31 protein-coding genes (2 of these 31 only partly in view) are annotated in these 57,671 nt (G+C 70.6%); 15 read left to right on the top strand and 16 right to left on the bottom strand.

The features are described 5' to 3' along the window. A protein-coding gene (locus WMF44_RS15845) for a hypothetical protein (RefSeq protein ID WP_437299951.1) crosses the window boundary here: on the top strand, nucleotides 1-632 show its final stretch. It extends 850 nt beyond the left edge of the window; 632 of the gene's 1,482 nt are visible here — the last part of the coding sequence; its start codon lies off the left edge, out of view; the stop codon is at nucleotides 630-632. A gap of 106 nt (nucleotides 633-738) precedes the next feature. Here WMF44_RS15845 and WMF44_RS15840 read toward each other — a convergent pair whose 3' ends face one another. The 3 genes from WMF44_RS15840 to WMF44_RS15830 form a co-directional block, all read right to left on the bottom strand. Continuing rightward, nucleotides 739-2,346: a hypothetical protein gene (locus tag WMF44_RS15840; protein WP_437299950.1), complete on the bottom strand. Its 1,608-nt coding sequence runs from the start codon at nucleotides 2,344-2,346 to the stop codon at nucleotides 739-741. Between the two features lie 205 nt (nucleotides 2,347-2,551). Continuing rightward, nucleotides 2,552-3,460 (bottom strand): hypothetical protein, encoded by a 909-nt coding sequence (locus tag WMF44_RS15835; protein WP_437299949.1) that lies wholly within the window; start codon nucleotides 3,458-3,460, stop codon nucleotides 2,552-2,554. Further along, nucleotides 3,457-4,995: a hypothetical protein gene (locus WMF44_RS15830; RefSeq protein WP_437299948.1), complete on the bottom strand. Its 1,539-nt coding sequence runs from the start codon at nucleotides 4,993-4,995 to the stop codon at nucleotides 3,457-3,459. Before WMF44_RS15830 ends, WMF44_RS15835 begins: the two co-directional genes overlap by 4 nt. A gap of 367 nt (nucleotides 4,996-5,362) precedes the next feature. Between WMF44_RS15830 and WMF44_RS15825 the strand changes: the two genes are divergently transcribed. Further along, complete coding sequence (locus WMF44_RS15825) at nucleotides 5,363-9,253, top strand: serine/threonine-protein kinase (protein WP_437299947.1); 3,891 nt, start codon at nucleotides 5,363-5,365, stop codon at nucleotides 9,251-9,253. A 72-nt stretch (nucleotides 9,254-9,325) separates the two neighbouring features. Here WMF44_RS15825 and WMF44_RS15820 read toward each other — a convergent pair whose 3' ends face one another. The 8 genes from WMF44_RS15820 to WMF44_RS15785 all read right to left on the bottom strand — a co-directional run bounded on the left by WMF44_RS15820 (nucleotide 9,326) and on the right by WMF44_RS15785 (nucleotide 34,244). Continuing rightward, complete coding sequence (locus tag WMF44_RS15820; RefSeq protein ID WP_437299946.1) at nucleotides 9,326-10,885, bottom strand: protein kinase domain-containing protein; 1,560 nt, start codon at nucleotides 10,883-10,885, stop codon at nucleotides 9,326-9,328. 267 nt (nucleotides 10,886-11,152) lie between these two features. Continuing rightward, on the bottom strand, nucleotides 11,153-22,702 hold the full coding sequence (locus WMF44_RS15815; RefSeq protein ID WP_437299945.1) for a tetratricopeptide repeat protein: 11,550 nt from the start codon (nucleotides 22,700-22,702) through the stop codon (nucleotides 11,153-11,155). Between the two features lie 76 nt (nucleotides 22,703-22,778). Beyond that, nucleotides 22,779-23,687 (bottom strand): tetratricopeptide repeat protein, encoded by a 909-nt coding sequence (locus WMF44_RS15810; RefSeq protein ID WP_437299944.1) that lies wholly within the window; start codon nucleotides 23,685-23,687, stop codon nucleotides 22,779-22,781. A 561-nt stretch (nucleotides 23,688-24,248) separates the two neighbouring features. Then, a complete protein-coding gene (locus WMF44_RS15805) occupies nucleotides 24,249-26,294 on the bottom strand; it encodes an AgmX/PglI C-terminal domain-containing protein (protein ID WP_437299943.1) in 2,046 nt (681 codons plus the stop codon). 90 nt (nucleotides 26,295-26,384) lie between these two features. After that, nucleotides 26,385-26,624 carry a hypothetical protein gene (locus WMF44_RS15800; protein WP_157906686.1) on the bottom strand — a complete coding sequence of 80 codons (240 nt, stop codon included), beginning with the start codon at nucleotides 26,622-26,624 and terminating at the stop codon, nucleotides 26,385-26,387. A gap of 528 nt (nucleotides 26,625-27,152) precedes the next feature. Continuing rightward, on the bottom strand, nucleotides 27,153-28,634 hold the full coding sequence (locus WMF44_RS15795; protein ID WP_437299942.1) for a tetratricopeptide repeat protein: 1,482 nt from the start codon (nucleotides 28,632-28,634) through the stop codon (nucleotides 27,153-27,155). 11 nt (nucleotides 28,635-28,645) lie between these two features. Then, entirely contained in the window at nucleotides 28,646-32,506 is a 3,861-nt protein-coding gene (locus WMF44_RS15790) for a tetratricopeptide repeat protein (RefSeq protein ID WP_437299941.1), read from the bottom strand. A 91-nt stretch (nucleotides 32,507-32,597) separates the two neighbouring features. After that, nucleotides 32,598-34,244, bottom strand: coding sequence for a tetratricopeptide repeat protein (locus WMF44_RS15785; RefSeq protein ID WP_437299940.1), 1,647 nt, complete (start codon nucleotides 34,242-34,244; stop codon nucleotides 32,598-32,600). A 671-nt stretch (nucleotides 34,245-34,915) separates the two neighbouring features. Between WMF44_RS15785 and WMF44_RS15780 the strand changes: the two genes are divergently transcribed. Both WMF44_RS15780 and WMF44_RS15775 read left to right on the top strand, forming a co-directional pair. Further along, the gene (locus WMF44_RS15780) at nucleotides 34,916-35,779 is read left to right on the top strand and encodes a hypothetical protein (RefSeq protein WP_437299939.1); all 864 of its coding nucleotides are present in this window, start codon (nucleotides 34,916-34,918) and stop codon (nucleotides 35,777-35,779) included. 7 nt (nucleotides 35,780-35,786) lie between these two features. Then, on the top strand, nucleotides 35,787-36,332 hold the full coding sequence (locus WMF44_RS15775; protein ID WP_437299938.1) for a YraN family protein: 546 nt from the start codon (nucleotides 35,787-35,789) through the stop codon (nucleotides 36,330-36,332). Nucleotides 36,333-36,586: 254 nt separating this feature from the next. Here WMF44_RS15775 and WMF44_RS15770 read toward each other — a convergent pair whose 3' ends face one another. Both WMF44_RS15770 and WMF44_RS15765 read right to left on the bottom strand, forming a co-directional pair. Continuing rightward, nucleotides 36,587-37,456, bottom strand: a complete 870-nt coding sequence (locus tag WMF44_RS15770) for a HAMP domain-containing protein (RefSeq protein WP_437299937.1) — start codon at nucleotides 37,454-37,456, stop codon at nucleotides 36,587-36,589. Nucleotides 37,457-37,532: 76 nt separating this feature from the next. Continuing rightward, a complete protein-coding gene (locus WMF44_RS15765; RefSeq protein WP_437299936.1) occupies nucleotides 37,533-38,318 on the bottom strand; it encodes a HEAT repeat domain-containing protein in 786 nt (261 codons plus the stop codon). 488 nt (nucleotides 38,319-38,806) lie between these two features. On the opposite strand from WMF44_RS15765, the gene WMF44_RS15760 reads away from it, so the two are divergent. The 9 genes from WMF44_RS15760 to WMF44_RS15720 all read left to right on the top strand — a co-directional run bounded on the left by WMF44_RS15760 (nucleotide 38,807) and on the right by WMF44_RS15720 (nucleotide 50,353). Further along, the gene (locus tag WMF44_RS15760) at nucleotides 38,807-40,585 is read left to right on the top strand and encodes a carboxypeptidase regulatory-like domain-containing protein (protein WP_437299935.1); all 1,779 of its coding nucleotides are present in this window, start codon (nucleotides 38,807-38,809) and stop codon (nucleotides 40,583-40,585) included. Between the two features lie 144 nt (nucleotides 40,586-40,729). Next, the gene (ftsY, locus tag WMF44_RS15755) at nucleotides 40,730-42,082 is read left to right on the top strand and encodes a signal recognition particle-docking protein FtsY (protein ID WP_437299934.1); all 1,353 of its coding nucleotides are present in this window, start codon (nucleotides 40,730-40,732) and stop codon (nucleotides 42,080-42,082) included. Nucleotides 42,083-42,643: 561 nt separating this feature from the next. After that, a complete protein-coding gene (locus WMF44_RS15750; RefSeq protein ID WP_437299933.1) occupies nucleotides 42,644-43,432 on the top strand; it encodes an outer membrane beta-barrel domain-containing protein in 789 nt (262 codons plus the stop codon). 139 nt (nucleotides 43,433-43,571) lie between these two features. Then, the gene (locus WMF44_RS15745; RefSeq protein ID WP_437299932.1) at nucleotides 43,572-44,384 is read left to right on the top strand and encodes a hypothetical protein; all 813 of its coding nucleotides are present in this window, start codon (nucleotides 43,572-43,574) and stop codon (nucleotides 44,382-44,384) included. A gap of 338 nt (nucleotides 44,385-44,722) precedes the next feature. Then, a complete protein-coding gene (locus WMF44_RS15740) occupies nucleotides 44,723-45,418 on the top strand; it encodes a HEAT repeat domain-containing protein (protein WP_437299931.1) in 696 nt (231 codons plus the stop codon). A gap of 242 nt (nucleotides 45,419-45,660) precedes the next feature. Continuing rightward, complete coding sequence (locus tag WMF44_RS15735) at nucleotides 45,661-47,322, top strand: hypothetical protein (protein ID WP_437299930.1); 1,662 nt, start codon at nucleotides 45,661-45,663, stop codon at nucleotides 47,320-47,322. Between the two features lie 11 nt (nucleotides 47,323-47,333). Continuing rightward, nucleotides 47,334-48,782 carry a cytochrome c3 family protein gene (locus tag WMF44_RS15730; protein ID WP_437299929.1) on the top strand — a complete coding sequence of 483 codons (1,449 nt, stop codon included), beginning with the start codon at nucleotides 47,334-47,336 and terminating at the stop codon, nucleotides 48,780-48,782. 108 nt (nucleotides 48,783-48,890) lie between these two features. Then, on the top strand, nucleotides 48,891-49,145 hold the full coding sequence (locus WMF44_RS15725) for a hypothetical protein (RefSeq protein ID WP_044964942.1): 255 nt from the start codon (nucleotides 48,891-48,893) through the stop codon (nucleotides 49,143-49,145). A 77-nt stretch (nucleotides 49,146-49,222) separates the two neighbouring features. Next, nucleotides 49,223-50,353 carry a hypothetical protein gene (locus tag WMF44_RS15720; protein ID WP_437299928.1) on the top strand — a complete coding sequence of 377 codons (1,131 nt, stop codon included), beginning with the start codon at nucleotides 49,223-49,225 and terminating at the stop codon, nucleotides 50,351-50,353. 16 nt (nucleotides 50,354-50,369) lie between these two features. Here WMF44_RS15720 and WMF44_RS15715 read toward each other — a convergent pair whose 3' ends face one another. Further along, nucleotides 50,370-51,266, bottom strand: coding sequence for a diguanylate cyclase (locus tag WMF44_RS15715; protein ID WP_437299927.1), 897 nt, complete (start codon nucleotides 51,264-51,266; stop codon nucleotides 50,370-50,372). A 77-nt stretch (nucleotides 51,267-51,343) separates the two neighbouring features. Between WMF44_RS15715 and WMF44_RS15710 the strand changes: the two genes are divergently transcribed. Further along, on the top strand, nucleotides 51,344-52,135 hold the full coding sequence (locus tag WMF44_RS15710; protein WP_437299926.1) for a DUF3105 domain-containing protein: 792 nt from the start codon (nucleotides 51,344-51,346) through the stop codon (nucleotides 52,133-52,135). Between the two features lie 41 nt (nucleotides 52,136-52,176). Then, nucleotides 52,177-56,700: a sigma 54-interacting transcriptional regulator gene (locus WMF44_RS15705; protein ID WP_437299925.1), complete on the top strand. Its 4,524-nt coding sequence runs from the start codon at nucleotides 52,177-52,179 to the stop codon at nucleotides 56,698-56,700. A 16-nt stretch (nucleotides 56,701-56,716) separates the two neighbouring features. Here WMF44_RS15705 and WMF44_RS15700 read toward each other — a convergent pair whose 3' ends face one another. Together WMF44_RS15700 and cyoE are read right to left on the bottom strand one after the other, a co-directional pair. Further along, nucleotides 56,717-57,451, bottom strand: coding sequence for an SCO family protein (locus WMF44_RS15700; protein ID WP_437299924.1), 735 nt, complete (start codon nucleotides 57,449-57,451; stop codon nucleotides 56,717-56,719). A gap of 52 nt (nucleotides 57,452-57,503) precedes the next feature. Beyond that, nucleotides 57,504-57,671, bottom strand: the 3' end of a protein-coding gene (gene cyoE / locus WMF44_RS15695; protein ID WP_437299923.1) for a heme o synthase. The gene runs 831 nt beyond the window's last position; 168 of the gene's 999 nt are visible here — the last part of the coding sequence; its start codon lies off the right edge, out of view; its stop codon occupies nucleotides 57,504-57,506.

Genomic DNA, 57,671 nt, shown 5'->3' with positions numbered 1-57,671 from the left:
AACTTCTGGCAAGCCCTGCCGGGCGCTCACTCCGGTCTCTTCGCCTCATGACCTTCGGCGCGCTCGGCCCCTTCCTCGATCTGCTCAACGCGCACGGTCGCGCGTCGCTGGTCGCGTCGCTCGTCGCTCGCGGGTCCGGTCCAGCCATCGGCGCCGCGCTGCCCGGCCTCCTGGGGCTGGGCGCGCCGGAGCGGACCCTCGCGACGTTGCTCTCTCAGCCCGCGCCGACGCTGCGCTACCTGACGGTATTTCGCGGAGACGACGACGTGCGAGGAGCCCTCGCGCCGCTCGGCCCCGGGAAGCTCCCGGCGCTCCAACACCTCGGGCTCTGGTATCGCCCCACGCGCCCCGAAGGGCTCCGTGTGCTCGCAGCACACCCCCTCGTCCAACGACTTCAGTCGCTCGAGATCTGGTCGACGGATGACGCCAGGAAGCTTCCGCTCGAGGAACTCCTCGCACTGCGCCCGGCCCTCTCTCACCTCGCACGGCTCCTCCTCGGAGGACACCTCGTCCCTTCTCAAATCCGGGAACGGTTCGCCAGTTGGCCCGCCGTCGAATTTGTGAGTCACGACCGCCGTGAGGTGATCGCGCTCGACATCGCCACCCTGGGCTGGGCGCGGGCGCTCCGGTGATTCCATGCCGGGCTCTTCAGAGGTGAAAGCGCACGCGCCTCACGCCGGCCCCGCACGGTGCCCTCACCCGGGCGCCCGGCGAGATCAGGATGGGTCGCGGATCCGCTCAGTAGAAGCGGTAACCGAGGCTCGCCGGCGCCGCGAACACCCAGCCGTCGAGGCCCTTCATGACCGTCGGCGAGACGCTCAGCAGGAGCGCGCCCGACGTCCAGCCCGCGCTCGGAAGGTCCGCGAGCACCAGGGACACGTCGACGCTCCCGCCGAACGCGAGCGTCTCCACGAGCGCGCTCTCGGGCAGGCTGCCCTCGCGCGCATTCACGGCGACCTCGCTCCGACCGTAGTTGAGGTGGACCACCTCGGAGGGGATCTCCCCCTTGATCCCGGTGACCTTCGCCTGCTGCCCCACCGGGCCCACGAGCCCCGAAAGGCCGAGCCAGAGACGCCCGAGGCGCATCGAGACGGAGGGGCCGCCGACAGCGAGATAGCCGCCGCCGAACCGGTAGCCGCCCAGCACACGCGCGCCAAGGTGCAGATCCTCGGAGAGCGCAACCCCGATGAACGCCTCCCCGCCGGCAAACGGCCCGATCGCCGGATCGAAGCTCGCATGGCAGACCTCATCGTCGCAGGGCGCGATGAGCTCCCCCTCCGGGATGTTGTAGCTGTACGAGTACGCGCTCAGATCGCCGAAGCTGCCGGCGTCCATCAGGCCGATCAACGCGCCGCCGGCCACCCCGGCCTGGATCACGAAGCTGCCTGTGTGCCTCGGCGAGGATCCAGCGCTCGGCTCCGGCTCCTCGGCTGCAGGAGGTGCCGCAGGCGGCGCATCGGTCTCCGGCCCCGCAGCAGCCTTCCCCGGCCCCGCAGCGCCCTTCCCTGGCCCAGCAGCGCCCTTCTCAGGCGCCGCGGCACCCCTCCCGGCCCCCGCGGCGCCCTTCCCCGGCCCCGCGGCGCCCTTCCCCGGCCCCGCGGCGCCCTTCCCCGGCTCCGCGGCGCCGTCCCCGGCGGACCCCGCGCTCCCCTTCTCCGGCGCCGCCGCCGCCGGCGCGGGCGCTTCCGCCGCGGGCGCAGGCTGCGCAGCGGCCGAGGCGTCCTTGGCGAGCGCCGGCACCGCCACCGTCTTCCGCTCGCCCCGCTTGATCGTGACCGACTTCTCCCAGGGCTTTCTGCCAGGGGCGCTCGCGCTCACCTTGTGCTGGCCAGGATCGATCGGCCTCGCCTGGCCCCAGAGCGCGCCGTCGACCGGCGCCCCATCCAGCGTCACCTCGAGCCCCTCGACCGCGGCCGCCCGCGGCACGCTCAGCGTCAGCCGCGGGAGCGACAGCTCCAGCTTCGCTCCCCTCGCCTTCGCGTCGGCCTCCAGGCGCTTGTTGCCCTCCTTGCGGGCCGCCGCGCCGAGATCGATGTACTCGGACCACGCCGTCGCGATCTTGCCCTGCTTCTCGTGGCACATCGCCAGCGCGAGGAGCGTCGCCGACCTCGGGCTCAGCCGGTAACTCTCCTCGATCTTCGGGCAGGCCTCCGCGACCTTGCCCTTCTTCATCAGGCTCTTGCCCTCGTCGAGCAGCGCCTCCGCCTGCGCGAACGCGACGCCCGGGCTCACCGCGAGCGCGAGCGCAAACGCGACGCCGGCGAGGCGCGCGCGGGAGCGCCGGGCGCGCGGCAACGCCTCGAGGCAGGAGCCGCGGCGCCGCGCGCGGAAGGGGGAAGCAAGCAACTTGTCGGAAGTCTCAGCGTCTTGCCGGTTCAAACGGTTCGTCGCTCCCAGGGCCATGCCCGTGAGGTGATGTCGAAGGCGCGGGCGCGAGGACGGCGCGCCTCTCCAAGGAGGACGGAGCGTACCACGCCCCGTTTGAACCGAGCAAAGCCGCGCGCGGCGCGGCGCGCCGCGACGACAGGACGGGCGCGTGGCGAGGCGCGGGTCAGCCGGCCGCAGAGCGCTCGTCGAGCAGCTTGATGCCGGCGGCGACCTCGCTGGCGAACGACTCGGCGAGCGCCCGGGCCTGGCCGAACCGCGGCGGGACCTCCCGGGCGGCGCGGGCGAGCGCCGCGACGGCGAGGTCGTGGGGCTGGCGCACGAGGACGCGGTACGCGAGGCTCCGGCCAGGAGGCGTGGCGACGACAGCGAGCGTCGAGGCCGACCACGCGAACGGCGGATCCTTCCGCGCGGCGGTCGCGAGATCCGTGAGCGGCGTGCGCGTCATCCAGAGGGAGAGCGCCTCGGCGAAGTCCGGCGGGGCGAGCCCCGGGACGCCGTGGCCCATGTCCGCGAGGCCGACGCGCCGGGTCTCGACCTGGACGCCGCGCAGCTGCCGCCACCGGAGCAGCCGCGGGGGCGGGCGCTGGCCGCGGAAGCTCGCGCGGCCCGTCCACCAGGCGACGAGCGCGTCCGTGCGGAAGCAGTCGAGCACCCGCGCGAACGTCGCGTGCCGCGAGAGCGCGGACCCGACGTCCGCCGGCGCGGGCACGAGCTCGCAGAGGTCGCGCACGCTCGCGAGCAGGCGGGGATAGCGGCTGCGCGTGAGCACGCCGGCGAGCTCGTGGTTCGTGAGCTGGAGCAGGTCGTTCAGCGCGGCCAGGAGCGCCCACTCGGCCGCGCCGAGCTCCGGGAGCACGTCGATCGGGGCGATGAGGCGGGCGACGCGGACGCGGACCAGATCGATGCGCGAGCCGAGGTCGCGATCGATCGCCGGCGCGCCGTCGCCGAGGAGGAGCGCGAGCCGGACGCCGAAGGGGCGCACCAGGCGCAGCGGACCGCCGAGGACGAGCGGGGCGAGCACGTTCGCCTGGAGCTCGGAGAGCCGCTCGGCGATCGCTTCAGGCTGGGTCATTGGGGCGTCCGGCCAGGGCCCGGCGGCAGCGCCCTCGGCTCGGCCAGCGCCTCGGACGGCGCGAGGTCGCGCAGCGGCCGGATGCCGACGCCGCCGAGCACGACCTCGGGCAGCTCGGTGGCCAGCGCCGCCGTGAGGCCCGCGGACGACACGGCCACCGCCGACCATTGCTGGGCCTCGAGCAGCGCCGTCTCGAGGGGGACGAACGCCTCCTCCGGCACGCCGATCGCCCCCCCGTCGCGCCCGATGAACAGCGCCTGCCCGGCGGGGGCGCCCAGCGCGCGGAACAGCACGCCGGGCGCGACCGCAGGGACCGCGTCGTACCCGGCAGGGATGTAGAGGCCCGGATGGACCTCCCGGAAGAACTCGCCGACCGGGATCCCCTCGATACCCGTGGGGTGCCGGAGGAACGCGCCTGCCGCGGTGAAGGCGATGCGGGCGCGGCGCAGGGTCTCGGGGCCGAGCGCGTAGGCGACGTGCCGCAGGAGCGGCATCTCCTGCGGCCGGATCCACGACGCCGTGACCGACCGCCACGGCTCGGAGCTCGGGACAAGGCGGAGCGAGAGCACGACCGACGCGGGGCGCTGCGCGTCGCCCTCCGCCGCCACCTTCGCCGCGACGGGCTCGCGGCCGAGCTCCACCCGGGCGAACGCCGCGACGTCGCCCATCGCCGGGAGCTTCGCGATCTCCAGCGCCTCGCGGCCCCCGCCCCGGAAGAGCACGAGGCCCGCCTCGCCGAACACCGGGCAGGCGCGGAGGTTGACCGGGTGCCGGAACCCCACCTCCACCGCCGCGCCCGGCGCGACCGGGACGAAATACCCGAGCCCCGGCGTGCTCGTGAGCAGCGGGACCATCCGGGCAGGGATGGCCGGCACGCGGAAGAGGTACCGGAGCACCGGGGCGTCATCGAAGCTCGACTCCGGCGGCCACTCGCACAGGCCGACCTCGGCCTCGACGCTGCTCCGGGAGAAGTAGCGGATCAGCGCCGGGCCGAGCCCCGACTCCGCGAGCAGCCAGCGCGGGCCCGGGTCCTGCCCGGCGGACGGATCGAGGTGCGGCTCGAGCCGGAGCAGCAGCGTGCGCACGTCGACGCGCCGCTCGACCTCGTACGTCTGCGAGAAGGCGTTGTGATAGAGCGAGAGCGCCGCGTCGCTGGGCAGGATCTGCGGGACGTCGTACCCGAACGGCGCGGCCGCGTCGCGGTACTGGACGAAGTGCCGGCTCGTGCCGGTGAAGCTGTAGCCGCCCGCGAGCCGCGCGATCTCGGCGACACGGTCGAGCCGATCGCTGCTCTCGGCCGCGAACAGGAGGGTGACCTCCCGCGCCCCCAGCTTCGAGCGCACGATCTCGACGACGAGCGAGCGGAGGATGTCCGCGAGCGAGCCCTGCCGCGTGTAGAGCGCCAGGAAGGCGACGAGCCGATCGATCGACGGCAGGAGGACGAGCCCCTTGGCGCCGAGCGCGACCCCCTTGGCGTCGAGCCCGAGGCCGGGCGTGCGCAGCCGGGTCTGGTGAACGGCGACGCGATCGAGCATCGAAATGGCTCCCGCCGCTCGAACGTCACGTAACGGTGAACGTAACGTAATGTTACGCTGAATGTTACGCTGAAGGAGCAGCGGAGCCGACGACCGTAGGAGGAGCCGCCGGATCCGTCAAGAGAGGCCCGCCGCGCGCGCTGCGCGCCGCGCACTCCACGGCGCCTCCGGCCCGATCGCCGCGTCCGCGGCGCTGCCGGGTTCCCGTGACCGCGACACTGGAACTGCCATGAGCGACGGCGTAGTCTCTTTCGCGAATGCGCCCTGTCGGAACACCGCAGGCCCACGCGGCCCGGCGCCATGAGATCGCCTCTCCGCTGCGCCGGAGCCGCCCGGCGCCCATCCCACGGACCACGTCGGCCAGCGCATGAGCTCCGCGCGCATCGAGTCCGCACGGCCGCTCGTCGCGGGCCGCTTCCACATCGAGCACGAGGTCGGCCGCGGCGGGATCGGCACCGTGCACCGCGCCTTCGACGTGCAGACGGAGCGGTACGTCGCGCTGAAGATCATCACGGCGGTCGGCGTCGACGCCGAGGGCCAGGCCCGGCTCTCCCGCGAGGGGCAGGTCCTCTCCGAGCTCGATCACCCGGGGATCGTGAGGGTCGTTGCGTTCGGGACGCTCGAAACGAGCGCTGTCGACGCGGAGGGGCGGCGGATCGAGGAGGGCGCGACCTTCATCGCGATGGAGTGGCTCGACGGCGAGGACCTGGCGGCGCGCCAGAAGCGCTCCCCGCTCTCGCTGCGCGAGGGGATCGAGGTCGGGCGGCAGGTCGCGAGCGCGCTCGCGGCCGCGCACGCCGCGGGCGTCGTCCACCGCGACATCAAGCCGTCCAACATCCTCCTCCTGCGCGGCTCGCCGGACGCCCCGCTCCGCACCAAGCTCGTGGACTTCGGCGTCGCGGCGTCGAAGGAGCTCGTGCTCACGACGGACGCGGGCGGCCTCGTCGGCACGCCGGCGTACATCTCGCCGGAGCAGGCGCGCGGCGACGCGACGGTGGACGCGCGCAGCGACCTCTACTCGCTCGGCGCGACGCTGTTCGAGCTGGTCGCCGGCCGGCCCCCGCACATGGGGCCGACCTCGATCGCGACCCTCGTCCGCCTGGCGACGACGCCCGCGCCGCGCCTCTCGGAGTTCCTGCTCGACGTGCCGCCGGCGCTCGACGACCTGATCCACGCGCTCCTGCTCGCCGACAGGGAGCTCCGGCCGAGCTCGGCGCGCGAGGTGGCGGACAGGCTCGCGGCGCTCGCCGACGAGCCGTACCTGCCCACCCCGTCGCCGCTGCGCGTGAGCGACAACCCGCCGGGCGCGATGGGGACGCGCCTCGTGACCACGATCGTGGCGCTGCACGTGGCCACCGGCGAGGAGCGCCAGCGGGAGCTCGAGGCGCTGCGCCGCCGCGGGGCCGACGCGCTGCCGCTCGGCACGGACTCGATCGCCGCCCACCTCGGCGTGCGGCAGGCCCACGGCGACGAGGCGTCCCGCGCCCTGGAGCTCGGGCTCGCGCTCGGCGGCCGCGGCGGCCGCGTCGGCGTCGCCTCCGGCCGCATGCGCGTCGACAGGACGCGCGCGGCCGGCGAGGTCGTCGACCGCGCTGTCGCGCTCGCGCGCGAGGCGGGCCTCGGCAGGGTCCTCGCCGACGCCACCACGGTGGAGCTGTCCCGCGGGCGCTTCATGGGCGAGCCCCTGGAGAGCGGCGCCGTGCGGGTGCTCGCGCGCGCGCCGAAGCGGCCCGACGCGCAGACGCCGTTCGTGGGGCGGGACGCCGAGCTCATCACGACCGTCGCGGCGTTCGAGCGCTGCGTGGAGGACGGGACGCCGGTCGTGATGAGCATCTCGGGGCCGCCGGGGATCGGCAAGAGCCGGCTCGCGCGCGAGTTCGTCGCCCGCATCGTGGATCGACCGGATCCGCCGCGGCTCATCCAGCTGCGCTGCGAGTCGTTCGGCCGCGCGCAGGCGCTCGGCGTCGCCACGGACGCGCTGCGGGTCCTCATGGGCCTTCCGAAGGGCGCGTCGCTGGAGCAGGCCGAGGACGCGGTGCGCGCGCGGCGGCCGCTCCACGGCGACGGCGGGCTCCTCGCGCGCCTGCTGGCGAACCAGCCGTTCCCCGACGGCGTCGACCTGCGCGGCGCGCGCGACGCGCTCTACCTCTCGATGACCGACATCGCCGTCGACGCGGCGTCGAGCGAGCCGTGCGCGCTGCTCGTCGAGGACGCGCAGTGGGCCGACCCGGAGAGCGTCGCGTGGCTCGACCACCTCCTCGGGCGGTCGACAGGGAGGGCGCTGTTCATCCTGCTCATGGTGCGCCCGGCGTTCTGGCGCGACCAGGGCCAGCGCTTCGCCGGCCGCGACCACGTGCGCGTGGAGCTGCGCCCCATCGCGCGCCGGGCCACGCGCGAGATCGCGCGGGCGGTCTTCAGCGCGGCCGCTTCCACGCGGCCGTTCGAGGAGGCCACGCTCGACCGCGTCGCGCAGCAGGCGGCCGGCTCGCCGCTCTTCGCCGAGGAGCTCGCGCGGGTCATCGCCTCGGGCAAGGACGCCGCCACGGCGCCCACCATCGAGGCGGCCATCCAGGTGAGCCTCGACGCGCTCGACGAGCCCACCCGGGAGGCGGTGGTGCGCATGAGCGTCTTCGGCCTGTCGGTCTGGGACGTGGGCCTCGCCGAGGTCGGGGTGGCCGAGCCCGCGACGGCGCTGAAGAAGCTCATCGCCGCGGAGCTCCTCGTCGCGCAGCCCGCGTCGCGCTTCCCGGCCGCGCGCGAGTTCCTGTTCAAGCACGCGCTCGTCCGCGACGTCGCGTACGCCTCCGTCGGCGACGAGCTCCGCCAGAGGCTGCACGCCGCGGCGGCGCGCTGGCTCGATCGGCTCGGCGAGGACAGCGCGACGGTGGCGCAGCACTTCGACCTCGGCGGCGAGCACGAGGAGGCCGCGATCCGCTGGGAGGCCGCCGCGCGGCGCGCCCTGGCGACGAACTCGCTCCGCGACGCGGTCACCATGGCCGATCGCGCGCTCGTGTTCTCCCCCGACAAGCCGACGGCGTTCGCGCGCGCGGTCCTCCTCGAGGAGGCGTACTCGCGGCTCGACGCGCGCTCGCCCGAGCGCGACTCGGCGATCCGGGCGATGTGGGAGAACGTCTTCGACGAGGCGAGCGAGCTGCGCACGCTGACGGCCCGCGCGCGCTACGACCACGCGTGCGGCTCGGGGATCGACCTGGAGGGTCGGCTGACGGCGCTGCGCGACCGCGCCCGGTCGATCGATCTCGTCGAGGAGGAGGCGCAGTGCTCGGCGACGCTGGCGCAGGTCCACGCGTTCGCCGGGCAGCTGGCGATGGCCGAGCAGGAGGCCGCGCACCTGCTCGACCTCGCGGCGCGGCGGAACCTCGTCTGGGCGGCGGTCGACGCCTGGCAGACGCGCGCGGTCGCCCACCAGACCCGCGGCGAGCCGGCCGCCGCGCTGGGGGCGCGCCGGAACGCGGCGCGGGCCGCGCGCCGCGCCGGGCTGCAGGAGCGCGAGGCGATGCTGACGATGAACGTCGGCTTCGCGCTGACGACCATCGGCGCCCGGGAAGAGGCGCTCCAGGAGATCGAGGGGGGCATCGCCCGGGCGCAGGCGATCGGCAGCTCCGGGGCGGCGCGGCACGGGCAGATGATCCTGCTCTGCTGGGCGGCGACGTTCGGCCCCGAGCCCCGGCTCGACGCCGTGCTCGCGGAGCCGCGCGCGAGCGCGGACGAGGCCGCGGGGAGCATGTGGGTCGTGCGCGACCGCGTGACGCTCGGCATCCTGTTCTACCGGGGCTGCGAGCTCCTGCGCCTCGAGTCGTCGGGCCTTTCGCGGGCGCGCTCGCTGCTGAAGAAGGCCACCGACGCGTACCGCGTCACGGACAACCGCGACGTCCTGCCCGTGGCGCTCGGGTTCTGCGCCGAGGCGGAGCGCCGCTTCGGCAACGCCGAGCAGGCCCGCGAGATCGCGCGGGAGGCGGCGGCCCTGGTCGAGGCGGGCGCGCCGAGCCTGCTCAACGAGGCGCCGATCTACCTCGCGCTCCACGACGCCTGCGTGGACATGGGCGATCTGGAGGGCGCGCGGGCCGCGATGGAGCGCGCGATGCCCCCGCTCCTGCGCCGGCTGAAGGGCCTCGAGGGGACGCCCTACGCCAGCTCGTTCCTGCTCAACCTGCCGCAGAACTCGGCGCTGCTCGCGGCCGCCGAGGCCTACGGCTGCGTGCCGCCGGAGCTCGAGGTGATGCTGAGCGGCCGGCCGTAACGCCCCGCGCGGCGCTCCGGCGCCCCCGCGCGCGGCCTCTTGGCGGTCAAGCCGAGCCCGCGGCCCTGCCGGTCACTTCCGAGGCGCGGTGCCGCCGCCCGCCTTGGGCGACGTCGTCGGCACCTGGCGGAGGTTGATGGTCAGCACCTCGTCGCGCGTGAACACCACGAAGCGCGCCTCCGGGGTGTACCCGTCGGCCGTGACCCGGATGCGGTGCCCGGTGCCATCCCGGCTGAACCTCGCGAAGAACGGGTTGCTGGGGAGCTCCACGTCGTCGAGGTAGATCTTCGCGTCCAGCGGCGTGGCGATGATCCGGAGCTCGACGAGGTTGGCGACCGGGGGCGCGTAGGTCGGAGGAGAAGGGGTCGCGGCCTCGCCCCCCCTGGTCTCCGCAGGGACATCGCCCTCCGCCGTGGTCGTCGTGGGTCGGAGCGCGAGGACCGCCCACGCGCCGCCGATCAGCAGCACCGAGAGCACGGCGATCCCGGCGCTCCAGAGCGCCTTCCGCCGGGTCGACTTGGTGTTGGCGACCATGATCGTGGGGATCGTCTGGCGGTTCGAGATGCTGTCCTCGCGCGACGGGTCGTCGCCCAGCATCTGGTCCCCCCCCGGCGCGGCGAACTGCTGCGACATCTGCGAGAGCGGCATGCGCTGAGACCACGGCACGGCGCCGCGCTCCTCGAGCACCGGCAGGATCTCGAACTCCTCCCCGCCCTCGGCCGCGCTGGCGTGGAGCCGCCCCAGCTGGTCGCTGATCGCGGACCTCACCTCGGCGCGGCGGTGCGCGAAGGTCTCACCGATGAGGCGGCCGATCTCGGCCGAGGAGGGGCGGCGGCCCATCGTCGCCAGGTACGCCTCGACGTCGTCACGCATCTGGGCCGCCGTCGCGTACCGCTCCTCGGGCGCCATCGCGAGCGCGCGCGAGCAGATCCGCTCGAGGGCGTCAGGCGCCGCGGGCCACCGCTCGCGCAGCTTCGGGATCTCGCCGAACGTGAGCCGCTGGAGGATCTGCACGTCGGAGAGATCCCCCCAGAAGCGCTCGCCCACGACGAGCTCCCAGAAGATGAGGCCCATCGAGAAGATGTCCGCGCGGCGGTCGACCATCGTCGCGAGGGCCTGCTCCGGCGCCATGTACCGGATCTTCCCCTTCACGACGCCGGTGCTGGTGTCCGCGTCGCGCGTCGCCCACTTCGCGATCCCGAAGTCGACGACCTTCGCCTGCCCGTCGTAGGTGACGAAGATGTTGTGCGGGCTGATGTCGCGGTGGACCACCTGGAGCGGCTGGCCGTTGAAGTCCATGAGGTCGTGCGCGTAGTGGAGCCCGGCGAGCGCATCGGCGAGGATCGCCAGGTAGACCGCGCGGTGACGCGACGGGTCGATCTTCCTGCAGATCCGATCGAGGGAGTGCCCTTCCAGGTACTCCATCACGATGTAGTACTGGTCGTCGATCTGGCCGCACTCGTACGTCTGCACGACGTTCGGGTGGTTCAGCCGCGCGGCGAGCCTCGCCTCGTCGAGGAACATCGCGTTGACCTCGGGCTCGGTCGCGATCCCCGGCTTGAGCCGCTTGATCACGACCAGCTTCTCGAACCCGAGCGGGCCGCGATGCGCAGCGAGGAAGACCTCGGCCATCCCTCCCTGCCCAAGCTTTGCGATCAGCCTGTATCTCCCGAAGCCTCTCGCGGACTGCACGGGGAGCCGGACGATCATCGATGACGAGGTCACAGCACCTGATCGTTCGTAAGGATTGCTGACTCGTCAAGCAGACTCATGGAGATGTGCATCCCTCCGGCAAAGCGGAGCCCCGGGGCGAGGAGCGCACGCGCGCTCCCCCGAGTGCCCCGGGTGCTCCGGTTAATGAGGTGAATTCCGCTACTTAGGCCCTGCTGCCGCGCGGGATCACCCCTCGCCGATGGCGATCCCGAGCGCCTGACGCAGCGCGAAATACTGATCGCTTGTCGAGAAGACGATCAGCTCCTTGAGCCTGTCCTGGGGCGGGAGATCCCCGGGCTGCTGCGGCTCGGCGGCGATGATCTTCTTCGCGATCTCGAGATCGCCCGAGAGGAGCAGGCCGGTGCGCGCCGCGGTGATGTCGACGCACTGGACCCACCGCTTGATGTTGGCCTTCGCGCCCTCCGCAAGGAACTTCTTGACCACCATGCGGAGCCCCTCGAGCTGCATCGGCTGCATGAACCCGCGGAGCGTCTGCGCGGTCGCCGTGATCTGCTTCTCGATGTCCGGCGGGACCGACGTGTCGGGCGCGACCAGCTTGATCCCGGCGAAGAGGAGCACCGTCAGCTCGGTGACCGTCGGGAACAGCGTCTTGATGTAGTGCTCGCCGCGGTACATCGCGAGGTGCTTGCCGACGATGAACGTGAGCTCCTGCGGCGAGAACCCGGTCAGCACGGTCTGACCCGCGACGGACGCCGGCTGCTCGTTCGCCACCGCGACGAGCGCGCCGGGCACGTCGCTCCGCACGTAGAGCCGCGGCGCCGGCAGGCCGAGGACGTTGGCCGCCCACCCGAAGGTCCGGGCGAACGTCACCGTCGAGGTCGCCGGATCCTGCAGGAAGCGCTGATCGAGGACCGGCAGCTCACGGCGCTGCTTGAGCGTCTCGATCTTCGCTCTGAGCGCGGCCCCCGCGATCATCTCGAAGATCTTTCCGACGTAGAGGTTCTCCTCCTCGTGGAACAGGTTCCTGATCCACTGCTCGTTGTCGAGCCGGCTCTTCGCCTGGATGAGCCCCTGCGGGCGGTAGTCCTCGAAGTACTGCTGCTCGTCGGGATCGGCCTTGCGGAGGAACGACAGCGCCGCCGCGACGCACCAGGCCTGGTCGTAGCGCTTGCTGTCCACGTACAGGCGGTAGAGCCGCTTGTACGGGTCGATCTTCATCGGATCGATCTTGACCATCGCCTGGAACTCGCCGGTCGCCAGATCGAACTGCTCCGACTGCTCGTAGAGCTCCGCGAGGATCAGGTGCTCCGTCGCGTCCTCGGGCTTGAGCCGCGAGGCCATGCGGAACGTCTCGAGGGCGGCCGTCCTGTCGCCGAGCCGATCGCGGTAGATGAGCCCGAGCGCGTGCCAGAGGCTGTACTCGAGGTCCGTGTTCCCCTTGCCGGCGACCCGGTGCAGCATCTTGCGGTACGCCCGCTCGAGCTGCTTCCACTCCTTCTGCGCCGTGAGGATCTTGTTGATGCGCTCGAAGGCCTCGAGGGAGTGCGGGTTCAGGTCCAGCGTGTCGTTGAACAGCTCCACCGCGCGCGCCGGGTCGTCCAGCTTGTCGCGGTAGATCTGCGCCATCGTGTAGAGATAACGGCTCTTCCGATCCGGCTGCGGCTCCAGCTCCGCGATGCGCTGGAGGCAGTCCACCATCCGCTCCCACTGCCCCGTGCGCTGGTAGAGCTGGAGCAGCTTGTGGAGCAGCACGTGGTTCTGCGGCTCCAGGTCGAGCGCCTCCTCCAGGGCCTCCACGCCCTTCGGGATGTTGTTCTCCTTGTCGACCCAGATGTCGCCGATGTCGTTCAACATCTTGAACCGCTCGGCGCCGTCCATGATGTTGTCGAGGATCAGCCGCTTGTAGTGGCAGACCTGCTTCCAGTCCTTGAGCGCGTCGTAGACGGCGACCATCGCCTCGAGCGTCGGCCGGTGCGCGGGCTCGGCCCCGAGCGCCTTCTCGAAGTTGTTGACCGCCTGCTTCGACTGCCCCTGCGCCTGCTTGATGCAGCCGAGCTTGTAGTAGACGGTCGCGCGCTCCTCGGTCTCGGCCTCGTCGAGGCTGGTGAGCACCTTCTGGTAGTTCGTCAGCGCGCTCGCCCAGTCGCCGAGCTTGAAGCTGACGTCCGCCAGGCCCCGGATCGTCTCCTGGTCGGTCAGATCGAGGTTGTGCGCGGCCGTGTACGCCTTGAGCGAGGCGTCGTCCTTGCCGAGCCGATCGAGGACCCGCCCGAAGGTCCGCTGCAGCCGGTGCTGCTCTGACCTGTCGCGCTTGCCGCTCTTCCTGACGAGCATCTCCGCGAGCGGCTCGGCCTGGGCCCACCGCTCCGTGGAGACGTACTCGCCGAGGAGCGGCATCGCGGCGTCCTCGTTGTCGGGATCGCTCTGGAGCGCCATCTCGTACGCCTGCACCGCGAGCGCGTGCTCGCCGAGCATGTCGTCCCGGAGCTTGCCGAGCTCGACGAGCAGCCGCGCCTTGGCGCGGGGCGCGTCGGTGTTCATCTGCTCCTGATCGAGGTAACGCGCCGCCCGGTCCCAGTCGGCCGCGTCGATCGCGATCACCCGCAGCGCCCCCAGCGTCGGCACGTGCGACGGATCGAGATCGAGCGCCATCTCGAAGCGCTCCTGGGCCTGGACCCGCTCGCCGAGCTTCTCGTCGAGCTGCCGGCCGATGCGGAAGTACATCTCGACGCGCTGCTTGCCGTCGGCCGTCAGGTCGGCGACGCGCGTCATGTACTCGATGGCCTTCGCCGAGTTGTCCTGCTTCTCGTAGAGCTTCGCCAGCGCCTCCAGGGCCGGGATGTGCGTGTCCTGGATGTCGACGATGTTCAGGTACGCGTCGATCGCGCGGTCGAGGTCCTCGATCTCCTCCGCGTAGACCTTGGCCGTGTGGGACCAGAGCTCGATCTTCTTCTGCCGGTCCTCCGCCGCGTTGATGTGGCGATCGTAGGTGTTGATGAGATCGTGCCACTGGCGGAGCCGGCGATAGCAGCGCTCCAGGGCCTCGAGCGCGGGCTCGTGGCTCGGGTCGATCTCGACCACCTGCTCGAGGCGCGCGGCCGACAGATCGGGCTTCAGGAACTGCTCCTCCTGGAGGGTCGCGATCTTCATCAGCACGTCGATGCGCTCGCGCTCCGTGGTGACCACGTCGAGCTGCATCTCGAGGACGCGCACGAGATCGGGCCACTGGTGCGTCGCCGTGTAGACGCGCTCGAGCCCCCGCATCGCGAGGAGGTTCGAGGCGTCGATGTCCAGCACCTCGCGGTAGACCGCGCCGGCCTTCTCGATCAGGCCGAGCTTGGACTCGTAGAGGCCGGCGGTGCGCAGCTTCACGGCCGCGACGACGTCGGGCTCGTTCACGGCCCGCGCCTTGCGGAGCAGGACGTCGACGAGATCGTTCGACTGATCGCGATCCGTGTAGATCCGCTCCAGCGCCTCGAGGGCCGGCAGGTGCAGCGGATCCACGTCGAGGGCGCGCCGGTAGAAGCTGAGCCCCTGCTCGACCTCGCCCATGTGCCGCTCGAGGACCTCGCCGAGCTCGGTCAGGACCTCCTTCCGATCGACGTCGGTCACCGCGACGTTGAGGGCGCTCGTCAGCATCTGCCCCTGCTGCTGCCACTGGCCGGTCTTCTTGAAGAAGTTCGCCATCTGGCGCAGCACGGCGACGTTGTTCGGGTCGTGCGCGAGGATCTGCTGGTAGTACGGCTGGGCGTACTCGGGGTGGCCGAGGTCCTCCGCGTACCACTTGGCGAGGCGCAGGCAGAGCGTGATCTTCTGGAGCGGGGCCGTCTGCTGCTGCAGCCACCCGTTCACCGTCTGCACGAGCTCCGGCCAGCGGTTCGTCGCCTGCGCCATGCGCTCGAGGTAGCGGACCGTGTCCATGTCGGAGAAGTCCATCTCGAACGCCGTGAGCAGCGCGTCGAAGGCCTGCGGCTTGTCCTCGAGCTGCTCCTCGAAGACCCGGGCCACCTTGCGGAGGATGTCGGTCTTGTCGGAGACCTCCTCGCGCGACTCGAGCCGCGCGAGGTAGAGCTCGATGAGCGGCTCGCTCCGCCGGGCCGCGTCGTGGAGCTGCTCGAGCGCCGCGAAAGCCTGGTCGTGCGTCGGCTCGAGCTCCAGGACCTTCTCGTACGCGAGCGTGCCCCGGTCCTTCTCCTCGACCTGGTGCTCCCAGATCTGCGCCACCTCGAGGTACTCGCGCACCTTGTCCGCCGGCGACTCGTAGGCCGCCGCCCGGCCCATCTTCACGTCGATGACCTCGACCCAGCGCCCCTCGGCCCGGAGCAGGTTCTCCAGGGCGGCCATCGCCTCGAAGTCCTTCGGGTCGACCTCGAGCAGCTTCCTCCAGGCGTCGATGGCGTCGTACGCCTGCCCGAGGACGTGCTGGTAGGTCGTCCCGAGCTCACGGTACAGCGCGATCACGTTCTCGGCCGGCAGCACGTCCCGCGCCCGATCCACCGTCTGGTGGAGCGAGCCCACGATCTGCTCAGGCTCGTTGCGCAGCCGCCAGATCGCCGCGATGGCGTAGAGCGCCTCGAGGTTCGCGTAGTCGATGTCGAGGACGCGCTGGTAGTCGTCGAGCGACGAGTCGTCGCGGCCGAGCTGCTCGTGGAACAGCTTGGCGCGGCGGAGCAGCACCGCGACGCGCGACTCGTCGTCGATCGCGATGTCGTAGTGCCGCTCGAGGACGTCGCAGAGCTCGGACCACTGCCCCACGCGCTCATAGAGGTTGGACAGCGCCCCGAGCGCCTCCGGGTCCTCGCCCCGGAGGTCGAGGACGCGCTTCCAGGTCTCGACCGCGCCCTGGACGTCGTTCAGCCGATCGGCGAGCAGGTGCGCCATCTTGGCGCGGATGTCGGCCTCCTGGCTGTCGCCCATCGCGTTCTCGAGCTCCCGCTCCAGCACGACCTTGAGCTGCGTCCACGCCCCCTTGGCCGTGTAGATGCGCTCGAGGGCGCTGATCGCCTGATCGTTCGTCGTCTCGAGCTCGTCGAAGATGCGCCGGAACGCGCGGATGGCGTCGTCGAGCTGACCGAGCCGCTCCTCGTACGTCTGACCGAGCCGCAGATACAGGTCGACGAGCTCCGGGCGATCCTCGGTCGCGCGCACCCGCTGCTCGAGCACGCTCGCGAGCTCCGGGTACTGCTCGAGCTGCGTGTAGATCCGATCGAGGTTCGAGAGCGCCTCGGCCTCGAGCGGCTCGATGCCGAGCACGTACCGGTACGTCTCCTCGGCCTTGGCGACGTCGCTGAGGTCGGTCTCGAAGACCCGCGCGAGCCGCTTGCCGATGCCGGTCTGGACGTCCTTGTCGCTGTGGATGCCCAGCACGTCGGCGTACGCGTTCGCGAGCATCTCCCAGCCGCCGTCGACCGAGCCGGCGAGCCGCTCGACCTCCTCGAGCGTCTTCTCGTCGCCCGGGTACTCCTTCAACGCCCGCATGAAGACGGCGAGGGCCCCGTCCGGCGAGATGAGGCGCTCCTCCTGGAGCTCCCCCAGCCGGTAGTACATCGCCTGCCGCTCCTGCGCCTCGGTGAGGTGGGTGAGCTCCGCCTCGAGCACCCCGCCGAGCTTCTCCCACTCCGCCGCCGCCTGGTAGAGCGGCTCCAGGATGGCGCCGATCTCGATCTGCTTGATCCCGGCCGCGAAGAGCCCCTCGAGGGCCTCGAGCGTTGGCGAGTGCTCGGGGGCCGCCGTGAGCACCTCGCGGTACGCCCCGATGGCCGCGGGCAGGTCGTTGAGCCGCGTCTGATAGACCACGCCGAGCCGGTACTTGAACTCGAGGATCTCGTCCGGCGACTGCGCGATCTCCGACTCGCGCGACAGGATGGTGACGAGATCGCCCCACCGCTCGGTCGCGGTGAACAGGCGATCGAGCGACGCGATCGCGGTCTGGTTCTCCGGCTCGACCTCGAGCACGCGCCGGTAGCGCGCGACGGCGCTGTCGATGTCGTCGAGCTGCGTCTCGAAGATCTGCGCGAGCCGGAGCCCGAGCTCCACGAAGCGCCCCGGCTCCTCGCCGAGCCGGCCGAGCTCCGTGTCGTACAGCGCGGCGACCTGCGGCCAGCGGTTCACCATCATCGCGAGCCGCTCCAGGTTCGAGAGCGACTCCTCGTTGCCGATGTCGCACGTCACCGCCCGCGCGTACGTCTCGAACGCGGTGACGTGGTCGCTCAGCATCTCCTCCGAGAGGCGCGCGACGCGGTGGAGCAGATCCACCTTCTCGTACGGGTCCTCGGCCACCTTGACCCGGACCTCGAGCACGCTGATCAGCTTCTGCCACTCGCCGGACGCGTCGTAGATCGGCTCGAGCACCAGCGCGGCGCCGAGCGGCTCGCGGCTGCCATCCTTGATCTGCTCGAGCGCCCGCAGCGTCGGCTCGTGATCGGGCATCTGCTGCAGGAGATCGCGGTAGAGCTCGATCGCGCGGGACACGTCGTCGAGGTGCTTCTCGTAGAGCTCCGCGATCCGGTACTGGTAGCTGATGCCCTCCGCCGGGTCCGCGGTGATCTCCGCCTCGTGCTGGAGCACGCTGAGCAGCTCGAGCCAGTTCTGCGACGTCTGGTAGAGCACGTCGAGCCGCCCGAGCGCCTGGAGATCGTCCGGATCGATCTCGAGCACGCGCTGGTACGTGTCGATCGCGCTCGCGACGTTGCCGAGCTCGCGCTCGTACACCGCGCCGATCTGGTAGTAGATGCGCTTCTTCTCGTTCGAATCGAGGACGAGATCGGCCTTCTTTGCGTAGACCGAGAGGAGCTCCTGCCAGCGTGAGAGGCTGAGGTAGAGCTTCGTCAGCGCGTCGATCGCCCGCAGATCCTCGGCGTCGAGCTCGAGCACCTTGCCGTAGACGGCGATGGCCTGATCGTGCCGCTCGAGCACCTCCTCCTCGAGGCTCGCGGCCTGGAAGAGGGCGAGCTTCTTCTCGCTCAGGTCGTCGAGGATGTCCGCCTTCTGCTGGAGGATCTGCGACAGCTCGTTGTAGCGCTCCGAGGTCCTGAACAGCCGCTCGAGCGACTCGGCCGCGTGCAGGTTGCGCGGATCGATCTCGAGCACGCGCCGGTAGTGCCCGACAGCGCTGTCCATGTCGCCGAGGTCTCCCTCGTAGATCCGCGCGCTCATCGTGTAGAGCGAGCTCGCGAGCTCCGCGTCGGTCTGCTCCGCCGCCAGCGTCTCGAACACGCGCGCCAGGTCGGCGAAGCGACCGGTCGCGCGCGCGAGCCGGTCGAGCCCCTCCTGGGTCGACTCCGAGGCCGGATCCTGGCTCAGCGCCCGCGCGTAGGTGTCGAAGGCCGAGCTGAGGTCGCCGCCCGCGTCCTCGTAGAGCACGGCGATCTGGTGGAGCAGCTCGACGCGACGGGTCACGTCGTCGCTGCGCCGCACCTGCACCTCGTGCACCCCGATGAGCTTCTGGAAGTCGCCCGACTGGCGGTACAGCGGCTCGAGGATCTCCGCGATCGCGAGCTCGTGCTCGGCGACCTTCCCGAGGCGCTCGAGCGCCCCGAGCGCCTCGACGTTGGTCGGCTCGCGCTCGAGCACCTGCCGGTAGATGTCGATCGCCGAGTCGACGAGCCGCATCCGCGACTCCCGCAGCGCGGCGAGCCGGAGCATCAGCCGGATCTGCGCCTCCTCCTCGACCGCGATGCCGAGCTGCGCCTCGAGGTTGTCCGCCAGCTCTTCCCACATGCCCTGGCGGCTGAAGAGCCCGTCGAGCGCCGTCAGCGCCACCAGGCTCGTGTTGTCGATGGAGAGGACCTCGCGGTACGCGGCGATCGCCTCCTCCGGCTGCCCGAGCCGCTGCTCGTAGACCTCGGCCATCTGCGCGTAGAGGCCCTCGCGCTCGGTCGGCTCGTGCACGAGCTCGATGCGGCGCCGGTAGACGCCGATGAGGTCGCCCCAGCGCTCGGTGCGCCGGTAGAGCTCGTCCATCGCCTCCAGCGCCTCCGAGTCGGCGGGATCGATCGAGAGCACGCGGAGGTAGCCGTTCGCCGCCTCCTCGACCTTGCCGAGCCGCTCGTGGATGCTCCCGAGGCGCATCCAGTATTCGCGGCTCAGCCGCGCGTCGCTCAGCGAGTCGGCGATCTCGCTGAAGATGACGTCGAGCCTGTCCCAGGCGCCCGCCTGCGCGGCGAGCGACTCGAGCTCCGCCCGCGTCTCGGCGTGCGACGGGTCGTCCTTGAGCGCCCGCGACTGCGCGTCGAACGCGCGGCCCAGGTCGCTCAGGCTCTCGGCCGCCGTCCGCGCCACCTTCCGGAGCAGCGCGACGCGGGTCGCCGTGTCGCCCTCGGCCGCGGCGAGGATCTCGAGCGCCTGGATCAGCTTCTCCCAGTCGCCGCGCCCCTCGTAGATCTCCTGCAGGATGGCCGCCGCCTCGGCCCGCAGGGACTCGTTCGAGAGCAGCGCCTCGAGCGCGAGGCGCGCCGCGTCGTTGCCCGGATCGAGGATCAGGATTTCCTTGTAGTTCTCGAGCGCTCCGGCCGCATCGTTCAGGTGCTTCTCGAGGGTGCTCCCGAGCCGGAACTTGAGGTCGATGAGCGCCTGCTCGTCGAGCGGAGAGTCGATCCGCTTGCGGAGCACGTCGACGTAGGACTCCCAGTCCTGCTGCTCGCGGTAGAGCTTGTCGAGCGCCGCGAGCGCCTGCGGGTCCGTCGGCTCGTCGTCGAGCACCTGGCGGTACGTCCCGATCGCCTGCGCCGCGTCGCGCAGCTCCCCTTCGTAGAGCTCCGCGATCGCGTAGAGGATCTGCTTGCGCTCCTCCGGCTCGGTGACGATGCCGAGCTTCTTCTCGTAGATGCCGAGCAGCTCGCCGAACCGGCCCGTCTCGCGGTAGAGCCGCTCCAGCGCGCCGATCGCGGCCTGGTTCTCGCCGTCCGCCTCGTACACGGCGCGGAACTGCGAGAGCGCCTCGTCGATGCGCTTCACCTCGTCGAGCAACACCCGCCCGAGCCGGAGCCGGAGATCGACCCCGAGCGCGATGTCCCCCTCGCCCTCCGCGCGCGAGATCGCCGACGAGTAGGCCTGGATCAGGGCGTCCCACCCCTCCGTCGAGCGCGCGGCGCGCTCGACGTCATCGATGCACTGCTCGTCCTGCGGGGCGATCTGGAAGGCCGAGAGGTAACGCTCGAACGCCCGCTGCGGCTCCTTGAGGCGCGTCTCGTAGAGCGCCGCGACCTGCCGGTAGAGGTCGAGCCGAGAGACGTCGTCCTGGTCGTGCGAGAGCTTCACCTCGATGGCGCCGGCGAGCCCCTTCGGGTTGTTCGCCTGCGTGTAGATCGGGATGAGCGCCTCGGCCGCGGCGAGGTGCGAGCCGTCGATCGAGAGCACCTTCTCGTAGGCGCGCGCGGCGCGATCCGCCTTCTGCTTCTGGACCATCCAGAGCTCGGCGATCTTGACCAGCAGGCTGATCTTGGCCGCGTCGTCGGTCTCCTTGGCCTCCTGCGACTCGAGGACCCGGATGAACTCGTCCCACTTGCCGCTCTCGGCGTAGAACACCTCGAGGTCGTCCCAGCGCTGCAGCTGGAGGTACGCCTTCTTGAGCGCCTCCTGGGCCTTGCGGTCCTGGGGGTTCAGCGCGATCACCTCTTGCCAGGCCTTGACGGCCGCCTCGTCGTCCTTGAGGCGCTCGCCGTAGAGCTGCGCGAGCTTGCTGAGGAGCGCGAGCTTCTGGGTGCTGTCGAAGGTCGTGTCGACCTGCTTCTGCAGCACCCTCGCGAACGCCTGGTAGTCCTTGTTCTTCTCGTAGAGCCCGGCCAGCGCGTTCAGCGCCTCGGGGTTCTCCGGGTCGTTCGCGAGGACCTCGTCCCAGAGCTCGATGCAGAAGTCGACCTTCTTCACCCGCTCCGACGCGAGCTTCGCGATCTCGAGGTACTTCGCGGCGCGATCGCCGCCCTCCGGGAGCGCCGCGGCCTCGCGGCGGAGCAGCCCGATGAGCTTCTCCCAGTCGCGCCGCTTCTCGTAGCTCTGGCGGAGGAAGTCGATCGCCTGCGCGTGCTCGCCGTCGATCGCGAGGATCGACTCGTAGCACTTCACCGCCTCGGCAGCGTTCGAGAACTTGCCCGAGTAGAGCTCCGCCGCCTTCGCGTAGTTGTCGATCTTCTCGGCAGGATCCGAGACCGCCTCGGCGATCTCGATCAGCGTCTTGACGTACTCGTTGTACCGCTTGGCCTGCTCCTGCTTCTGGGCCTTGGCCTTGAGCTCCTCGACGCGGCCCGCGGCCTCCGCGGCCGGAGGCGGCGGCGCTGTCGGCCGCCGACCGACCTCCGAATCCGCAGGCCTGCTCTCGGCAGGAGCCCGCGCGGGAGGCGGCGGCTCGATGTCGGCCACCGAGGACCTCGCGTCGCGCTCGTCCACCGACGAGGCGCCCACAGGAGCGCTCGCGGGCGCGCTCGCCCTGCCGCTCACCGGGGCCGACGCGCTCACCGGGGCCGGCGTGCTGAGCGGGGCCGGCGCGCTGACGGGCGCAGGCGCGCTCGTGGGAAGCGGCGTGGCGTCCGCAGGCGCGACGGCCACGGGCGCAGGCGCGGCCGGCGCGACGACGACGGGCGCGGGCGCGACGACGACGGGCGCGGGCGCGACGACGACGGGCGCGGGCGCGGCAGCGGCCGGCGGAGGCGCGGACGGCGCGACTGGCGCGGCCGCGAGGCGCTCGCCGATCTGCGCTTCGAACGCGCTCACGCTCGGGTGCGTCGGGGCGACCGCCGAGAGCCTCTCGAACCAGCTCCTGGCCCGGATCAGGTTGCCGAGCTGGCGCCAGGCGATGCCGCCCGCTTGCGCGATCATGTACGGGGAGCTGCCGTTCTGGTTGGCAGCGCTCTCCGCCAGCGACGCGACGCGCTCCCAGTTGCCCTCTTTCGTCCCCCAGAGCTCGCGCAGGTAGGCGAACGCAGCCTCGTTCGAGGGATCGAACCGGAGCGATTCCTCGAGGAGCTTCGATCCGATCTCGACGTTCTGGTGCCGCGTGGCCCAGCGGACGCCGAACTTGAACGCCGCCTCTCCGCGCGCCGCGCCGGCGCGCGCGTCGAGGATGCGCCGCTGCGTCTCCACGATCGCCTGCGGCCGCTCCGCCTCGACGAGGAGCCCCTCGAACATCGCCGCGGCCTGCTTGTCGGAAGGCGCCGTCTCGTACGCCCTCCGGAGCAGGTCCTCGAGCTGACCGCGATCGAAGCGCTTCGCGAGGCGCGCCGCGCGGAGCAGCAGCCGCTTGCGCTCGTCGGCGCTCGCGGCCGCGTCGGCCGCGTCCACCAGCTCCGCCATGCGCGACGACCAGGACGACTGATCGACCTGCATGTCGAAGAGGCAGGCCCGCGCCTCCTCGCTCGTCCCGCCGGACGCGGCGAGGCCCTTCGCGTACATCTCCGTCGCGCGCTCGAAATCGCCCGCGTCGCAGAGCACGTCGCCGAGCTCCACGCGGAGCTCGGCGGCCGCGGTGCCCTCGGGGGCGTTCCTCAGCTCGAGCTCCAGGAGCTTCTGGACCATGTTGGTCTTGCCGAGGTCCCAGTAGATGGAACGAGCCGACTCCAGCGCCTCGAGCAGCGCTGGATTCAGCTTGTAGGCGTCCTGGAAGTGCTTCAGCGCCTTGACGGCCTGAAGGAACTTCTCCTCGAGCAGCCGCCCGAGCTTCAGGTGATATGCCGCCTTCCGGGTCGCGTCCCCTTCGGCCGCAATCCCCTTCTCGAGCTCCTCGACGAGCCCTTGCCAGTCATGAACCGACTCGAGATGATTGAGACGCTGCGCAAGATCCATTGATTATCGACCCTCGGCCCCGACCTTCGAACGAATTGAAACGCTTAGGTGCCCCGTGCCGCGCGCGGCATCACGGCTATTGACCGCCGAGCCGCGCGACGAGCGTGTTCGCCGTCTCGCACTCGGTCTTGAAGCTCGCCGCCTTCGATCCCTTGCAGGCGCGCGTGGTGAACCCCTTGAGCATCTGGATTGCCTCCTGCTTGCGCGGCGGATCCAGGGTCGCGTAGGTGCTCCCGAGACTCCAGAGAATCTGCACCGACTCGGGACCATCCGAGGGCGCCACCGCCTTGGCGGCCTCGAGCTCGGACACCATCTCCGCCGTGGACCCCCGGTCCTGGTAGACCGACGCGAGCAGGCTGTGGACGCCGAAGAGGTACTTGTCCCCCGGCTTCGCGAACGACTTCGCCTCCTTGAGCACCTGCTCGGCCTCCTTCGTGTACCCGAGACGGGTGTACAGGTCGGCGAGCGCCGCGTAGTAGCGGATCTCGCTCGGATTGTGCTCGATCGCCTTGGTGAGGTTCTCGAGCGCCTTCTGCTCGTCGTCCGTCCAGAGGTAGACGTTCCCGAGCTGGGAGTAGCAATCCGCGAAGTTGGGGTCGTTCTCGATACACTTCTGGTACGGCTCTTTGGCCTCTTCGTACGAGATCGTCTTCTTCTTCGCCTGCTGCTCGAGCGCCCACCCCCGTTCGAACCAGTAGTTGGCGAACTTCGGGGCGATCTGCGTGGCGCGAGCCAGCGTCGATGCGACCTTGTCCCACGACTCCGACTTCTTGTGTGCCATCGCCAGCTTGAAGAAGATGCGGTGGTTGTTCGGGTCGAGCTTGGTCGCCTGCTCGTACTTGTTGGCCGCACCGTCGGGGTTGACGGCGACCTCCTTGTCGGCCTGATTCGCCAGGATGACGGCCTCCTGGCGATGGCGGCTGCAGCCCAGGCCTGCCGCGCTCGCCGCGACCAGGCCAACCATCAAGAATGCCCCAAGCTTCATCTCGCTCACCTTTCGAATGGCCCCGGCATCGCCGGCCTCTGAGTGACCTGGGCGTCGCGTCGCCCCTCTTCAACGTCCCGGAGTCGGCTGCGCCGCTCCTTCACAGCGTCCCGGAGTCGGCTGCGCCGCTCCGTCCCCAATCCCGGAGTCGGCTGCGCCGCTCCTTCACAGCGTCCCGGAGTCGGCTGCGCCGCTCCGTCCCCAATCCCGGAGACGGCTGCGCCGCTCCGTCAGCAATCTAGGAGACAGGCTGCCCCGCTCCGTGTGGCACCGTCACAAGCGTCCCGAGGTGGCGCGCGTCGAACCTCGCGCGGCGACGCGAGAATAGGCGGAGGCAACCGCGGAAGTCCAGGGCTTCAGACCCCGCGCATGCGCCTCGCTGCAGCGCCTCCACGCGGAGCCCCCGCCCTCCCCCGCGCGGCGGACGCCGAGCTGCCCACCCCACGGCGCTCGCCGCAGACCCCTGGCCGCGCCTGGCGCCGGCCGCATCCAGCGCTGAAACGGAAAACGCCCCGCACTTCGCGTGCGGGGCGTTCGCTCGAACCGAGCGGCGAGGCGGGCTCAGCCGCCGGGGCTGAGCATGATCGGGTAGACGACGGTGACGATACCGCCCTCGGGCTGCGGGAACGACAGGCCGTAGAACGCCCGAACGACGCAGGAAACCACGCCGTTATCGGGCAGATCCGAACCGCCGTTACCCACGTTGGAGACCGCGCCGTCGCGCCCGATGACGAAGCGCACCGCGACACGGCCCTGCAGATTCGGGTTGTTCCTGAGCCCGTTCTCGTAGCAGAGCCGGAATCGACCGAAGTTCTGGCGGACGATACGCTGGATGACCTCGGGGGGCAGACGGCCGCTCACGCTGGTCGCACCCATACGCACCTGAGGCGGCTTGGTGCGATGCGACCCGCCGAGGCGGCCATGGCCGGAGCCGAAGCCCTGGCCGGTGCCGGTGCCGGCGCCGTGCCCGATGGTGCCGATCGAGCCGAGGCCGATGCCCTCGCCGCGCCCGCCACCGCCCTCGCCGATGCCGGAGAGGCCGAGGCCGCCAGCGCCGAACGAGTCGCCGATCTGATCGCCCCACATGTTGCCGCGAGCGCTCAGCGGATCGTTCCCGAGCGAATCGTCGCGTCCCCACGGCGCGGTCGGCGCGTTCGGATCGCCGCCGGCGCCGGCGTTCAGCAGCCCGATCATGCCGAACTCCGCGGCGTCGCGGAGCGCAGCCTGGCGGGCGATGTGCGGATCCGGGTTGTCGGCGGGCCCCTGGACGCCGTAGCGGTTGCCGGTGGCCTTGGTGTTCGGGTTACCCATCGAACCCTCTTCACCCTTGGCGCGGGTACCGGTGCCACCCTCCTTGTTGTCCGCCGCGTTCTCGGCGACCTGCTCGGTCTCCTTCTCCTCCATTTCCTTCTCGGCGGCCGCCGCGAGGTACTGCTGGATGAGGAACTGCTGGTCAGCGGAGATCCCGTCCTCGCCGGTATCACCGAGGGGCGGCATGAAGAAGGCCATCGCCGCGAGCAGCCCGAGGTGAACCGCCATCGAGAGGCCCGTGTACAGCAGGCTCTGCGTGTCCAGCTGGAGGTGGCCGGCCACGACCTTGCCCGCGTTCACGGCGGAGACCTGGAAGACGATGCCGTCGAGCTCGACCTTCGCCTTCCCGCCCGACGGAAGCGCCATCTGATAGGCGCCAGAGAGCTCGGAGCACGGCTGCGTGAGGCCCTGATCGATCGCCTGCTGCACCGTCATCTTCGGCCTACCCGGGATCTCGATGGTGCCGGTCGCGCGGGGCAGGAGCACCACGGAGACCGAGCCGGAGCGATCCGCGAGGATGATGGGCGCCCGCGTCGTGCCGAGCTTCTCCGAGGGGATGAAGTAGTCGCACTTGAAGTTCTTCCCCGCCTCCTCCCCCACGTAGAAGGAGCGCGGCGGCGTGAGGTGCGCGACGTGGAGCACGGCGGCATCCCACAGAATCATGATCTCGACGGAGGCCGCCGGGACCTCGGTCTCGTCGCTCGGCACGTCCGGCCCGTTCTTCACGAGCGTGTACGTGTAGGAGCCCTCGGGCGCGTCCGGGGGCACCTCGTCGACGGCCGGCGCCGACTGCGCGAACGGGTTGTTGTAGGAGAACGGGTCCGCCCCGCCCGCGGCGGCCGCGGCGAACGGGTTCCCTGGCGGAGCGGCCGCGAACGGATTCCCGGGCGCCGCAGCGCCGAACGGGTTCCCACCAGGCGCCGCCGCAAACGGGTTGGCGGGAACCGGCTTCGCAGGGCCCGCGGCCGCGGCGACCGCCACCGGCTCCGCGCGCTCCAGCATGATCTTCGTGCCGCCGATCTGGAGCTGATCGCCTGGGCTGATCTTGCACTTGTTGACACGCGCCCCGTTCACCATCGTGCCCGGCTCGTTGCCGAGATCGATGAGCGTGATGTCCTGCGGGGAGGCGACCTCGATGACCGCGTGCATGCGCGAGGCAAGCTCGTCATCGACACGCAGATGGCTCTTCGCGTCCTTGCCTACCTTGACGATATCCTGGGTGATCGTCTCCCTGCGGACGAGCGCCTCGTTCTGGTAGAGCGCAAATGTGAGAGCGACCCTTTGCTTGCCTTCCATCTCCGCCAGCCTTCCCTATGCGCCGCGCGGCGCACGCCCCCAGCACCGGGGGGTAAATCGATAGGGCAGGTGCCAAACCTGCCCGTCACATCAGAGGTTCTCGACCGACTTGAGCATCTCCGGAACGAACGAGGTGCGGGGCCTGATCAGCGTCGTCCGGACAGGGCCGGGCCGCACACGGATGGTGGCGTCGTTGGGGCCGAACCCGCCGGCGTTCAGCGGATCGTCCGAGAACTCGTACCCGTACCCCTCGTCCTTCTTCCCACCGCCAGGAGCCGCTCCCTGCGCGAACGCCGATGAGGCGACCACGCTCGTAAGAACGGCAGCCACGACTCCCGCACCCAATCGGGTCAACCCTCTCATTCCAGCCTCCTCACAATGTTTCGACTCGGTTACAGTGCCATTGTACCGCCTTCCGCGGCGGCCGGTCAACCAGCTTCGCATGCTATCGAGGCAACGGAGAGCACGACCCACACACGCCTCGACAACCGATTCCACCCAAGGTTCCCAGAGAGCTGCGACGAAGACGAAAAAGAGCGAACCCCCTTCTCCTTGATGCAGCTTCGTGCAGCGAGAGAAGGGGGCTCCAGGTGCCGTTGTCTGTCGCACCGCCACGCGGTCCGCCCCGCCCGTCGAGCTCGCCCGGAATACTACCGTATCCCTCGCTCACCCTCCTTGCGACCCGGACCGATCGAGACGTCCGCAGTGGCGGGGCGCATCTTCGTGCGCGACGGGCTCATCCGCAGAGTGAAGCTCGCTGCGGCGTACCTTTGTACGCCTCACTCGCCTGCCCAGCGGCTGAGCCCGCGCCACACGAACCTGCACCCCGCCATCGACAGCGCGCAGGACGAGGCTCCGCTACTGGGCAGGAGCCGGGGCCGGGGTCGTCGCTTCGCCCCCTTCGCCCTCGCTCCCGGCAGCTGCCTCCTGCTCGGCTTCCTTCGTCTTCATGTCGGCCTCGGCCGCCTTCCGCTCGGCCTCGGTCTGCTTGTTGAAGGCGATGATCTGGTCGATCTCGCTCATCCGCTCCTTCGACCGCTTCACCGCGTCGGCGAACTCGGCGCTGGCGCCCGCCTTCTGGATGAATTGACCGAACAGCCCCTTCGCCGACATGAGGGCGCCCTCGGCCCCCTTGCCGCCCGACTTCGCCTTGTACTCCTGGGTCAGGATCGCCTCGTTGTAGTAGGTCTCGGCGCGCTCGGGGGCGACCTTCTTGGCGGCTTCGAGCTCAGCGCTGGCGGCGGCCACCATGCTGTCGAAGTTCGCGTCGTCGATCTGACCGCGCAGGGCGAGCGCGAGGCCCAGATGAGCGTCGTAGTCGTTCGGACGCATCTTCAGGGCCGCGCGGTACGCCTCGTCCGCCTGCTGGAACCCGCGGAACTGGAGGTTCACCGCCGCGTAGTTCATCTGCGCCTCGTAGAAGCTCGGATCGAGCCTCCTCGCGAGGTTGAACTCCTGCACGGCGCCGTTCAGGTTCGCGAGCTCGACCTGGATCATCCCCGCGGTGTTGTGGATCGGCGCGTAGTTGGGGTTCTTGCGGATGGCCTGGGAGCAGACGAGCGCCGCGAGCTCCAGCGCCTGGGTGTCGACCTTCTTCTGCTTGCTGACGTTGGTCGCGACCGCCTTGCCCGTCTTCCTGCCCGCCTTCTGCTTCGCCGTCTCCAGGTAGTAGATCGCGAGCTGGTTGAACGCGGGCATGAAGGCGTCATCGACGGCCAGCGCGCTCTGGATGTACCGCTTCGCGCGCTGGAAGTCGTTGGGCCCATCGTTGTCCGCGACCTGGTTGCCGCGCTTCATGTACAGGAGCGCGAGGTGCACGAGCGCCTCGACGTTCTTGTACTGAGCATCGACGACGGCGGCCTGGCGCATCTCGCTGATCGCCGCGTCGAGGTTCCTCTCGCCCGACTCCGCGAGGTTGTAGAGCGCCACCTGGACCCGCGCGGGGTGGAACTTCGGGTTCTTCTGAAGCGCTTGCGTGAAGTGCTTCTTCGCCTCCGAGTCCTTCTTGCAACGCTGGTACGCGAGCCCCGCGTTGTAGATGGCCTCGGCGAACGTCGTGTCCCCTTGCTCGTCCGCCGCGTCCAGGAACAGCTGGGCCGTCGAGCTGCAAGTCGCCTCGGACCAGTCCCCAGCCTTGTCGTGCTGGACCATCGTGTCCATGGCGGTCTTGAACTTGTTGGCCGCCGCGACCGACACGGCCTGCCCCTTGCTGTCCGTGATCGTCTTGCCCGTCGTCGGGTCCTTCGCCCCCTGGGCCGAACCGCCGGTGCTGCCGCCGCCACAACCCGTCGCGGCCAGAAGGAGCACCGCAACCGCTGCCAATGAGGTGATGCTTCTCATGTTTCGCTCCATCACTTCCTGGGTCGGGTCGTGGCCCGATCGAGCGCCGAGCCTTCCTTGGACGCGCCACCCGCCGGCGCCGCCTTCTTGTCCTCGCCCGCCTTCTTGTCCTCGCCCTCTTCCTTGTCCTTGCTCGCAGCCGGCTTGTCGATTGCGGTCAGTGCTTCACGGAAGGGGGTCCCGTCGAGGTTCAGCGGCGCAGGGCGTTCGCTCATGCCGGAGTTGACCCGCGACGGCGAGCCACGGAATTCGTCGATGAGGTGGTACTCGGCGCCGTAGTTCTTCGACAGCCACACCTCGCAGGTACGCGAGTAGTCGTCGAAGTACTGGTACTTCACGGACAGGTCGAGGCAGGTCTTGAACGCGCCCTTCGCCATCTGCTTCTGCGGCTCGCTCGCCTCGTCGAGGCGCGAGTAGTACTCACCCCGGATCTCGTCGTACGAGACGTCGGTGCCCGGGACCATGCCGTGCCCCTTCCATTCCTTCGGGATGGGCGCGGCCCGGAACTCGGCGACGAACTTGCCCCACATCTGACCGACGCGCGCACCGGCCGCGATGACCCACTTCGGCGGAGGCGTCGGCTCCAGCTTGAGGATCTTCTGGTACTCGACGTCGGCCGCCTCGATCGCCGGGCGCTTCTTCTTCACCCAGTCGGCGACCTTGGTGTTGATGTGCTTGAGGACGTCCTCGCGGTTCCCGGAGCCCTTGTACTCGGGGAACTTGATCTTATCGACGTCCTTCCGCTTCTGCTCGGCGAAGTGGAAGTAGGCCTCGCCGACCGCGGTCAGCACCTTGCCGAGCCGGCGCAGCTTCTCCGGCTCCTCGCCGCCGATCGCGTCGAGCTTCTTGAGCGCGGCCGCGGGGTCCTTCCAGTAGCCGCGGACCTTGTTGTACTCGCCGTTCGCCGGGGTCACGCTCTTCGTCTGCAGCAGGACGCGCGCGTACATCGCGTGCGCCTGCACCTGGACGTCGAACGTCGCGTTGCGATCGATCTGCGGCATCGCCGTCGACAGCCGCCGGCGCGCCTGATCCCAGTCCTCGCGATCGATGTAGTGCGCGCCGATCGCGAACGCGATCTGCGCGGTCTGCGCCGGCTTCGCCTTGCCGTAGTTCTTGTTGAAGAGGTCGGCGTCCTTGATCGCCTGGTCCTCCTGACCGAGGCCGAGCCGCAGCACGACCGCGTCCTGGAGCGCCTCGGCGGCCTTCTCCCCCTTCGGGTTCTCGCGGGCGTAGCGCTCGTACCAGTTCGCCGCCTCGTCGTAGACCGCGATCGCCTGGTAGTTGCCGCCGATCTCGTAGATCGACGTCTTCGCCAGCTCGGTGTTGTGGAGGTTGTAGCGCGGGTCGAGCAGGATCTTGCGGGCCGAGATCGACTTGGCGATGAGGCGGGCGGCCTGGAACGCCTTGGCCGCGTTGTAGAGGATCTCCTCGCTCTTCTCGCACGCGGACTGCTTCGCCTCGCAGGCGGCCTCGCCGTACTTCTTCCACATGTCCATGTAGGCGACGGCGGCCTTCTCGTAATTCTTGAGGGCCTCGACGCCGCCGGCCGCGTCAGCAGCCTCGACGAGCTTCTGCGCGCGCAGGCGCTCGATGTCGCGCTGGATGCGGATCAGGATGCCGCACTGCTCGGCGTTCTCCTTCTCCTTGCCGCCCTTGCAGTAGAGATCGATGAACTTGGGCACATCCGCGGCCATGTCGTCGTAACAAGACGGACGCGGCGGGTCCATGTTCGCGCCGAGGACGTTGAGCGACTCGAGGTAAAGCTGAGACGCGTAGATGCCGACTTCCTTGTCGGCGTGGTTCAGCGCCACGTCGCGGAACGCGAGCGCGGCCTCCTCCCAGTGCTGCGCCTCGAAGTACGTGCGGCCGCGCGCGTACTTCACCTCGACGTACTGCTCCTGGGCCTCCTTGTCGTTGGCCGCGGGCTTGATGTAGCAGACGTACCGGTTGAAGGCGGTGATCATGCCCTTCTGGCTGTCACTGAAGTCCTTCGGCTGGAACTTCGCCTTCTCCGCCTTCTTGTCGCCCTTCTTGCCCGTCCCCCCGTCGGGGAGGTTGCCGGACCCCTTCAAGTGGGAGCCGTCCTTGTGGGTCTCGGTGTAGATGTTCTGGTAGCAGAGCACCGAGGCGTACGCGGCCTCAGCCGCCTGCGGCCCGTTCGGGTCCTCGGCCACGACCGAGTCGAACGCGGGACCGCACTTGGCCCAGTCCTTCTGGAAGTACAGAAGGTCGGCCATCGCGTACTTGATCTTGAAGATGTTCGGCCAGTCCTCCTTCAGGATGCGGGGGAACTCGAACTTGGCGAACTGCTCCTGCTTGAAGTTGTTGACGACCTTGTCGTAGAGCTGCGCGGCGAGCTGCATCGTCTTCTTGTCGCCGGTGCCGCGCACGCCGCCCGAGCCCACCGCCTCGAGGTGCCAGGCCATCGCCGTCTCGGTCAGCAGACCGGCGGTGATGTTCGAGCACTTCAGCTTGGCGTCCGCCGGGTGCCCCTCGCCCTGGAACTTGTTGTGGACGTCGAGCTGGCGCCCGAGCTCGCCGATGATCTGGTCCTTGTTGCCAGACTTCATGGCGAGCGTCGCCTCCGCGATGTGCCCCTGGTAGACGCAGTACCTCGGGCCCCGATCGCGGGTCATCAGGTCGGTGTAGAGCTCGATGCCCTCCTTGTAGTGACCGGTGTCGAGGTAGTTCTGCCCGAGGTCGTCCATCATCTTGAACGTCTTCTCGGAGCTGCCGCTCGCATCGCCGCTGAGCGGACGCAGGAAGTCGTGGGACTTCCGCGGGTCGCCCGCGAGCGCGTAGACGGGGATGATGTCGCGCCGCGCCGAGACCGCGAGCTGCGCCGCGTTCGGCATCTGCTGGAACTGCTGCCCGTACTCGATCGTCTTCTTGAACTCGCTGATGGCGCGGGCGAAGTCGCCCTTGTTCCAGTAGACGTACCCGAGCTTGTAGTGGGCGTAGCCCCAGACCTTGTTCTCGGGCGGCGGGTACTGGGTGACCTTGACGTACGACTGCTCGGCCAGGTCCCACTTGGACGGGTCGCCCTGCGCCTCGTTGAAGAAGAGCTCACCGAAGGCGAGGTACGCGTTCGGGATGTACTTCGAGTTCGGCCAGTTCTTGATGAGCTCGAAGTAGACCTTGCGAGCGTTCTCGAGCTGCTGGGCCTGCTCGTACTCGTAGGCGAGGTAGTAGAGGACCTCGTCCGTGCAGCCCGTGCTCTTCGCGGGGTCGGCCGCGTTGGTGCTCTGGCAGTACTTCGGATACTGCGTCTTCAGGTCCGTGTAGTACTTGATCGCCTGCTTCCGCGCGAGGACGAGGATCTTGTCGGCCTTGGCGATCTCGGCCCGGAGCCCGGCGACCGCCTTCGGCTTCTTCCGCTTGGCCTCGTCCGCCTTGATCTGCCCCTCGGTCTTGTCGCGGAACGCCGCCGACTCGAGCTCGACGTAGCCCTCGGCGAGGCGCCGCATCAGCTTCGGCCGGTCCGGCGCGTTCTTCGGCGTCGAGGAGTACAGCCCCTCGAGCCCCTGGATCTCCGTAACGAGCAGGCTCCTCACCTTCGGGGCGAGGCGATTTCGCCGCTCGTCGCGCTGCGCCGAGGCCTGTGAAGCCGTCGGATTGGTCGGCTTCGTCAAGTCCTCGCGCTTCTTCAGCTGGATCCCCTGCGGGGCAGACTTGAAGCTGACCTGCGGCTTCTTGCCCGCCGACACCTGGAGCTTGCCGCCCGGACAGGCGGCGATCGCATCCTTCGCCGGCTGCGTGATGCACGCGTCGGCCGCCGACGCGGGGCTCGTTGTGACCGCGCACGCCGCCACGGCCAACGTACCCGCCGCCGCGCGGAGCGCATGCAGTACACCGAACTTCGACTGCTTCATCTCCATCTCCGTCCCTCCGCCACGGACCCCCGTGAGGAAGCGCTGCCTGCCCCGCGACCTCGGGCCGCGGGGCCAACCATGATGAAATCGCTCACTTGCTGCACTTCGACGTCACGACCTGCCGGTAGAAGCCGAGCTCGTCGCGCCAGTACTCGCCGTCGAACGGCCAGAGCACGTGCTCGTCGTCGGGCTTGACGACGCCGTACGTGAGCGCGTCCTCCTTCGACAGCTGGCCGCTGACGACCTGCTGATCGAGCTTGTTCCTCTCGGCCGCGGTGATGTCGATGAGGATCTTCGACGAGTCGCGGAGGTGCTCGTTGAGCTCGTCGAGGTTGCGCTGGTAGCGCTCCCGGCCGAGCGTGCCGGCGTTCCGGATCGCGAGGCTCCTCGCGAACTCGAGCGCGTCGGTCACGTCGCTGCCGACCGGAGAGTTGCGGAAGTTGGCGGGCGCCTTCTTGAACCGATCCGCCTCCTCATCGAGGATGCGCACGTACTCCATGTTGCGGCGGAGCTGGCGGTCGGAGAGCGCGTTCTCGACGATCGGCCGGACCCTCGGCGGGATGTCGCCCTTGCCGGCGCCCACGTCCTTCAGGAACTGGAAGAAGCGCTCCTCGTTCCCCTCCCCCTGGTACCGCACCAGGATCGACTCGAGGTCCTTCTTGATCGGCTCGTACTTCTTCTTCATCTTCGCGACGATCGTGGTCGCGTCGCCGTACTGGCAGATCGTGAACGAGACGACGGCCTTCAGGATGTCGGCCTCGGGATAGAACGAGTTCGGGAAGTAGGGCGACTCGATCGTGTGGATGTTGCCGAGCGCCTGCGGGTACAGCCCGGCCATGAAGTACGCCCAGGACTGCTCGAAGAGGCTGTCCAGCCAGTACTCGCTCGCGACGTCGACGCGGTTCCAGTACTTGACGGCGGCCGAGAGCTTCGCGGCGTCGATCGTCGGAACGTTGTTGTCGTCGAGGCGGACGGAGGCCGAGTAGTAGGTGCGCGCCATCGAGAGGAACGCGAGGTCGCGCATGCGCGCCTCGTCCTCGAGGCCCTCGACGCCCTCGTCGATCGCCTGGACGATGCGCTGGAACGACTTGACAGCCGGCACCGACTTGCGCAGCTGCACGTACGAGATGCCGCTGAAGAACTGGGCCTGGACGTAGTACTTGCTGTTCGGGTCGACCTTGGCGAAGAGGCTGATGGCCTCCTCGTAGTTCCGGTTCCGGTACTTGTAGCGGCCGAGCAGGTAGTTGAGCTGCCAGTAGAGGTCGCGCTGCTGGGGGTTGTTGAACCGCGCGATCTGCTCGGTCTTGTACTTGCCGACGCGCTCGATGATGTCCGCCGGCTCCGGGAGCTGCGTCGCGAGCTTGGACAGCCAGAGCAGCGTCTCGTTGAACTTGAGGTGGTTCGGCTTGTCGGCGATCTGCGAGAAGATCGCGTAGCTCGCCTGGTAGAACTGGAGGCGGTAGAGCGCGATCGCGAGGTGGTACTGGGCGATCTGCTTGTTGCCATCGTCATCGCCGGTGTCGCCGTCGACGACGCGCTTCAGCTGCCGCGCGGCGTCGCTCCACCGCTCGCTGTCGAAGAGCCGCTTGCCCTGCGCCGCCTCCTCCGTCATCTGGCCCGCGGTCACGGGGCCCGCATCCTCGTCGGCGCTGACCTCTTTGCTGGGCTTCTTGTCGCCCTTGGCGTCCGCCTTTTCAGCCGCGACGGGCTTACCTTTGCCGGGCTGCGCATGCCCCACGGCGGGGGATAGCAACAGGGCAGAAGCTACAAGGCAGATACTCGCCACCCGGTTCCGCATCGTCGTTCCTCGCTTTCGGCGACGTAAAGATCGTGGCCCCTTCGCCCCGTTCGCGGCTCCACACACGGAGAACGCGCGCCGTAGACCCCCGAGGCAGCTCGGTCAGGAACCAAAAAGTTCAATGAGAATCAACGGATACTTGCGTGTGGCGGGGGATGGTAGGATTGTGGCGCGCAGCTTGTCAAGCGATGCCGGGCGAGGGGGCCCCCTCTTGCATTCCCGTCCTGAGACACCGGGCGCCGGGTCGACCTTGGGGTTGCGCACTGCGTAGGAGTCGACGGTGGAATTATCGAACGGAGGCGCGCTCGCTTCCTTAAACGAGATCGTCGCGCCGTGGCCGCACTGTTGCCGCCCAGGCGGCAGCCTGCCCGTCCGCTGCCAAGGGACCAGCGCGCGGAGGGTCGAACGCCTCGCACCGGCGGCGCCCGCCCACCTCGGCGACGTGGACGGGCGCGGCCCATCCGCCTGTTGACGCTCGAGGCGCGCTTCGTCTAGGGTCCAACCGCTGACGTTGTGCCTTTGAGCACCTCGACTTGAGCGTTTTCTTGCCTCCCGTCCGCGCGCCTCTGCAGAAGCGGTGGCGCGCACCGCCGCCGAAGGAGCACGTTCTGATGACCCGTTCCATTCTGTCCGGCCTGCTCGGCCTGCTCAGCGTCGTCGCAATGGCGAGCCTGCCCTCCGCGTGCGAGAGCGGCGGCGTCGGCGACCCGTGTCTGCCCGAAGACGAGTACGATCCGCAGTTCGCTGGCTTCAAGGTGACGGAAGAGAACATCGAATCGCGATCCTTCCAGTGCCAGACGCGGATCTGCCTGGTGAACCACTTCCAGGGGCGCGTGAGCTGCCCGCTCGGCCAGGAGGCGCCCGCGACGTGTACGCCCGGGCAGGGCGGGTGCACCAACTGCGTGCTGTCGGAGTCGTACTACGCGCCCGACTGCGATCCGACGAAGCCGGATGGCGGCAACAGCCAGTGCCTCAGCGGCATGTGCGACAGCGCGGGCGCGTTCTGCCGCTGCGATGGCAACGAGGACTGCCCCAGCGGTGGGTGGACCTGCAACACGGACAAGGGGGTCTGCGAGCTGTACATCTGCCGCGACAACCTCGGCACTGACTGCCAGGACCCGACCAAGTCGGCTGCGGAGAACGAAGGCAAGCCTTGCTGCGTGCCGGGGACCAAGGATCCGGTCGCGGCGCCTGTCTGCGGCCAGTGCGCCGGCACCTCGAACCGGAACGCGCAGCAGGCGGTGTACTGCTCGTGCCGGTGCGGCGTGGCCGATGGCGAGCCGGACGACCCGAACTTCAACTTCTGCGAGTGCCCGCAGGGCTTCACCTGCTCGGAGATCCGGCCGAACGTCGGCCTCGGGGACCCGAACATCACCGGCAAGTACTGCATCAAGCAGAACACCCAGTTCGAGAACGAGGGGGCCTGCGGCGACGTGCAGGGCCGCGCCAACTCGGACCAGTGCGAAGGCTTCTAGGCGTCGGGTGACCGGCCGTCGCGGCTCGCGAAGCCCTCGCCCGACGACGGCCGATCTGGCCGGCACCTTCCTCTCCCTCCCTCCCAGCGACGATCCAGGCTCACGCGACGGGCGCGCCGCCACGCGCAGCGCGCCGGCGGCTTCGGCGACGAGCCGGACCGCTATCGGGCCCGCCGGCGCTCCGGCGGCCGACGCGCGGCGAGCGCTCGGCGCGCGCGCGGAGGACGCGGTGGTCGCTCACCTCGCCGCGCAGGGCGTGGAGATCGTCGCGCGCAACGCGCGGGTCGGGCGGCTGGAGATCGACGTGGTCGCGCGCGACGGCCCCGTCATCGTGATCATCGAGGTGCGGACGCGCGGCGCCGGCTCGTACGTCCGCGCCCTCGACAGCATCGACGCGCGCAAGCGCGCCCGCGTGCGGCGAGCGGGTGAGCGGCTCTGGCGCGCCACGTTCTCGCGCGTGCGCGGCGTGGAGCGGATGCGCTTCGACGCCGCGTCCGTGACGTTCCTCCCGAGCGGCGAAGCGACGGTCGAGATCGTCAAGGCCGCCTTCTAGCGCGGTGCTCGCGCGCTGCGGATACGGGCCCATCTCGACGTTTTCGGTACTCGGCGTACTGAAGTACGCCTCCGTGCCGAAAACGCCGATCTGGACCCGTCTCCTGTGCGCGCGAGCACCGCGCGGCGACGGTACGGCCGGAGGGATCCGGGCGAGGCCGTGCGGGAGCGCGCGGCCTGAATTCTCTTATTTTTGGCTTGATTTTAGGCTGGATTCGGGCAGCGCGATCGTCGACCGACCGCGCGCGGGCTCGATCACGCGTCGAGCTGCTCCTGCATCTCGCTGCGGAGGCGCTTCAGCTGGGAGAGGCCCTCGGGGTCGATCTCCATCGTCCCCTTCTGGGCGCGCGCCCCCGCCTCGAGCTTCTCGAGGATCGCATCCATCTTGGCGATCTTGCCCTGCTGGCGCGCCCTCAGGTCCTCGACCATCTTCTCGAACGCCTCGAAGAAGTGCTGGAGCTCGTCGCCCTTCCGGAGCTTCTCGCGCACGATCAGCTTGCCCTCGCCGACCTGACGGAGCAGCCGCTTCATCTTGAAGATCGGCCCGGCGATCTTGTGCGTGAAGACGATGCCCGCGACGCCGACGCCGAGGACGAGCAACGACAGGAGCGCGACGATGAGGCGGAGCAGCATCTGCTGGTTGTTCGCCACGTCGGCGGCCTGCCGCTCGAGCGCCTCCGCCCGCTGCTGCAGCGTGGCCGCGTCGCGCTCGAGCCGCGCCTGCTCGTCCTTGAGCTTGCTCTCGTCGCGCTGCGCCGCCTCGCCGAACGTCTTCGCGAGCTCGGGGTCGTCCTTGTACTCCTTCGCGATGTTCATCGCGACGACCTCGCTGACCCGACGGCTCTGGACGAGCACCTCCTGGCCGCGCTTGACGGTCTCCTGCCCCTGACGGACGGTCTCCTGTCCCTGCTGCACGGCGCTGCGGCTCTGCTCGATGATCTTCGAGCTCGCGTTCCAGAGGAGGATCCCGAGCGCCACGGAGAGCGCAAGGCTGATCCCCACGAGGAACCCCGTGTATTTCAGCTGGAAGTTCTGGTCGAGCAGGTAGTTCCGCGCGCTCCGCTGGTAGCGCGCTCTGACCTCCGGCGCGGAGGTCTGCGGGGCCGTGCTGGAAGCGTCGCTCATGGGATCCTCGAAGCTGGCTGGAGATGACAAGGGTCGTGAGGCACTGGAAAAGCCAATATCGAGCAGCGAAGGTGCGTCACAGCGAGGCGACGACCTTGTGGAAGGTGTCGACCGCGTTCTCGACGCACATCTTCATCAGGGTGTTCTCGCTCTGGACGTCTTTCTTCGGGGTGCCGCTCTGCGTGAGCTTCGGCGCGAACTCACCCTGGAGCGACTTGGCCGGATAGGTCCACATGCTGACGCGGACCACCTGGGTGAGGTTGCCGCCCTGGTACACGGCGGGCTCGACCGTGGCGAGGAGATAGAAGCCCTTCAGCTTCTTGCCGTTCAGAATCTTCTTGCCTTGCGCCACCGTCTCGCCCTTGGGGGCGACCGCGTAGCCGGCCTTCGCGAGGAGCTTCGACTGTATCGCGGCGCGCACGAGCGGCTCGATCTCGGACTCGGGGCGGCCGCTCTTGTTCGTGATCTCGATGGCGACGTAGTACTTCGTGTCCGCGCCCGGAGGCGGCGGCGCCGCGGAGCCGCCCCCGCCGCCGGCGGACAGCGCCGCGATCGACTTCTGCATCTGCGACTTGACGGCCGGCGTCTGCTCGCGGCCCTCGGCGCGCTCCAGGCACGCGAGCCCCGCGGGCTTGCCGAGCTTGCCGAGCGCCGCGGCCGCCGCGACCTTGACGGACGCGTTGCTGTCCGTGAGCGCGTCGCAGAGCGGCCTCGTGGCGGCGTCGTCTCCCGACGCGCCGAGCGCGAGCGCCGCCTGCGTGCGGACGCGATAGTCCTCGTTGGTCCTGAGCTGGTCGGCGAGGTAGCTCGTGCGCTGATCCGCGTAGAGCCTCGTGGGTATCAGCGAGAGTACAAGCGTCACAACCAGCAACACGAGCACTGAAAAGGGCCGACGCATTCCACGTCCGACGATACACGAGCGCATCGCCGCCGTGGCGATCGGATCAGCGGGTCTACACCCGAAAATTGGCGCGCACACGCTCGCACTTTTGCCTTGCATTCGCTCGCTCCTCGCTGCGACCAGACTGGACGGTTTGACGCGGCCTGCCCGCGGCGCTTCAACGCGTGAACCATGCTGGGCTCACGGCGAACACGGCTTCACCATCCGCTTATCTACCCACCGCTGCCGCCATCGACCCGACGCGCTGCCGCGAGCTCGCGTGCACGTCCGCTCACGTCCGCTTACGTCCACACGCCGCTTGCTCGCTCGCTCGCTCGCGCCGCGGGCGCCGGTCGCCGGGCGAGCGCGAGCTCGGCGCGGCTTCGGATCGGCTTCCCCTTGCCCGTGCCGCGTCGGCGTGACGGATAATGCGCGACCATGACGAGGAGCTCGCCGGAGGCCTTCGGGAGATGCGCGGACTGAGACGATGCCTGCCATGGGCGCTCCTCGCGGCCACGGCGCTCGCGGCGGCGCCCGCGGCGCACGCGCAGACGCAAGGTGCGCCGCTCCGCATCCATGTGCGCGGAAGCGCGCAGATCGAGGCGGTCGCATGGACCGAGCCCGACGGGTTCGTCGTGCGCGGAAGCGTGGTCGACGACGCGCGGAGCGCGATCGCGGAGGCGCCGCTCTCCATCAACGCCCTCACGAGCGCCGGCGCCCCCGCGGTCCTGCCGGCGGCCTTCGGGTGCGCGGCCGACGGCGCGGCGCGCGCCCGCGAGCCCCGCCCCTCGCAAGGCGGCTACGTGATCGCGACAGACGAGCGCGGCGGGTTCTGCCTCCGCGGGCGCGCGCCGCTCGCGGACGCGACGCTGCGCATCCGGTTCGCAGGGGGAAAGCTCTACGACGCGGTCGAGGCGAAGATCCCGATCGAGGCGCACGCGGCCCCGCTCGCGCCGGTGATCCTCCGGTTCGACCCGCCGGTCGACGCGGTCGATCTCGATCGCCCGACGGTGAACGTCACCGTGGCGCTCCGGCTCGATCGCAGCGGCGCGCGCGGCGTCGGGAGCGGCGCGCCGTTCGAGCGCGAGCGCCTCCCGATCGCGCTCGAGGACGAGCGCGGCGCGCGGCTCGCCGAGGCCCCGACCGGCGGCGACGGCCGCGCGCGCTTCGAGCTCCCGACCGAGCGCCTCGACGGCGCCGGCCAGGGCGTGCTGCGCGCGCGCTTCGATGGAACCACCACGCTCGCGAAGGCGAGCGTCAGCCAGAGCGTCGTGCGGTACGCGCAGGTCACGCTCGATCTGTCGCATCCCGTCGAGCCGGCACGCGCGGAGGACGGCGTGCCGATCGACGTCGAGGTGCGCTCGTCCCGCGGCCCTGTCGAGGGCGGCGTGGTCGAGGCGCTGCGCGCGGGCGAGCCCGTCGGGGCGGCCACCGTGACCGGCGGCAAGGCGCGGGTGATCGCCGCGTTCACCGCCGAGCGAGCGGGGACGGTCCCGATCTCGCTCCGCTATGTGCCCGCCGCTCCGTGGTGGATCCCCGGCGCGGAGCTCGCGATCGACGTGCCCGTCGCGGGCCCAGGGGCGTGGCGGCAGATCGCGCTCGGCGCCGCCGTCCTCGCCATCGCGGGCTGGGTGCTCGGCGGCTGGCGGCGGGCGCCGAAGCGCGCCGCGACGACGCGCGCGGGCGACGAGCGGCCCGTCGCGCCGCCCGGCCGCGCCGGCGTGCGCGTCATGGGACCGCTCGAGGGCGCGACCGGCTGGCGCGGCGCCGTCGCCGACGCGCATGACGGAACGCCCATCGCGCGCGCCGAGCTCGTGATCGTCGTCCCCGCCTTCGACGGCAGCGGCGTCATCGCCCGCGCGCTGACCGACGACGTCGGCGAGTTCTCGATCGAGGCGCCGTACCGGAGCGACGCGAGGCTCGTGGTCCGCGCGCCGATGCACAGCAGCCATGAGCAGGCGCTCCCGTCGCCGAGCAAGCTGGGCATCGCGCTGGTCACGCGGCGCCGCGCCGTCCTCGATCGCCTCGTGCGCTGGGCGCGGCGCCAGGGAGCGCCCTTCGAGGGGCCGCCGGAGCCGACGCCCGGGCACGTGCGCCGGGCGGCGAGCAGGGTTCAGCAGCGCGAGGTCGAGCTCTGGGCGAGCCGGATCGAGCACGCCGCCTTCGGTCCCGATCCCGTGGACGAGCGGATCGAGCAGGACCTCGGGGCCTCGGAGCCCAAGCCGGGCGCCTCGCCGCTAGCCCCGTGAGCCAGGCGACGGGGCCCGCGGAGCGCCGGCCCCGTCGCCGCGCCGATCTGCCGTTTCGCTGGTCGGATCGCGCCCCCGCGCGACCGCACGTTGACGTATGGGGTGCGTCCCATATAGTCGGCTCCCTCGCCGGAGAACGCCAACGTGGAAATCGCCCTAATTATCGTCGGCCTCGTCGTGGTGGCGGCGATCGTCTACTTCGTCACGAAGAAGGCGCCGCCACCGGAGATCGCAGCGCCCCCCGAACCGAAGAAGCTCCAGGAGAAGGCGAAGCAGCCCTCCGAGAAGCCGGCGGACAAGCCGACCGAGAAGCCGCGCGCCCAGAAGAAGCCTCCGGCGGAGGAAGCTCCTCCGGCGAAGGCGAAGGAGCCCGCGCCGCAGGAGGAGCCGCCCGCGGCGGCGCCCGCCCCCGTCGCGCCCCCGACCGCCGTCGCGCCGGCGGCGCCCGAGGCCGCGGTCGCGGAGGCGCCCATCGCGCCCGCGATCGAGGCGCCGGCCGTCAAGCCGGCCGCCAGGCCAGCGCGGGAGACCGCGCCTCCGGCCGCGCGCAAGCGAGACATCGAGGGGCTCCGCAAAGGCCTCACGAAGGTGCGGGAGAGCGAGGGGTTCTTCGGCCGGCTGAAGGCGCTGTTCGCCGGCAAGAAGGAGATCGATCCCAACGTCGTCGAGCAGATCGAAGAGGTGCTGCTCACCTCGGACGTCGGCGTGAAGACGACAGAGCTCCTCCTCGACGAGATCCGATCGGCGCTCAGCAGGAACGAGCTCGCCGACACCGACAAGGTCTGGGACGCGCTGCGCGAGCACGCGAAGCGGATCCTGCGCGTCGGCGCCGGCGGCGGGCTGCCGCTGAAGGCGCAGCCCACCGTCGTGATGGTGGTCGGCGTGAACGGCGTGGGAAAGACGACCACGATCGGCAAGCTCGCGACGCAGCTCAAGGCCGAGGGCCGGACGGTGGTGCTCGCGGCGGGCGACACGTTCCGCGCGGCGGCGGTGCAGCAGCTCAACGTCTGGGGCAAGCGCGTCGGCTGCGAGGTCGTGCGCGGCAAGGACGGCGCGAACCCCGGCGCGGTGATCTTCGACGCGATCCAGAAGGCCAAGGACACCGGCGCCGACGTGGTGCTCGCCGACACCGCCGGCAGGCTGCACACGAAGACGAACCTCATGGAGGAGCTGTCCCGGGTCGCGCGCACCATGAACAAGGCGCTCGAGGGCGCGCCTCACGAGACGCTGCTCGTGCTCGACGCGACGAACGGCCAGAACGCCATGCAGCAGGCCGCGCTCTTCAAGGAGGCGCTGCCGATCACCGGCATCGTGCTGACGAAGCTCGACGGCACCGCCAAGGGCGGCGTCATCCTCGGCATCTGCGCCGAGCATGGGCTGCCCGTCCGGTACGTCGGCATCGGCGAGCGCGCGGAAGACCTCCGCGAGTTCGAGCCCGACGAGTTCGTCGAGGCGATGCTCGGCCGCGCCAGCGGCTCCGAAGACGCGGCCGCCTGAAGCGCGGTCGCGGCGTGAGCGCCGGCGGCGCTCGATCTCTCCTCACCACCCAATCGCGCGGCTCGACAGCGGTCCAACCAACGGGCGATGGCTCCGATGTCTCAGCACGCCGCGCCTCTGCCGCTGAACCCGTCAGGCGCCACCATCGTCGCGCCCTCGGCGCAAGCACACCGGCGATCCGAGCCCGCGGTGATTGTGCAGCGAGTCTGCCGCTCGCCGCGTGTCCACCCGGCGGGTCCCCTCTGCGACGCCGCCGGTCGTCCGTGGCAAAAGGATTTGGTTGTTGATCCTTTTATTTTCGACGTGATATAGTCCGTCGGGCTTGGCGGTTGACCGAATTATTTAATGAATTCGAGTAGTTAGGAAGCTGTACTACCTGGGCGATCGATCGCTCGCATCGCACGGACTTCGGAAGGGATGGCGATGAACCAGGCTCGCGTGGGGCTTCTCGTTGCGGCTGCGCTGGTCGCGATGCCGCTTACGGCATCAGCTCAGCCAAAAGGGCAACCCAAGGAAATCAACCTCGACGAGCCAGAGACTCCTGCCGAAGGCACGGAGCCGGTGGAGGCGCCCGCGGCCCCTGCCGAGGGCGGCGAGACGACGGGGCTTGGGGACATCTGTGCGATCGACCCGACGGCGTGTCCCACGATCAATTTGGAGAAGGAGGCCGCGAAGGATCTCAAGAACGAGACCTACGCGGTGCAGCAGATCTACGCGCTGCGCTACCACCGCTTCGAGGTGAACCCGTACTTCGGGCTGACGATGAACGATCAGTTCGTCGGCCACAACGGGCCGGGGCTCGCGGTCAACTGGTACCTCACCAACGTCCTCGCGATCGGGGTCAACGGCAACTGGTACGGTGGCCTCAACACGCCGTCGGACTTCAACTTCCAGACGAGCAGGGCGGCGCGTGTCGGCGAGCCGATCACCGAGTATCAGTGGAACGCGAATGCGAACTTCACGTACGTCCCCGCGTACGGCAAGTTCGCCGGGTTCAGCGACTTCATCTTCCACTACGACTTCTTCGTGCTGGGCGGTGTCGGCGCGATCTCGACGAGGCCCATGGCCGTCGTCGATCCCGACAACCGCACCTTCGACTGGAAGCCGAAGCTCTCGTTCCACGTCGGCGGTGGCCTCCGCATCTTCTTCAACCGCTGGTTCGCGGCGATGTTCGAGGTCAGCGACTACATCTTCTTCGACGAGCTCGAGAACCCCAGCGTCGACCCGAACAACCCTCAGGACAAGAGCACCTGGCTCGCCGAGGGGAAGAGCTTCACCAACAACGTACAGGCGCAGGTCGGGCTGTCGGTCTTCCTGCCGTTCTCCTGGGAATACCGGCTGCCGAAGTGAGGACTTTGGACGCGGGGACGCGCAGACGCTGAGCGCGAGACATAGGATGATTCAGCCAAAGACGGGGACAGGCATGATGCGTCGATTCGTCCAGAGCCTCTGCACCGTGGTGGCAGGGCTTACCGGCTGTGCACTTCTGATGACGGCTGCGCCCGCGGAGGCGCAGGAGATCCAGCTCACGGGCCCTCTGGCCGGCGCGCCGGCCGTGCGGAAGCTCCGGCTCCACCGTGACGGGCGGTTCGAGGTGGCTCCAGGCGCATCGTTCACGCTGCTGGACGAGTACCGGCGGACGATCATGCCGGGCCTGCGGCTCACCTACCACTTCACGGACTGGCTCGGCTTCGGCGCCTGGGGCGGGTACGGGTTTCAGTACAACACCGGGTTGACGGACGAGCTCCAGCGCGTCGCGATCGACGGGCGTAACTGCGACACCCAGCCCTTCACGAAGGCGTGCCAGCTGACCAGGGTCAACCTGACCAAGGGCGACCTGACGAAGGATCAGCTCGGACAGATCCAGTGGGTCGCAGCGCCCCAGGTCACGGTCGTTCCCTTCCGCGGAAAGCTGGCGCTGTTCGCCGAGCTCTTCGTCGACACCGACGTGAGCTTCTTCGCGGGAGCCGCGGCGATCGGCGTGAAGGAGCGCAAGGAGTGCGGCACGAACAACCAGAACTCCTGCTCGGACACCTTCGGGCTCGAGAGCCGCATGGCCTTCGCGCCGACGTTCGGCCTCGGCTGGAACTTCTACCCGTCGGAGTTCATCGGCTTCGGCGCGGAGTGGCGTGCCCTGCCGTTCGCATGGAATACGTCGGGCTTCGACAACCACGGGCTCGGAACGGACGAGGCGTTCCCTGACCGCAAGGTGGACGACAAGGACCGCGAATTCCACTTCACGAGCATGGTCACGGTGAGCCTGAGCATTCAGTTCCCCACCGGCATCAAGACGACGGAGTAGACGGCTGCGCCGGCTCGCGGTAACGGAGCCGGTTCGCCCGGGGTAGCTCGGGCGGGAAGCCCCCTCTGCAGGGAGTCACTCTAGCGGGGTGCAGGTTCGTGTGATACGGGCTCAGCCGCTAGGCAGGCGCGTGAGGCGTACGAGAGTACGCCGCAGCGAGCCGAACGACGCGGATGAGCCCGTAGCGCATGAAGATGCGCCCCGCTATAGATCTGACGACGGTCGCCGGGTAGCTCGGACCGGGCGTCGGAGACAGCCACCAGAGGTCAGCGTTGGGTATTTTCGATTTTCTCCGCAAAAGCAATCCCCCTGCCGGGGGCGCCCCCTCCGACAAGAAGGTGGCTGGGCCTGCGAAGGTCGTCGCGGACAAGCGCGCTCAGACGTACGACCGCCTCGACGCCATCCAGTCGCTCGCCGCGATGAAGAGCGCGGATGCGGCGGCGGCGCTCCTCAGGCGCTTCACGTTCTCGATCGACCCCTCCATCACCGATCAAGAGGAGAAGGATCTGGCGTTCCGGGGGATCGTCGATGCGGGCAAGGACGCGGTGCCGGCCGTTGTCGAGTTCTGCATCAAGGCCGAGGCGCTCACCTGGCCGCTCAAGATCCTGCGGGCGCTGCTCGATGACACCGGGTACCGGACCGAGCTCGTCCAGCTGCTCGACCGCTTCGACACCGAGTATGCGCGCAACGTCGAGCCGAAGCAGCAGCTCATCATGGCGCTGGGCGACATCAGGGGCGACGACGTGCGGGTGGCGGTCGAGCGGTTCCTCGACGACGTCAACGAGACGGTCCGTTTCCACGCCGTGCAGACCATCTTTTCCCAGGGTGATGAGGCGAGCGTGCCAGCGCTGGTGAAGATGCTCGCGGCCGAGGAGTCGGTCCGGGTGAAGAACAAGGTCGCCGAGGGGCTGATGACCCGGGGCTGGACGGTGCCGGCCGAGCTGCGGAGCAGCGCGAGCCAGGCGCTCCAGGACTCGAACGGCTTCAGCGTGGGCTCGGACGGCAAGCTCCGGAAGGGCGCTGGATACAGCTGACCCGGCGCGCATCGTGACAAGTCCGTTCGCCCTGCGATCGGGTTGACAGCATCACCGCGCGTGGACGAAACTCCACGCCATGCTTGTTCAGCCCTCGGCGGTAGCTGAGAGCGAAGCCGCGCAGAACGGCCCGCACAAGACGAAAGCGAGCGCAGTCCGTGATTGAGCACCGCTCATCGATGGCGGAGCTTCCGTCACGACCTCGTCCCCGGCGCTCCAGCGACGCGCGCCCAGGCACGCTCGTGGGGAGCGCCCGTCGCGTCCCCCTCCGTCGCCTCCCCCTGTCACGCGCGCTGGCCGCGGCGTGCCTGCTGCCTTGCGCGCTCGCCGCGCGCAGCGCGGCCGCAGCCGACTTCGAGGTCGAGTCGACGACCGGCGTCCAGGCCTACGAGGTCGCGGGCCCCTGGGGCGACACGAACATCGAGCGGCGTCGGCTCCTTCAGACGCTGGGGCTCGCCGTCTACAACCTCCAGGGTGACTCCGCCCCAGGCGAGGCCGACTACTCGGCGACCGTGCGGCTCCGGCTCGACGCGGACTTCGGGATGAATGGCCACCTCGACGGCGCGCAGCGGGGCGGCGAGACCGACTACAGCATCGATGGCGGCTCGCGCTACATCCCGGGGCTGCGCGAGGCGCCCCTCGATCTGATGTACGCGTACGTCGAAGGGCGGAACGTCGCCAGCGGGTGGCTCGGCTTCCGGGTCGGCCGCCAGTACGTGAGCGACGTGCTCGGGTGGTGGTCGTTCGACGGCGCGCTCGTCCGGCTGACGACGCCCTACTACGTTCAACTCGAGGCGTACGGCGGGCTCGAGCAGCGCGGCGGCCTGCCGCTCTCCACATCGCGCTTCGAGCGGCAGGGGATCTGGCGCGGCAGCCACCGGGGATTCGGCGACGACCGGACGCAGCCCGGGAGCGCAGCCGATTTCCCGTCGTATCAGGAGGCCGATCTGGCGCCGGCGTTCGGCGTCGCGCTCGAGAGCGCCGGCCCGAACTACATCCACGGTCGCCTGACCTACCGCCGCGTTTACAACCTGGGGACCTCTGTCACCCAGCAGTTCCCGGATCCGGACGGAGGCGTCCGGACGTCCGATGGGTCGCGCATCTCGCAGGATCGCCTCGGGTACGCCGCCAACCTCAACAAGCCGGATCTCGGCGGCATCAAGGGCGGAGTGACCTACGACTTCTACAACCAGCTCGTCGGCTCGTTCTACGGCGGCCTGGAGGTGTACGCCGGGAGCCGCGTCACGCTGGGAGCGGACGTCGACTACTTCGTTCCCACGTTCGACGCTGACTCGATCTGGAACTGGTTCACCCACGATCCCATCACCACGATCACCGGACGGGCGGCGGTGGACATCACCCGCGAGCTCGACGTCGCGGCCTGGGGCGGCACGCGGATGTGGATCGCCGAAGGCAACCCGGAGGAGTTCGGCGCTGGCCAGTGCGAGGCGGTGGGGCGACCGGGCTGCGTCGGCGCGACGTCGCTCGATCCGAATGACGGCGATCTCCGCGACTACGCGCGCGACGAGAAGAACCGCGCCGCGACGATCTCGACCGACGTGCTCGCGAACCTCGCGGGCCGCTACCGCACCCGCACGACGTCGGTCGAGCTCCGCGGGATGCTGCAGACAGGGGAGCGCGGGCGGCGGACGGGGGCCGATCTCTCGGGAGAGAAGCGGCTGAGCGGGCAGCGCTACGCGCTCGGAGCGCGGATGTCGCTGTACGACTGGGAGGATCCGCTCAGGCCGGACCGGGGCGCGACGTCGTTCGGATACGTCCTCGGGGCCGGGTACCGCCCGGGCGAGGCCGCGGATTTCAAGATCGAGTGGGAGCACGACATGAACCGGCTTGTGGGCCAGCGCTTCCGCGTCGTCGGCCTCGTGAACCTGCGGGTGGCGCCGTGAGCGAGGATCGCATGGACGCAAGACAGGACGAACGCCGCCGCGCTCGGCGAGACGAGGCGAGGTTCGTCCCTGGGTGGGTCGCGATCGTCGCGTGCCTGGGCGCGCTGGCGCTCGCGATCGTGGGCCCCGAGGCGGCTGCCCAGCCGAAGCCGCCGGCGGCAGCGGGAGACGACGGCGCCGAGGCGGCGGAGGATGACGCGGAGGAAGGCGACGCCGAGGGAGAGGCGCCCGCCAAGGCGCCGCGCGGCGGGTACACGTCGGGCCTCCACCCGATGCCCGCCGACGCGGAGGTGCCGCTGGCGTGGATGCCGCCCGGGACGAGCGCGACCCCGGTCCCGAGCGACGAGATCTACCCCCCGCAGACGCTGACGATCCGCTTCAACCACAAGAAGCACGTCAAGGGGCTCAAGCAGACGTGCAAATCGTGCCACGGCGCGGCCTACACGAGCGGCGCGGTGACGGACCGGCTGCTGCCGAAGCCGAGCGAGACGTGCGACAACTGTCATGATGTCGATCACTCCGACCTCACCCAGGTGAAGGCGGGGACGAACGAGAACGGACAGTGTGTGTACTGCCATATCGGGGAGAACGCTGGCAGCGACGGAAAGGTGGCGCCGCTCGTGCTGCCGCACGCGAACCTCCGCTTCCCTCACGCGAAGCACGTGAGCCGGAACATCAAGTGCAGCCAGTGCCACGGCCGCGTCGACCAGATCGAGCTCGCTACCCGAGATCAGCTGCCGCGCATGGCCGGCTGCTTCACGTGCCACAACATGAGCGGCGCGGCCCAGGGTGAGGCGAAGAGCGACTGCGACGTCTGCCACCTGACGCGCCCCGACGGGCGGCTCGTGACCGCGTTCGCCACGGGCGATCTGCTGCCGCCCGCGTGGCTGCACGGCGCGGGGCACACGCCCGACTGGATCGAGCGGCACAAGCAGATCGCGGCGAACGACAGCGCCTTCTGCGGGTCATGCCACAGCGCGAACTACTGCACCGACTGCCACGACGGGAAGATCCGTCCGCGCAACGTCCACCCGAACGACTTCCTCTCGATGCACCCGCAAGCGGCCCGGCAGGACAATCCTCGCTGCGTGAGCTGCCATCAGGAGCAGACGTTCTGTGCGGACTGTCACCGGCGGACGGGCGTGGCGCGCGAGGCGCCGAGCGCAGCGCGGCCCGCGGGGCGCCGCTTCCATCCCCCGCCGGCGGAGTGGACCACGGCGCCGCGGAGCGCGAAGCACCACGCCTGGGAAGCAGAGCGAAACCTGAATGCGTGCGTTTCCTGCCACACCGAGCGGGACTGCGCGACCTGCCACGCGACGCGCGGGGCGTCAGGCGGGCAAGGGCTGAACCCGCACCCGCTCGGGTTCGAGAGCAAGTGCAAGACGGCGTTCTCCAGGAACCCGCGTCCGTGCCTGGTGTGCCATCAGTCGAGCGACAGGTTCGTGCAGCGGTGCCAATGAAAAGTCAAAATCCGTCAGTATATTCCTTGCCCTGGCCTTCCGGCGACGGGTATAGCGAAGTGCGCGCGGCTTCCCTAACGATCGCCGCGAACGCCAAGGAGAACGGGCGTGAAGGAGCTGATCAAGTACCTGATCGACAACCTCTATCTCGATTTCCAGGGGGAAATCACGCTGGAGACAGTGCGGGGCTTCCTCCGCGAGGACGACGGACGGGAGGCACGCCAACTTTTGTCGAAGCTCATCGAGGAGAAAGGGGTAGACGACATGCTGATCACGCTGGCCGACTGTCTCAAGGAGCACATCCAGTCCGGGGTGAACGAGAAGGTCGTCCGCGAGCAGCTCTCGCTCTACTCCGAGAGCTGAGCACGCTGGCTCGCGCGACGCGCCTTGCCCCCCTCCCCCTCTGCCTGCAGGCGGCCCTCGCGACGGCCGGCTGCGACGTGGGGGAGGCCACGCTCCAGCCGATCGACGCCCCTCCTGTCCAGCTGATCGAGGCGCGCGCCACGACCAGCCTCGACCAGAACTACCAGCCCGTCCGCACCGCGCTCGATCCCGCCGGCACGACCGAGGTCCTGTCGACCGCGAGCTTCGTGCTGAAGTTCGATCGCTACCTGCTGCCGAGCTCGGTGAGCGCCACGGTCGGCGCCGAATCCGTGTGCGTCTCGGGCGATCTGGCCACGGTCCAGTCCTACGCGGACTGCGTCAATCCGATCGCCCTGGCGCCCACGTACAACCCCGTCCAGCGGGAGGTCATCTTCCGCCAGATCGAGGGCATGCCGGGCCTGGTTCCCGGGACCCGGTATGCGCTGACGGTCTTCAAGCCGGCGGACGAGGCTGCGCCGTCCGGCATCCGCGCGTTCGACGGCGCGCCCCTCGGCGGCAACACGCGCATCGAGTTCTCCGTCGCGGCGACGAACCCGCCTCAGGCGATGCCGGAGCGCCCGCCGAGCGGCGACTTCTTCTGCCAGCGAGACCTCGAGTGCGTCGCGGACACGGCAGCTTGCCAGGGCGACGCGCCCACGGATCCGACGTGCGTCGCCTGCGTGAGGGGCGCCGCGTACTACCTCTTCTACGGCTGCTTCGGGTGCCACAACGGCGCGAGCGCCGCCGCAGGGCTGGACCTGAACCTGGGCACGGCGTTCAACCAGCTCGATCCGCTGTTCGAGACCGCGATCGGGCGCACCGCGCACCAGACCCAGATGGGCGAGAAGGCGCACGTGGGGGAGGCTTCCCCGGAGCGCTTCGGCAGGGCCATGCCGCTCATCGACCCGGGAAACCCGGGGAACAGCTACCTGCTCTACAAGCTCCTCATCGGGCAGAGCGCGGTCGACCCCTCCTTGCCCGCCGATGCGGCGGAGAAGCTCCGCCAGGAGAACGAGCGGCTGCAGGCGTCGTTCGTGGTGGGGATGCCGATGCCGCCCCCGCCAGCAAACCCCATCTTCTGGTTCCACCCCCAGGAGCCGGAGGATCAGTACACAACGCCCTACGTGGACGGCATGGACATCCTGTCCGCGTGGATCCTCGACGGCGCCGCGCCGCGAGACTGCTCCGCCCCGGCTGCCTCGCCCTGACGGCGCTCGCGCAGCGTCACATCACGCGATTCCGCCCGGCCTTCTTCGCATGATAGAGCCGCTCGTCGGCGCGGCGGTAGAGCTCCATCGGCGAGACCGGCGCGTCCGGCGTGACGCCGGAGACCCCGAAGCTCGCGGTGACGGCGACCTCGCCGTCCTCGAAGCGGAACGGCGTGCGCTCCACGAGCGCGCGCAGCTTCTCGGCCACCAGGCGAGCGCCGTCGACGGCGATCTCCGGCACGAGCAGAGCGAACTCCTCCCCGCCGACGCGCGCGAGGATGTCGTCGCGGCGGACGTTCGCGGCGGCGAGCGCGGCCATCTGGCGGAGCACGGCGTCGCCCGTGAGGTGCCCGCGGGTGTCGTTGATGTTCTTGAAGTGATCGATGTCGAACATGATGAGCGCGAGGTGGCGATGGTAGCGACAGGCCCGCGACACCTCGCGCTCCAGCGCGACCTCGAAGGAGCGCTTGTTGTGGACCTGCGTCAGACCGTCGAAGGTCATCAGCCGGTAGATCTCCTCGTGATACGACAGCTCGACGTTCCCACCCTGGATGAACTTGAAGATCGTCCGGCCGATCTTCACCTGGTCACCGTCCTTGAGGGCGCGCTCATCGACGGAGACGTCGTTCACGTAGGTGCCATTGGTCGAGCCGAGATCGCGGACAACGTAGCTCATCCCCGTCCAGGAGATGCGCGCATGACGCCGGCTCACCGCGTCGTCGTCGAGCGGGATATCGGTCTGTATCGCGCGCCCACACTCGATCGCCCCGGTCCCTAGCGCGATGCGGCGCCCGAGCTCGGTGCCGTAGATCACCACCAGGCACGCGGTGCCCGGCGCCACCGGCGGCACCGGCGGGGCGATCGCGGTGCAGGTGACGAGCGTCTGCCGATGATCGTTCTCTTGCTTCGCCACGCTAGGGGACCCAAGTACACCAGAGCCGACGTGCCAGGGCAACGCGCGTCGCGCGTCGGACATGGTAGGCTTCGGCCATGAAACACTGCGGTTTCGCGCAGATGTGTGTCGCTGCCACGATGGTCGCCGGGCTCGCCGTTTCTCTGAGCGGGTGTGGCACGAGCTCGCCCCCGATCGACGAGGGCGACGCCGCGCCCGCGCCGCACCAACCCGAGACCGTCACGACCTTTCCGGACGCGCCGCCGCTCCCGGGCGAGACCGAATGCAAGGTCGTCGTCAAGACGGGGATCCCCGTTACGTCGGCGCAACACGTGGACACGTGCGCGCCTGTCCAGTACGCGACCAACCCGCCGAGCGGCGGAGATCACTGGGGCCTGTGGGCCGCGTACAAGCGCTTCGAGTCCGAGGTCCCGCGCGAGATGTACGTCCACAACCTCGAGCACGGCGCGATCGTCCTCGCGTACCGGTGCGCCGCGTCCGGCTGCGCAGAGGTGAAGGCGGTGCTCGACGAGGTGCGGGCCGAGGCCGCCTCCGATCCGAAGTGCCTCATGGTGCCGGGAGGACCGGAGGCGCGGCTCGTGATGACGCCCGACAGCGCGCTGGACACCCCGGTCGCGGCCGCGGCCTGGGGCGCGACGTACACCGCGACGTGCCTCGACAAGGCGTCGCTCGCGCGCTTCGTGGCGGACCACTACGGCAAGGGCCCGGAAGACACGTGCAGCGACGCGGGGGCCGTCGATATCGATCTGCCAGACGGCGGCGCGCCGATCTGCGGCGAGGGAGCTGGCGGCGGAGGAGGAGGAGGCGGCGGCGGCGGAAGCGGCGGCGGCGGCGCGGGCGCGGCGGGGGGCGCTTCACCGGACCCGTAACCGGGTTGACAGGTGGCTCCTCGCCCGGGAGCATTCCGGGGATGAGCGAGCCGTCGACCGTGACACCTCGGTTGGCAGAGCGCTTCCGGCTGCTGGACGTCGCGGGGTCCGGCGGGTCGGCCGAGGTCTGGAGGGCCGTCGATCAGGAGCGCGGCGGCCTGGTGGCGCTCAAGATCGAGCCGCGCGAGCGCGGAGCGTCCGCGGCGCAGCGCGCCTCCGTGCGGCGGGTGCTCGGCCGCGAGGCGCTGCACGCGGCGCTGGCGCTCTCGCCGCGGCTGCCGGAGCTCGTCGACGTCGGCTGGCTCGCGGCGTCGTCTGACATCACGCGCGTCGCGCGCGTCGCGCACGTCGCGCGCGCCCCCGGCGAGGACGGGCGCGCGTTCGTCGCGATGCGCTGGATCGAAGGGAGGGCCGTCGCCGACGCCCTGCGCGGGCTGCCCCCTGGCGAGCGCGCGGCGCTCGCGCTCGCCGCCGCGCGCGACGCGGGCGAGGCGCTCGCCGACCTGCACGGCATCGGCCTGGCGCACGGAGATCTCAAGCCGGAGAACCTGATCCTGACGCCGGAGGGGCGGATCGCGGTGATCGACCTGGGGCTCGCCTGCTCGATCCACGAGACGTCCGTGGACGGGGCGACGCTGCGGTACATCGCGCGCGGGGACGCCGAGCTCGGAGACGCGCGGGCGAGGGATCTGCTCGCGCTGGGGACGCTGCTCGCCGAGATCGCCTTCCCCGGCGTGGCGGACGCGGACGATCCCATCGGAGCGGCGCGGGCCGCGGCGGCCGCGGAGAGCGCGGCCGGGCCGCCGCTCGACGCGATCTGCCGGGCGCTCCTCTCACCCTCCCCCGCGGCGCGCCCGTCGTCCGCGTGGGTCACCGAGTCGGCCCGCGCCGCGATCGCCGGCGCGCGGCGCGCGCGGCCCCCGTTCGCCGCGCCCCCCGCGGGGCGCGCCGGCCGCGATGCGGGGGCGCCCGGCGCAGAGCGCGATCGACAGGACCGCGACGCGCGCCGCGTGCGCGCCGCCTACCTGCGCCTGCGGCGACACGAGCTCGAGGCGGCGCTCGGGGTGCGCGACGATGTCGCCCCCTGGCTCGTGGACGCGTTCGCGGTGGTCGAGCGGGTGCGCGCGCTCTCCGGCGCGTCGCTCCGCGCGGGCGACGGCGCGGCGCGCGTGGGTCCGCCGCAGAGCGACGCGGCGTGGCTGGGGCGGCTCGGGCCGGACCGCGTCGCGCGGTGGCTCACCGCGCTCGCGGGGACGAGCGCGACGGCGTGGCCGATGGGGCCGATCGCGTCTGCGCCGGAGAGGGCGCTCGCGGACGCGCTCGTCGCGCTCGCGCGGCAGATCCCGCCGCGCGCCTGGACGTTCGCGGACGTCGAGGCGGCCGTGCTGGGAACCCCGGGGAGCGGCGCGCGGCAGCGGGCGAGCGCGGCGCCGAGGGACCGCGGATCGGCCGAGGGCGCCGCCGAAGCGCAGGCCATCGGCGCGGCGGAGGCGGCGGCGCTGGCGCTCGCGATCGCGCGTGTGCCGCCGGATCCGCTCGCGCTCGAGGCGATCGAGCAGCGCGACGACGCGCCGGCCAGCCTGGTCGTCGCCGCGGCCAACGCGCTCCGGCTGCACGGCGACGCCGGGCGCGCGCGGAGCCTGGTGCTGCGCTCGTGCGTTCGAGGCGCGACGGAGGCCGCGGCGCTCGCGGCCGAGGTGCTGCGGCGCGCCGGCGATCGCGCCCTCGCGGAGGAGCGCGCGCGCGCCGCGATCGACGCCGGCGCGGACCCGGAGGGGCGCGCGCGCGCGGTGCTCGCGCGCGTCGCGATCGACGCGGGGGCGCTGGAGGCGGCCGACGCGCTCGCCGGGGATGCGGTCACGGCGCCGCTCTGCGAGGTGCGCGCGCTGCTCGCCGTGCTGCGCGGCGACACCGCGCGGGCGCTGTCGGAGGTGGCGCGCGGCGAGGCGCTCGCGAGCTCCGTGGAGGAGCTGGCGCGGATGGCCGCCGTGCGCGGCTACGCGTGGCACGCGAGCGATCCGGAGCGCGCGCACGCGTCGTTCAGCGCCGCGGTCGACTACGCCGTCCGCGCCGGCGCGGTGGTCGAGGAGGCGACCTACCGGACCGGTGAGGCGGCGGCGGCGGTGGATCTCGGCGATCTCGACGGCGCGATCGCGACCTCGACCCGCGCGGCGCTGCTCTGGGAGCACCTCGGCCGGCCGGCGCAGGGCGCCCGGGCGCTGCTCGCCTGCGCCGCCGCCTACGCCACCGCGGGCCTTTTGCACGAGACCTGCCGGACCGCCGAGGACGCCATCGCGCGGGCCCGCGACGCGGGCGACGCGAAGGCGGAGGCCTACGCGCTCTGGGCCATCGCCGACGTGGTCGCCGCGCGGGGCGACGGCGTCGTCAGCGCGGACGTCGGATCACACGTCGACCCGCGCGCGGCGGCGGCGCGCGCGGCGGCGCTCCTCGCCGGAGGCTCCGCGGACGACACGCTCCGGGCGGCAGCGCGGCTCCTCCGCCACGGCGCGGGCGAGCTCGATGGAGCCCGCGTCGAGGAGCTCGACGAGCTCGCGAACGGCCCGGAGCCCGCGGCGGCCTCGCGGCTCGACTGGTGGGGAGCGCGCGCCGCGATCGCGCTCGCCGCGGACGACGTCGGCGCCGCGGACGACGTCGGCGCCGCGATCGCCGCGGACGACGCGCCGCGCGGCCCGGCCGGCGCGTCGGCGTGGCGCGGCCGCAGCGACCGCGTCCTCGCCGCGATCGCCGCGCTCGCGGGCGCCCGCGCCCCGATCGCGGCGCGCGGCCCGGCGCTGGCCGCGGCGCACGCGCTGGCCGTCAGGGCCGGGCAGACGGACGTCGCGCACCGGGTGCTCGCGGCGCTCGCCGACGCCGCGCGCGAGCTCTGCGGGCGCACCGCGGGCGCAGGCTCGGCGGGCGCCTCCGCTGCCTCGCCAGGGGCGTCGGCGCTCTCCGGCGCGGTCCGGTCGCTCCCGTGGGTCGTCCGCGCGCGGGCGATGCCGGAGAGCGGGCTTCGACCCGAGCAGGCGCGCGATCTGGAGGTCCTCGTGGGCGCGCTCGGCGAGCGCGAGCGGCTCGCGCCGCTGCTCGACCGGGTCGTCGACGCGCTCGTGCTCTGGACGGGGGTCGAGCGGGGGCTCCTGCTCCTGCGCGCCCCGAACGGGCGCCTCGTCCCGCGGGCCGCGCGCAACCTGGCGCGCTCGCGCCTCGGCGCGGAGCAGCTCGCGCTGTCGGAGACGCTCGCGCGCCGCGCCCTGGAGGCGCGCGAGCCGGTGGTCGCGGTCGACGCGGCGGGGGAGCTGCCGAGCGTGCACCACAGCGTGCACGCGCTGAAGCTGCGGAGCGTGCTGGCCGTCCCGCTCGTGGCGCGCGGCGAGGCGCTCGGCGTCGTCTACCTCGACGACCGCGTGCGCCGCGGCGCGTTCGGCGCGCAGGAGCTGCGGTGGGCGCGCGCCATCGCGTCGGTCGCGGCGCTGGCGATCTCCGACGCGCGCGCGCAGGTCGAGCTGCGCCGCGCCGCGCGCCGCGCGGAGCGCGCCTCGTCGCGCCTCGCCGAGGAGCTCGCGCGGCGCGAGGCGGAGCTCGACGCCGCGGCGCTCGAGCTCGCCAGGGCGCGCGGCGGCCGCGACACGCGCTACCGGTACGACGCCATCATCGGCGAGAGCGAGCCGCTGCGCGCGATGCTGCGCCTCGTCGATCGGGTGACCGCCTCCGAGGTGCCGGTGCTCGTGTGCGGCGAGTCCGGCAGCGGCAAGGAGCTCGTGGCGCGGGCCATCCACCACAACGGCCCGCGCGCCGCGCACGCGTTCGTGAGCGAGAACTGCGGCGCGATCCCCGAAGGGCTCCTCGAGTCGGCGCTCTTCGGGCACGTGCGCGGCGCGTTCACGGGCGCGGATCGCCCGCGCGCCGGGCTCTTCGAGGTGGCCGATCGGGGCACGCTGTTCCTCGACGAGATCGGCGAGATGAGCCTCGCGATGCAGACGAAGCTGCTGCGGGTCATCGAGGACGGCCTCGTGAGGCCGATCGGCTCGGAGCGGGCGCGCAAGGTCGACGTGCGGGTCATCGCCGCGACCCACCGGGATCTGGAGGCGCTCGTCCGGGCCCGCGCATTCCGGGAGGATCTGCTCTACAGGCTGAACATCATCACGATCCGGGTGCCGCCGCTGCGCGAGCGCGCGACGGACGTGCCGCTCATCGTCCAGCACCTCGTCGAGAAGCACAGCCGCGGCCCGGTCCGGGTCACGCGCGGGGCGATGGAGCGGCTCTCGGCCTTCGCGTGGCCGGGCAACGTGCGTCAGCTGGAGAACGAGATCCGGCGGGCGATCGTGCTCTGCGACGGGACCATCGATCGGGAGCACCTCTCACCGGAGATCGCGCACGGCGGCAACGCGGCGCCCCGCGAGCTCGGCCTCAACGTCCGAGCGAGGATCGACGCGCTGGAGACGGAGCTCGTGCGCGACGCGCTCGAGCGCACGCGCGGGAACCAGACGCAGGCCGCCAAGCTGCTGGGCCTGTCCAGGTTCGGCCTTCAGAAGATGATCAAGCGGCTCTCCATCGAGGCGTGAGGAGGGCCCGAGCGGGTCACCTCGACTTCACGAGGGCGCCCGCGTCGCGCAGGATCGCGTCGAGCCCGTCGTCGTTCGCCTCGTAGTAGCCGCGGATCACGCCCTGCTGGTCGACCAGCACGAGGCGCTCGCCATGGAAGATGCTGAAGAGGCCAGGGCTCGACTCCTTCTTGCCCATGGCGATCTTGAAGCCGTCGAGGACCGTCGACTCTATCTGATCGAGGGGGCCTGTCAGGAACGTCCAGCGCTCGAGCGGGAGCCGCTGCGACGCGGCGTAGGCCGCGAGCACCGCCGGGGTGTCGTTCTCGGGATCGACGGTGAATGTCACGAGGTGGAGCGCGTCACCGAGATCGCGGCCTCGGCGCTCGATCTCGCTCATGCGCTGCGTGAGCTTGGGACAGACGGTCGGGCAGGTCGTGAAGATGAAGTTTGCGATCCACACCCGGCCCCGGAGCTGCTCCAGCCCGAACCGCGCGCCCCGCTGATCCGTGAGCTCGAAGGCGGGCAGAGGGATGCGGATCGCGGGCGTCTCCGCGGCCCGGCCGTGGAGCGCGCGCCCGGCGACCCCGATGGTGACGAGCGCCACGAGCCCGATCAGCGCGAGGAGCGCGGCCCAGAACACCGGCGTGCCCACGAGCCCGCCGCGCCGGGGCCTCCCCGTGTCACCGCGGTCGGACGGAAAGGATTGGCCGGTCGGCTCCGCAGGCGGCAGAGCGCCGCTCGCGTGGCGCGTGGGCTCCGTTGAGACCATCCGGTGACGCTTAAGGGCCTGTCGCCGGTGAGTCAAGGCGACGAGGCGCCGCTCAGGCGCCGATCATCAGCGCAGCGAAGAGGAGCACCAGGTAAACCATGGAGGCGAAGAAGACCTGACGCGCCCAGCGAGCGCCGGTGCCCGCGCGGAGACCGTAGACGCCGAGCCCGAAGAACGCGCCGCCGAGGAGGACCGCGGCGCCGAGGTAGACAGGGCCCGC

Source organism: Sorangium sp. So ce426 (genome assembly GCF_051475585.1).
GTDB classification, from domain to species: Bacteria; Myxococcota_A; Polyangia; order Polyangiales; family Polyangiaceae; genus Sorangium; species Sorangium cellulosum_B.
Note: the sequence above shows the minus strand (reverse complement) of the source record. Positions and strands in the feature narration are given on the sequence as shown.

Coding starts and splice junctions, on each gene's coding strand:
- WMF44_RS15835 (WP_437299949.1), bottom strand. CDS start 3,460: ATGACCCAGCCTGAAGCGATCGCCGAGCGGCTCTCCGAGCTCCAGGCG.
- WMF44_RS15810 (WP_437299944.1), bottom strand. CDS start 23,687: ATGAAGCTTGGGGCATTCTTGATGGTTGGCCTGGTCGCGGCGAGCGCG.
- WMF44_RS15705 (WP_437299925.1), top strand. CDS start 52,177: ATGAGCGAGCCGTCGACCGTGACACCTCGGTTGGCAGAGCGCTTCCGG.
- WMF44_RS15730 (WP_437299929.1), top strand. CDS start 47,334: ATGGACGCAAGACAGGACGAACGCCGCCGCGCTCGGCGAGACGAGGCG.
- WMF44_RS15700 (WP_437299924.1), bottom strand. CDS start 57,451: ATGGTCTCAACGGAGCCCACGCGCCACGCGAGCGGCGCTCTGCCGCCT.
- WMF44_RS15805 (WP_437299943.1), bottom strand. CDS start 26,294: ATGGAAGGCAAGCAAAGGGTCGCTCTCACATTTGCGCTCTACCAGAAC.
- WMF44_RS15710 (WP_437299926.1), top strand. CDS start 51,344: ATGAAACACTGCGGTTTCGCGCAGATGTGTGTCGCTGCCACGATGGTC.
- WMF44_RS15815 (WP_437299945.1), bottom strand. CDS start 22,702: ATGGATCTTGCGCAGCGTCTCAATCATCTCGAGTCGGTTCATGACTGG.
- WMF44_RS15760 (WP_437299935.1), top strand. CDS start 38,807: ATGCGCGGACTGAGACGATGCCTGCCATGGGCGCTCCTCGCGGCCACG.
- WMF44_RS15830 (WP_437299948.1), bottom strand. CDS start 4,995: ATGCTCGATCGCGTCGCCGTTCACCAGACCCGGCTGCGCACGCCCGGC.
- WMF44_RS15820 (WP_437299946.1), bottom strand. CDS start 10,885: ATGGCCGAGGTCTTCCTCGCTGCGCATCGCGGCCCGCTCGGGTTCGAG.
- WMF44_RS15780 (WP_437299939.1), top strand. CDS start 34,916: ATGACCCGTTCCATTCTGTCCGGCCTGCTCGGCCTGCTCAGCGTCGTC.
- WMF44_RS15745 (WP_437299932.1), top strand. CDS start 43,572: ATGACGGCTGCGCCCGCGGAGGCGCAGGAGATCCAGCTCACGGGCCCT.
- WMF44_RS15770 (WP_437299937.1), bottom strand. CDS start 37,456: ATGAGCGACGCTTCCAGCACGGCCCCGCAGACCTCCGCGCCGGAGGTC.
- WMF44_RS15790 (WP_437299941.1), bottom strand. CDS start 32,506: ATGAAGCAGTCGAAGTTCGGTGTACTGCATGCGCTCCGCGCGGCGGCG.
- WMF44_RS15825 (WP_437299947.1), top strand. CDS start 5,363: ATGAGCTCCGCGCGCATCGAGTCCGCACGGCCGCTCGTCGCGGGCCGC.
- WMF44_RS15795 (WP_437299942.1), bottom strand. CDS start 28,634: ATGAGAAGCATCACCTCATTGGCAGCGGTTGCGGTGCTCCTTCTGGCC.